52 protein-coding genes and 1 tRNA gene (1 of these 53 cut by a window edge) are annotated in these 55,627 nt (G+C 71.5%); 25 read left to right on the top strand and 28 right to left on the bottom strand.

Annotated elements, in window-relative coordinates:
• Window positions 1-98: 98 nt before the first annotated feature.
• Window positions 99-782, bottom strand: a complete 684-nt coding sequence (locus ACFVYN_RS21400; protein ID WP_390000857.1) for a hypothetical protein — start codon at window positions 780-782, stop codon at window positions 99-101.
• A gap of 47 nt (window positions 783-829) precedes the next feature.
• On the opposite strand from ACFVYN_RS21400, the gene ACFVYN_RS21405 reads away from it, so the two are divergent.
• The gene (locus ACFVYN_RS21405) at window positions 830-1,018 is read left to right on the top strand and encodes a DUF5703 family protein (protein ID WP_007380901.1); all 189 of its coding nucleotides are present in this window, start codon (window positions 830-832) and stop codon (window positions 1,016-1,018) included.
• A gap of 61 nt (window positions 1,019-1,079) precedes the next feature.
• On the opposite strand, the gene ACFVYN_RS21410 is transcribed toward ACFVYN_RS21405, so the two are convergent.
• From ACFVYN_RS21410 to ACFVYN_RS21420, 3 genes are all read right to left on the bottom strand, one after another.
• A complete protein-coding gene (locus ACFVYN_RS21410) occupies window positions 1,080-1,943 on the bottom strand; it encodes a chaplin family protein (RefSeq protein ID WP_390000859.1) in 864 nt (287 codons plus the stop codon).
• 150 nt (window positions 1,944-2,093) lie between these two features.
• Window positions 2,094-2,327, bottom strand: a complete 234-nt coding sequence (chpH, locus tag ACFVYN_RS21415) for a chaplin ChpH (RefSeq protein ID WP_020117753.1) — start codon at window positions 2,325-2,327, stop codon at window positions 2,094-2,096.
• A 207-nt stretch (window positions 2,328-2,534) separates the two neighbouring features.
• The gene (locus ACFVYN_RS21420) at window positions 2,535-3,860 is read right to left on the bottom strand and encodes a M20/M25/M40 family metallo-hydrolase (RefSeq protein WP_390000861.1); all 1,326 of its coding nucleotides are present in this window, start codon (window positions 3,858-3,860) and stop codon (window positions 2,535-2,537) included.
• A 198-nt stretch (window positions 3,861-4,058) separates the two neighbouring features.
• Between ACFVYN_RS21420 and ACFVYN_RS21425 the strand changes: the two genes are divergently transcribed.
• The 4 genes from ACFVYN_RS21425 (at window position 4,059) to ACFVYN_RS21440 (ending at window position 10,139) form a co-directional block, all read left to right on the top strand.
• A tRNA-Leu gene (locus ACFVYN_RS21425) sits at window positions 4,059-4,146 on the top strand.
• A gap of 283 nt (window positions 4,147-4,429) precedes the next feature.
• Window positions 4,430-8,296, top strand: coding sequence for a Pls/PosA family non-ribosomal peptide synthetase (locus ACFVYN_RS21430; RefSeq protein WP_390000863.1), 3,867 nt, complete (start codon window positions 4,430-4,432; stop codon window positions 8,294-8,296).
• 77 nt (window positions 8,297-8,373) lie between these two features.
• Window positions 8,374-9,750 (top strand): M1 family metallopeptidase, encoded by a 1,377-nt coding sequence (locus ACFVYN_RS21435; protein WP_390000865.1) that lies wholly within the window; start codon window positions 8,374-8,376, stop codon window positions 9,748-9,750.
• Window positions 9,747-10,139, top strand: a complete 393-nt coding sequence (locus ACFVYN_RS21440) for a YchJ family protein (RefSeq protein WP_390000866.1) — start codon at window positions 9,747-9,749, stop codon at window positions 10,137-10,139. The genes ACFVYN_RS21435 and ACFVYN_RS21440 overlap by 4 nt, the downstream gene beginning before the upstream one ends.
• A gap of 1 nt (window position 10,140) precedes the next feature.
• Here ACFVYN_RS21440 and ACFVYN_RS21445 read toward each other — a convergent pair whose 3' ends face one another.
• The gene (locus ACFVYN_RS21445) at window positions 10,141-10,842 is read right to left on the bottom strand and encodes a FadR/GntR family transcriptional regulator (protein WP_390000868.1); all 702 of its coding nucleotides are present in this window, start codon (window positions 10,840-10,842) and stop codon (window positions 10,141-10,143) included.
• A 145-nt stretch (window positions 10,843-10,987) separates the two neighbouring features.
• Here ACFVYN_RS21445 and ACFVYN_RS21450 point away from each other — a divergent pair, with 145 nt between their 5' ends.
• Both ACFVYN_RS21450 and ACFVYN_RS21455 read left to right on the top strand, forming a co-directional pair.
• The gene (locus ACFVYN_RS21450) at window positions 10,988-11,494 is read left to right on the top strand and encodes a gluconokinase (RefSeq protein WP_390000870.1); all 507 of its coding nucleotides are present in this window, start codon (window positions 10,988-10,990) and stop codon (window positions 11,492-11,494) included.
• A gap of 87 nt (window positions 11,495-11,581) precedes the next feature.
• Complete coding sequence (locus ACFVYN_RS21455) at window positions 11,582-12,979, top strand: GntP family permease (RefSeq protein WP_390000872.1); 1,398 nt, start codon at window positions 11,582-11,584, stop codon at window positions 12,977-12,979.
• Between the two features lie 30 nt (window positions 12,980-13,009).
• On the opposite strand, the gene ACFVYN_RS21460 is transcribed toward ACFVYN_RS21455, so the two are convergent.
• The 4 genes from ACFVYN_RS21460 to ACFVYN_RS21475 all read right to left on the bottom strand — a co-directional run bounded on the left by ACFVYN_RS21460 (window position 13,010) and on the right by ACFVYN_RS21475 (window position 17,022).
• Window positions 13,010-13,630 carry a cytochrome b/b6 domain-containing protein gene (locus tag ACFVYN_RS21460; protein ID WP_390000874.1) on the bottom strand — a complete coding sequence of 207 codons (621 nt, stop codon included), beginning with the start codon at window positions 13,628-13,630 and terminating at the stop codon, window positions 13,010-13,012.
• On the bottom strand, window positions 13,614-14,342 hold the full coding sequence (locus ACFVYN_RS21465) for a molybdopterin-dependent oxidoreductase (RefSeq protein WP_390000876.1): 729 nt from the start codon (window positions 14,340-14,342) through the stop codon (window positions 13,614-13,616). Before ACFVYN_RS21465 ends, ACFVYN_RS21460 begins: the two co-directional genes overlap by 17 nt.
• 168 nt (window positions 14,343-14,510) lie before the next feature.
• A complete protein-coding gene (locus ACFVYN_RS21470; RefSeq protein WP_390000878.1) occupies window positions 14,511-16,043 on the bottom strand; it encodes an APC family permease in 1,533 nt (510 codons plus the stop codon).
• A 28-nt stretch (window positions 16,044-16,071) separates the two neighbouring features.
• Window positions 16,072-17,022, bottom strand: coding sequence for a hypothetical protein (locus ACFVYN_RS21475; protein ID WP_390000880.1), 951 nt, complete (start codon window positions 17,020-17,022; stop codon window positions 16,072-16,074).
• A gap of 548 nt (window positions 17,023-17,570) precedes the next feature.
• Here ACFVYN_RS21475 and ACFVYN_RS21480 point away from each other — a divergent pair.
• The 7 genes from ACFVYN_RS21480 (at window position 17,571) to ACFVYN_RS21510 (ending at window position 23,179) form a co-directional block, all read left to right on the top strand.
• Window positions 17,571-18,464, top strand: a complete 894-nt coding sequence (locus ACFVYN_RS21480; RefSeq protein ID WP_390000882.1) for a DMT family transporter — start codon at window positions 17,571-17,573, stop codon at window positions 18,462-18,464.
• 533 nt (window positions 18,465-18,997) lie between these two features.
• Window positions 18,998-19,513, top strand: coding sequence for an NUDIX hydrolase (locus ACFVYN_RS21485; RefSeq protein WP_390000884.1), 516 nt, complete (start codon window positions 18,998-19,000; stop codon window positions 19,511-19,513).
• 51 nt (window positions 19,514-19,564) lie between these two features.
• Complete coding sequence (locus ACFVYN_RS21490; protein WP_390000886.1) at window positions 19,565-19,957, top strand: YidH family protein; 393 nt, start codon at window positions 19,565-19,567, stop codon at window positions 19,955-19,957.
• The gene (locus ACFVYN_RS21495) at window positions 19,954-20,286 is read left to right on the top strand and encodes a DUF202 domain-containing protein (RefSeq protein WP_390000888.1); all 333 of its coding nucleotides are present in this window, start codon (window positions 19,954-19,956) and stop codon (window positions 20,284-20,286) included. Before ACFVYN_RS21490 ends, ACFVYN_RS21495 begins: the two co-directional genes overlap by 4 nt.
• A 155-nt stretch (window positions 20,287-20,441) precedes the next feature.
• Window positions 20,442-20,738 (top strand): hypothetical protein, encoded by a 297-nt coding sequence (locus ACFVYN_RS21500; protein ID WP_390000889.1) that lies wholly within the window; start codon window positions 20,442-20,444, stop codon window positions 20,736-20,738.
• 186 nt (window positions 20,739-20,924) lie between these two features.
• Entirely contained in the window at window positions 20,925-21,959 is a 1,035-nt protein-coding gene (locus tag ACFVYN_RS21505; protein ID WP_390000891.1) for a phosphotransferase family protein, read from the top strand.
• A 5-nt stretch (window positions 21,960-21,964) separates the two neighbouring features.
• Window positions 21,965-23,179: an acyl-CoA dehydrogenase gene (locus tag ACFVYN_RS21510; RefSeq protein WP_390000892.1), complete on the top strand. Its 1,215-nt coding sequence runs from the start codon at window positions 21,965-21,967 to the stop codon at window positions 23,177-23,179.
• Between the two features lie 8 nt (window positions 23,180-23,187).
• On the opposite strand, the gene ACFVYN_RS21515 is transcribed toward ACFVYN_RS21510, so the two are convergent.
• From ACFVYN_RS21515 to ACFVYN_RS21525, 3 genes are read right to left on the bottom strand one after another with little or no spacing between them, the layout of a single operon-like run.
• A complete protein-coding gene (locus ACFVYN_RS21515) occupies window positions 23,188-23,781 on the bottom strand; it encodes a TetR/AcrR family transcriptional regulator (RefSeq protein ID WP_069761261.1) in 594 nt (197 codons plus the stop codon).
• Between the two features lie 26 nt (window positions 23,782-23,807).
• On the bottom strand, window positions 23,808-25,475 hold the full coding sequence (locus ACFVYN_RS21520; protein ID WP_390000893.1) for a class I adenylate-forming enzyme family protein: 1,668 nt from the start codon (window positions 25,473-25,475) through the stop codon (window positions 23,808-23,810).
• The gene (locus ACFVYN_RS21525; protein WP_390000894.1) at window positions 25,472-26,245 is read right to left on the bottom strand and encodes an SDR family oxidoreductase; all 774 of its coding nucleotides are present in this window, start codon (window positions 26,243-26,245) and stop codon (window positions 25,472-25,474) included. The genes ACFVYN_RS21520 and ACFVYN_RS21525 overlap by 4 nt, the downstream gene beginning before the upstream one ends.
• Before the next feature lie 113 nt (window positions 26,246-26,358).
• Between ACFVYN_RS21525 and ACFVYN_RS21530 the strand changes: the two genes are divergently transcribed.
• Both ACFVYN_RS21530 and ACFVYN_RS21535 read left to right on the top strand, forming a co-directional pair.
• Window positions 26,359-27,594 carry an exo-beta-N-acetylmuramidase NamZ domain-containing protein gene (locus tag ACFVYN_RS21530; RefSeq protein ID WP_390000896.1) on the top strand — a complete coding sequence of 412 codons (1,236 nt, stop codon included), beginning with the start codon at window positions 26,359-26,361 and terminating at the stop codon, window positions 27,592-27,594.
• Window positions 27,595-27,665: 71 nt separating this feature from the next.
• Window positions 27,666-28,979 (top strand): serine-threonine protein kinase, encoded by a 1,314-nt coding sequence (locus ACFVYN_RS21535; protein ID WP_390000897.1) that lies wholly within the window; start codon window positions 27,666-27,668, stop codon window positions 28,977-28,979.
• Window positions 28,980-29,013: 34 nt separating this feature from the next.
• On the opposite strand, the gene ACFVYN_RS21540 is transcribed toward ACFVYN_RS21535, so the two are convergent.
• Window positions 29,014-31,800 (bottom strand): penicillin acylase family protein, encoded by a 2,787-nt coding sequence (locus ACFVYN_RS21540; RefSeq protein ID WP_390000899.1) that lies wholly within the window; start codon window positions 31,798-31,800, stop codon window positions 29,014-29,016.
• Between the two features lie 235 nt (window positions 31,801-32,035).
• Between ACFVYN_RS21540 and ACFVYN_RS21545 the strand changes: the two genes are divergently transcribed.
• Window positions 32,036-32,638, top strand: coding sequence for a hypothetical protein (locus ACFVYN_RS21545; RefSeq protein ID WP_031043581.1), 603 nt, complete (start codon window positions 32,036-32,038; stop codon window positions 32,636-32,638).
• A 91-nt stretch (window positions 32,639-32,729) separates the two neighbouring features.
• Window positions 32,730-33,452 carry a 3-keto-5-aminohexanoate cleavage protein gene (locus tag ACFVYN_RS21550; RefSeq protein ID WP_390000901.1) on the top strand — a complete coding sequence of 241 codons (723 nt, stop codon included), beginning with the start codon at window positions 32,730-32,732 and terminating at the stop codon, window positions 33,450-33,452.
• Here the strand turns inward: ACFVYN_RS21550 and ACFVYN_RS21555 are convergent.
• On the bottom strand, window positions 33,398-34,132 hold the full coding sequence (locus ACFVYN_RS21555; protein WP_390000903.1) for a hypothetical protein: 735 nt from the start codon (window positions 34,130-34,132) through the stop codon (window positions 33,398-33,400). The two genes, ACFVYN_RS21550 and ACFVYN_RS21555, sit on opposite strands and share 55 nt — an antisense overlap.
• 139 nt (window positions 34,133-34,271) lie before the next feature.
• Window positions 34,272-34,793 carry a redox-sensitive transcriptional activator SoxR gene (gene soxR / locus ACFVYN_RS21560; RefSeq protein ID WP_390000905.1) on the bottom strand — a complete coding sequence of 174 codons (522 nt, stop codon included), beginning with the start codon at window positions 34,791-34,793 and terminating at the stop codon, window positions 34,272-34,274.
• A gap of 107 nt (window positions 34,794-34,900) precedes the next feature.
• Here soxR and ACFVYN_RS21565 point away from each other — a divergent pair, with 107 nt between their 5' ends.
• Window positions 34,901-35,362, top strand: a complete 462-nt coding sequence (locus ACFVYN_RS21565) for a MaoC family dehydratase (protein ID WP_390000907.1) — start codon at window positions 34,901-34,903, stop codon at window positions 35,360-35,362.
• A gap of 4 nt (window positions 35,363-35,366) precedes the next feature.
• On the opposite strand, the gene ACFVYN_RS21570 is transcribed toward ACFVYN_RS21565, so the two are convergent.
• From ACFVYN_RS21570 to ACFVYN_RS21580, 3 genes are all read right to left on the bottom strand, one after another.
• Window positions 35,367-35,993: a TetR/AcrR family transcriptional regulator gene (locus tag ACFVYN_RS21570; RefSeq protein ID WP_390000909.1), complete on the bottom strand. Its 627-nt coding sequence runs from the start codon at window positions 35,991-35,993 to the stop codon at window positions 35,367-35,369.
• A gap of 407 nt (window positions 35,994-36,400) precedes the next feature.
• On the bottom strand, window positions 36,401-36,688 hold the full coding sequence (locus ACFVYN_RS21575) for a YiaA/YiaB family inner membrane protein (protein ID WP_390000911.1): 288 nt from the start codon (window positions 36,686-36,688) through the stop codon (window positions 36,401-36,403).
• A gap of 58 nt (window positions 36,689-36,746) precedes the next feature.
• Window positions 36,747-37,901: an acyl-CoA dehydrogenase family protein gene (locus ACFVYN_RS21580; RefSeq protein WP_390000913.1), complete on the bottom strand. Its 1,155-nt coding sequence runs from the start codon at window positions 37,899-37,901 to the stop codon at window positions 36,747-36,749.
• Window positions 37,902-37,977: 76 nt separating this feature from the next.
• Between ACFVYN_RS21580 and ACFVYN_RS21585 the strand changes: the two genes are divergently transcribed.
• The 3 genes from ACFVYN_RS21585 to ACFVYN_RS21595 all read left to right on the top strand — a co-directional run bounded on the left by ACFVYN_RS21585 (window position 37,978) and on the right by ACFVYN_RS21595 (window position 40,389).
• Complete coding sequence (locus ACFVYN_RS21585) at window positions 37,978-38,619, top strand: TetR/AcrR family transcriptional regulator (protein WP_390000915.1); 642 nt, start codon at window positions 37,978-37,980, stop codon at window positions 38,617-38,619.
• 47 nt (window positions 38,620-38,666) lie between these two features.
• Complete coding sequence (locus ACFVYN_RS21590) at window positions 38,667-39,374, top strand: ArsR/SmtB family transcription factor (protein ID WP_390000917.1); 708 nt, start codon at window positions 38,667-38,669, stop codon at window positions 39,372-39,374.
• Window positions 39,375-39,441: 67 nt separating this feature from the next.
• On the top strand, window positions 39,442-40,389 hold the full coding sequence (locus ACFVYN_RS21595; RefSeq protein ID WP_390000919.1) for a DMT family transporter: 948 nt from the start codon (window positions 39,442-39,444) through the stop codon (window positions 40,387-40,389).
• 46 nt (window positions 40,390-40,435) lie between these two features.
• On the opposite strand, the gene ACFVYN_RS21600 is transcribed toward ACFVYN_RS21595, so the two are convergent.
• The 10 genes from ACFVYN_RS21600 to ACFVYN_RS21645 form a co-directional block, all read right to left on the bottom strand.
• Window positions 40,436-41,515 (bottom strand): Zn-dependent alcohol dehydrogenase, encoded by a 1,080-nt coding sequence (locus tag ACFVYN_RS21600; RefSeq protein ID WP_390000921.1) that lies wholly within the window; start codon window positions 41,513-41,515, stop codon window positions 40,436-40,438.
• 13 nt (window positions 41,516-41,528) lie between these two features.
• Window positions 41,529-42,917, bottom strand: coding sequence for an aldehyde dehydrogenase family protein (locus ACFVYN_RS21605; RefSeq protein WP_390000923.1), 1,389 nt, complete (start codon window positions 42,915-42,917; stop codon window positions 41,529-41,531).
• Between the two features lie 165 nt (window positions 42,918-43,082).
• Window positions 43,083-44,417: an ABC transporter ATP-binding protein gene (locus tag ACFVYN_RS21610; RefSeq protein ID WP_390000925.1), complete on the bottom strand. Its 1,335-nt coding sequence runs from the start codon at window positions 44,415-44,417 to the stop codon at window positions 43,083-43,085.
• Between the two features lie 172 nt (window positions 44,418-44,589).
• Window positions 44,590-45,330: a class F sortase gene (locus ACFVYN_RS21615; protein WP_390000927.1), complete on the bottom strand. Its 741-nt coding sequence runs from the start codon at window positions 45,328-45,330 to the stop codon at window positions 44,590-44,592.
• Window positions 45,317-45,997: a hypothetical protein gene (locus ACFVYN_RS21620; RefSeq protein ID WP_390000929.1), complete on the bottom strand. Its 681-nt coding sequence runs from the start codon at window positions 45,995-45,997 to the stop codon at window positions 45,317-45,319. The genes ACFVYN_RS21615 and ACFVYN_RS21620 overlap by 14 nt, the downstream gene beginning before the upstream one ends.
• Window positions 45,998-46,098: 101 nt before the next feature.
• A complete protein-coding gene (locus ACFVYN_RS21625) occupies window positions 46,099-47,337 on the bottom strand; it encodes an MFS transporter (protein WP_390000931.1) in 1,239 nt (412 codons plus the stop codon).
• Window positions 47,338-47,362: 25 nt separating this feature from the next.
• Window positions 47,363-48,781, bottom strand: coding sequence for a CitMHS family transporter (locus tag ACFVYN_RS21630; protein ID WP_390000933.1), 1,419 nt, complete (start codon window positions 48,779-48,781; stop codon window positions 47,363-47,365).
• Between the two features lie 138 nt (window positions 48,782-48,919).
• The gene (locus ACFVYN_RS21635) at window positions 48,920-51,163 is read right to left on the bottom strand and encodes a molybdopterin oxidoreductase family protein (RefSeq protein WP_390000935.1); all 2,244 of its coding nucleotides are present in this window, start codon (window positions 51,161-51,163) and stop codon (window positions 48,920-48,922) included.
• 77 nt (window positions 51,164-51,240) lie between these two features.
• A complete protein-coding gene (locus ACFVYN_RS21640) occupies window positions 51,241-51,861 on the bottom strand; it encodes a TetR family transcriptional regulator (protein WP_390000937.1) in 621 nt (206 codons plus the stop codon).
• A 64-nt stretch (window positions 51,862-51,925) separates the two neighbouring features.
• The gene (locus ACFVYN_RS21645; RefSeq protein ID WP_390000939.1) at window positions 51,926-53,017 is read right to left on the bottom strand and encodes a hypothetical protein; all 1,092 of its coding nucleotides are present in this window, start codon (window positions 53,015-53,017) and stop codon (window positions 51,926-51,928) included.
• A 225-nt stretch (window positions 53,018-53,242) separates the two neighbouring features.
• Between ACFVYN_RS21645 and hmgA the strand changes: the two genes are divergently transcribed.
• The 3 genes in view from hmgA to ACFVYN_RS21660 are tightly spaced (at most 40 nt apart) and all read left to right on the top strand, a layout consistent with a single transcriptional unit that may run on beyond the window.
• A complete protein-coding gene (hmgA, locus tag ACFVYN_RS21650) occupies window positions 53,243-54,613 on the top strand; it encodes a homogentisate 1,2-dioxygenase (protein ID WP_390000940.1) in 1,371 nt (456 codons plus the stop codon).
• A 27-nt stretch (window positions 54,614-54,640) separates the two neighbouring features.
• Complete coding sequence (locus ACFVYN_RS21655) at window positions 54,641-55,390, top strand: GntR family transcriptional regulator (protein ID WP_390000942.1); 750 nt, start codon at window positions 54,641-54,643, stop codon at window positions 55,388-55,390.
• Between the two features lie 40 nt (window positions 55,391-55,430).
• On the top strand, window positions 55,431-55,627 hold the beginning of the coding sequence (locus ACFVYN_RS21660) for a type ISP restriction/modification enzyme (RefSeq protein WP_390000944.1). Its footprint extends 958 nt past the window's final position; 197 of the gene's 1,155 nt are visible here — the first part of the coding sequence; it begins with the start codon at window positions 55,431-55,433; the stop codon falls past the right edge of the window.

A 55,627-nucleotide genomic window follows, 5' to 3' on the forward strand; every position in this document is an offset into this window, starting at 1 on the left:
CCTTTCTCCTCGCACCACTTCGCCCCGGCGCCCGCGGACGACTCCTAGAGGGGGGCCGCCCGGGATTCGTCCCCGGGGGGCCCCCGCCCTCATGTGCCTCAGCGGCGATCCACGTCCAACGGTTCCAGGTCCTCGTCCTCGAGGTCGGGGCCCTCGAGGTCGGGCTCGTCCGGGTCGTCGTCGAGATCGTCGTCGAACACCGCGCTGACATCGAACCGGCACACCACCCGCTCGACGTCGACCTGCTCGAAGGGCGTCTCCAGCCACTCCCCCGGCTCGGCCGGTTCGTCCGCCGCGATCACCCACAGCGTGGAGTCGCCCTCCGCGAGGCCGAACTCCTTGTGCCGGCTGGCGATCTCGTCGGGCTCGAACTCGCCGAACAGCACTTCCAGCGCGCCGTGCACCGTGCCGGAGGCCTCCGTGCCGAGACCCTCGTCGGCCGCCTCGACCCGCTGGGCCTGCGCCAGCAGCCGCTGCGGCTCCGCCACGGCGTAGTCGCGGCGGATCAGCACGCTCAGCGCGTTCGGCTCCTCGGGGCCCGTGTACGGCGGGGCGTCCTCCGCGCCCGGGATCTCGAACGGGGTGACCTCGTCGTAACGGTCGTAGAGCAGCTCGTCGTACACCTCGGCGGCCGCGGCCAGTTCGTTGAAGGCCTCGTAGACAGCCGGGTCGTCCTCCCCCGACCTCCGTTCGACCGCGGCCAGGTGGCGGTCGAGCGCGGTCTTGACCGCCTCGGCGGCGGCACGTACCTCGGCAGCGGTGGGCTGCACAGCATCAGACATAGTGCAGACGCTATCCGTAGCGGGCCCCGGCCCGCACAATAGATGCGATGCCGGAATACGAATTTGTCGACGTGTACGTACCGCGGGGGGTCTCCCGCAAGGACGCCACACGTCTGCTGACGGACCATGCAGAGTACGGACACTGGGAGTTGGACCGACTGAGTCTCATGCGCGACGGCAGCCGCAGGGTGCGGTTGCGCCGGCGGATCATCCGCCAGGTGCGTGCCACGTGGTGAGACGGGACGAACGGAGCGGGCCCCGCCGCGGCGGGGCCCGCTCCGTTTCACGCGGTATGTCCTAGGCCGAGGCCCGTGCCCTGCGGTAGAGGACCGCGCCCGCCAGGAGTGCCCCGGCGCCGACCGGGAGGACCAGCCCGATCGGGAGGTCGCTGCCGGTCCGGGCGAGCTGCGCGCTGCCCAGGGGCTGGGTGACCGTCTGGGTTCCGGGGTGGTTTCCGCCGCCCGGCGTCCCGGCGTGCGCCCCGGCCGGGGTGGCCGGGGATCCGGGGTGGCCGGGCTCCGTCGGGTTGCCGGGGTGACCCGGGTGGCCGGGCTGTCCCGGGATGCCGGGCTGTTCCGGCGATCCGGGCGGGGTGTGCTGCCCGCCGCCATGGCCGCCGCCGTAGCCGTAGCCGTAGCCGCCGCAGTCGTTGCCCATGGCGGGGTTGCCGATGCCGATGACATCGACGCTGTTGCCGCAGACGTTCACGGGAACGTCGATCGGCGCCTCGACGTGGTTGCCCGAGCCCACGCCGGGCGAGCCACCGGTGTGACCGCCCGCGTGGGAGCCACCGGAGCCCCCGGACCCGCCCGGCCCCCCGGAGCCACCGTGTCCGCCGGGCCCGTGCCCCCCGTGACCTGCGCCGCCGTGTCCCACGGAGCCGCCCGGGCCGCCGTACCCGCCGGGCACCCCGCTGCCGCCCTTGTTGGCGCACTTGTTGCCCATCGCGGGGTTGAGGAGCCCGACGACGTTCACGGTGTTGCCGCAGGCGTTCACCGGCGCGTGCACCGGCGCCGACACCGTGTTGCCGGAGAGTACGCCGGGAGAGTTGGCGCTTGATCCACTCGCGCCCGCGTCCGCGTGGGCGGCGCCTCCGGCGGCGGCGATCACGCCGGTCGCCGCCGCCACTGTCATCAAGCCCTTGCGGGTGACTTGTCGCATGTACCGATTCCCTGCTTTCGACCTTGTCTCGAAATACCGCTGCCTCGCGGTTTTCTTTCCTTTTCGAAATGACCGGTCGGCCCCGGAGCGCATGGCTTGCACTCCGGGGCCGACAAGCTCATCCCTGTTAACTAAGGGCGAGGCACAACGTCACTTGTTGATGCAGGTGTTGCCGAAGGCGGGGTTCAGCAGGCCGATCACGGAGACCGTGTTGCCGCAGACGTTCACCGGGACGTGAACCGGAACCTGCACGACGTTGCCGGACAGCACGCCCGGGGAACCCACAGCGGCACCCTGCGCACCCGCATCGGCGACGGCGAGGCCCGCACCCGCGAGAACCAGACCACCAGTGGCAGCAGCAGCGGCGACGATCTTCTTGATCATTATTCCTCCTTGTTGGCAATGCGGTCCCAATCAGCGGATCGCATCACCTGTAACGAGGAGGGAGTAATGGGGATACGAGCTTATGAGCGCATTCACCCTTCCCGGCCGATTTCGCACGCGCGGCCGAATCATCGCGTCAACATGATTCAGCTCGCGTCAACACGAGCAAGCTCACGTCAACATGATTCGGCTCGCGTCAACATCGCGTCAGCTCGCGTCGATGAACCGGTCGAGAACCCGCACACCGAACTTCAGCCCGTCCACCGGCACCCGCTCGTCGACCCCGTGGAACATCCCGGCGAAGTCCAGCTCCGGGGGCAGCTTGAGCGGCGCGAAGCCGAAGCCGCGGATGCCGAGCTCGTCGAACGACTTGGCGTCGGTGCCACCGGAGAGCATGTAGGGGATCGCCTTGGCGGCCGGGTCCTCGGCGACCAGCGCGGACTGCATGGCGTCCACGAGCGCGCCGTCGAAGGTCGTCTCGACGGCCTTGTCGGAGTGCACGTCCTCGCGCCGGACCTTGGGACCGAGGATCTTGTCGAGGTCGGCGAGGAACTCCTCCTCGAAGCCGGGCAGGAACCGCCCGTCGACGTGCGCGGTGGCCTCGCCCGGGATGACGTTGACCTTGTAGCCGGCGCCGAGCTGCGTGGGGTTGGCGGTGTTGCTCAGGGTCGCGCCGATGAGCTTGGCGATGCCGCCGAGCCGGGCGAGCGTGCCCTCCATGTCCTCCGGGTCCAGCTCGGTGCCCAGCGCGTCCCCGAGTTCGTCGAGGAAGGCCCGGGTGGTCTTGGTGACCCGCACGGGGAACTTGTGCCGGCCGAGCCGCGCGACCGCCTCCGACAGTTCGGTGATGGCGTTGTCCCGGTGGATCATCGAGCCGTGCCCGGCGGTGCCCGCCACGGTCAGCTTCATCCAGTGCATGCCCTTCTCGGCCGTCTGGATCAGGTAGAGCCGGCGCTGCTCGTTCACGGTGAAGGAGAAGCCGCCCACCTCGCTGATCGCCTCGGTCACCCCCTCGAAGAGGTCGGGGTGGTGGTCCACGAGGTGCCGGGCGCCGAAGGTGCCGCCGGCCTCCTCGTCGGCGAGGAACGCCAGGACGATGTCCCGGGGCGGCCTGCGCCCGCTGCGCAGCCGGTCACGGACGACCGCCAGGGTCATCGCGTCCATGTCCTTCATGTCGACCGCGCCCCGGCCCCACACGCACCCGTTCGCGACCTCGCCGGAGAACGGGTGGTGGGTCCAGTCCGCCGCGTTGGCCGGTACGACGTCGAGGTGGCCGTGGATCAGCAGGGCGGGCCGGGACGGGTCCTCGCCCGTGATCCGGGCCACCGTGGAGGCGCGGCCCGGGTGCGACTCGTAGATCTGCGGGTCGAGCCCCACCTCGGCGAGCTTTCCCGCGACCCACTCGGCCGCCTTGCGCTCGCCGGGACCGGAGTGGTCGCCGTAGTTGCTGGTGTCGAACTGGATCAGCTCGCGGCAGAGGTCCACGACCTCGTCCTCGCCGGTGACGCCCCTGGCCGTGTCCGTGTCGCTCACGCTGTTCCTCCCGCTGTCACTGCTGGTGGTTGCCCTCATCCTCTCCCCGCGACCCGCTCGGCCCCAAGACCGGACCCGGCCCGTCACACGCCGTTCACGCGGGGCCGGAGACGGAGACGGGGGGTGATCGGAGCCCTTCGAAAGCCTGGTAATGTTTCCTTCGTCGCCGCGAGGGGAGCCCCGCGCGACAGACACCTTGTCCGGGTGGCGGAATGGCAGACGCGCTAGCTTGAGGTGCTAGTGCCCTTTATCGGGCGTGGGGGTTCAAGTCCCCCCTCGGACACCAGCCGAATCCCCCCGACCGCTCAGCGGTCGGGGGGATTCGTCGTATACGGCCCCATGTTCGCTGTATGTGAGGCATCTCTCGCTCGGTGTGAAGATCACCAGGTCACAGGCGCGCGGTCGAGCCGCCGCGCCCCTCGAACAGCTTTCCCTGGTGGCAGTTTCGGGGGTGCGAACCTAGCGTCGTACTAAAATTTCCGGCTTGTTACGAGCTGGAGCCGGACAACCCCAGGCAGACCTGCGGCCCGCCAGCGACCCGGGGCTCCGGGATCGAGACGCGAGGACCGATGGCAGCCATAGAAGAGAGCAGCGCTCTCGGCCTGCTCAACGAGGAGCTCGGCGCGGAGATCCGCGAACAGTTCGGCGACACCGCCCGTTTCTCCGGAGGCCCCGCCGCCTCCCCGCGCACGCTCGTCGACGTCTTCGACGCCACCGTACGGTCCCACCCCGACGAGCTCGCGCTGGACGACGGCACGACCCGGCTCACCTACCGCGCCCTGGCCTCCGAGGTGGAGCGGCTGCGGCGGCGGCTCGCCGGGGCCGGCGTGGGGCTCGGCGACCGGGTGGGCGTCCGGGTGCCGTCCGGCACCAATGACCTCTACGTCGCGATCCTCGCCGTACTCGCAGCCGGTGCCGCCTACGTCCCCGTCGACGCCGAGGACCCCGACGAGCGGGCCGAGCTGGTGTTCGGGGAGGCGGAGGTCCGGGCCGTGGTCGGCGCCGGGCACGAACTGACCGTCAACAGCCGCGCCGACCACCCCGCCGCCCGGCCCGGCGTCGGGCACGACGCGTGGGTCATCTTCACCTCCGGCTCCACCGGCAGGCCCAAGGGCGTCGCCGTCTCGCACCGCAGTGCGGCGGCCTTCGTGGACGCCGAGGCCGCGCTGTTCCTCACCGACGACCCCATCGGTCCCGGGGACAGGGTCATGGCGGGGCTGTCGGTCGCCTTCGACGCGTCCTGCGAGGAGATGTGGCTGGCGTGGCGGTACGGGGCCTGTCTGGTGCCGGTGCCGCGTTCCCAGGTCAGGAGCGGGGCCGATCTCGGGCCCTGGCTGGTCGAGCAGGAGATCACCGTGGTCTCCACGGTGCCCACGCTCGCCGCGCTGTGGGAGCCCGAGACCCTCGACGAGGTACGACTGCTGATCTTCGGCGGGGAGGCCTGTCCGCCCGAGCTGGCGCAGCGGCTGGTGACGGAGGGGCGCGAGGTGTGGAACACCTACGGGCCCACCGAGGCGACCGTCGTGGCCTGTGCGTCGCTCATGAGCGACGCCGAGCCGATCCGGATCGGGCTGCCGCTGGACGGCTGGGAGCTGGCCGTCGTGGACGAGGCCGGGGAGCCCGTGCCGATGGGCGCGAGCGGTCAGCTGGTGATCGGCGGGGTCGGTCTCGCCCGGTACCTGGACGCCGACAAGGACGCGGAGAAGTACGCGCCGCTGAAGTCGCTGGGCTGGGATCGGGCGTATCGCAGCGGTGACCTGGTGAAGGCGGAGGCCGAGGGGCTGGTCTTCCTCGGGCGGGCCGACGAGCAGATCAAGCTCGGCGGCCGGCGGATCGAGCTCGGTGAGGTCGACGCCGCTCTCCAGGCGCTGCCGGGGGTCGCGGGAGCGGCCGCCGCCGTGCGCACGGCCCGCAGCGGCAACCAGCTCCTGGTCGGGTACGTCGTCACGCAGGACGGCTGGGACCAGGCGGCGGCCGTGAAGAAGCTGCGGGCCGAACTGCCCGCCGCGCTCGTGCCGTTGATCGCTCCCGTCGCCGACCTGCCGACCAGGACCTCCGGCAAGGTGGACCGCAACGCGCTGCCGTGGCCGCTGGAGGGGCTGGAAACCGGCGGTCCCGCGGAGGAGTTGTACGGCACCGAGGCCTGGCTCGCCGAGCAGTGGACGGAAGTCCTCGGCGTCCCGGTCTCCCGTGCCCGCGACGACTTCTTCGCGATCGGCGGCTCCAGCCTGGCCGCCGCCCAGTTGACCACCCGGCTGCGCACCCGCTACCCGAGCGCGGCCGTGCTCGACATCTACCAGCAGCCGACCTTGCGGAAGTTGGCCCGGCACCTGGAGGAGTCCTCGCAGGACGACGGGGTCGCGCGGGAGATAGCGCCGGTGCCGCTCAGCGCCCAGGTGATCCAACTCCTGCTTCTGCTCCCCCTGTTCACGCTGATGGGGCTGCGCTGGCTGGTCCCGTTGGTCGCCGTCGGGAACCTCCTGCCTGCCTACGGCTGGCTGCCGACCGCCTCCTGGTGGCTGATCGGCGCCGGTGGCCTCGCACTCTTCAGCCCGCCCGGGCGGCTCGTGCTCGCCGCGGGCGGGGCCCGGCTGCTGCTGCGCGGCGTCCAGCCCGGCCGCTACCCGCGCGGCGGCAGTGTCCACCTGCGGCTGTGGACCGCCGAGCGGCTCGCGGAGTTCACCGGGGCGACCTCGCTGACCGGCTCCTGGCTGGAGCGGTACGCGCGGGCGCTGGGCGCCAAGGTCGGCCCCGACGTGGACCTGCACTCGCTGCCGCCGGTCACCGGCATGCTCAAGCTGGGCCGGGGCGCGGCCGTGGAGTCCGAGGTGGACCTGTCCGGCTGGTGGCTGGACGGCGACCGGCTGGAGATCGGCCAGGTCAAGGTGGGTGCGCACGCCGTCGTCGGCACGCGCAGCATCCTCTTCCCGGGCGCCCGGGTCGGCAAGCGGGCCGAGGTGGCGCCGGGCTCGGCGGTCACCGGGCAGATCCCGACCGGTCAGCGCTGGGCGGGCGCGCCCGCGGTCAAGCTCGGCAAGGCCAAGCGCAACTGGCCGAAGGAACGGCCGGCTCGGGGCACGTACTGGCGTGTGATGTACGGCCTCACCGGATTCGCGCTGACCCTGCTCCCCGTGCTCGCGGGCGGGGCCGCCTTCCTGGTCGCGCGTCCCTTCCTCGCCGGCGACGCTCCTCTCCAGGGTGCTTTCCTCGCCCTCGTCCCGGCGACGCTGGCCTTCGGTTCGGCCTTCGCGCTGCTGCTCCTGATCTCCGTACGGCTGCTGAGCCTGGGGCTGCGCGAGGGGACGTATCCGACGCACAGCCGGGTCGGATGGCAGGCGTGGACCGTGACGCAGCTGATGGACCGCTCGCGCGAGACGCTGTTCCCGCTGTACGCCGGGCTGGTCACACCGGTGTGGCTGCGGCTGCTCGGGATGCGGATCGGGCGGGGCGCCGAGGTGTCGACCGTGCTGGCGCTGCCGAGCCTGACGACGGTCGGCGAGGGCGCGTTCCTGGCCGACGACACACTGACCGCGCCGTACGAGCTGGGGGGCGGCTGGGTCAGGATCGGGCGCGCGGAGATCGGGCGGCGGGCGTTCCTGGGGAACTCGGGGATGACCGCGCCGGGGCGGAGTGTGCCGGACGGCGGTCTTGTCGGGGTGCTGTCGGCGACGCCGAAGAAGGCGAAGAAGGGCACGTCGTACCTGGGGCTGCCGCCGGTGAAGCTGCCGCGCAGCGCGGCCGGCAGCGACCAGAGCCGGACGTACGAGCCGTCGGCGGGGCTGCTGTGGGCGCGCGGTCTGGTGGAGCTGTGCCGGATCGTGCCGGTGTTCTGCTCGGCCGGGCTCGCCGTGCTGACGATCGCCGCGCTGTGCGTGCTGGGGCCGTGGGCCTGGCTGCTCGCCGGGGTGGTGCTGCTCGCTGCCGGTGCGGTGGCGGGGCTGGTGTCGATGGTCGCGAAGTGGCTGCTCGTGGGGCGGCACCGCAGGGGGGAGCACCCGCTGTGGAGCGGCTTCGTGTGGCGCAACGAGCTCGCGGACACCTTCGTCGAGGTGCTGGCGGTGCCGTGGCTCGCGGGTTCCGTGCCCGGTACGCCGGTGCTCACGGCGTGGCTCAGGGGGCTCGGCGCGCAGATCGGCAGGGGCGTCTGGGTGGAGAGCTACTGGCTGCCGGAGACCGACCTGGTGACGCTGGAGGACGGGGCGACCGTGAACCGCGGCTGTGTGCTGCAGACCCACCTCTTCCACGACCGGATCTTGCGGACGGATACTGTGGTCCTCCGTGAGGGTGCCACGCTGGGCCCTGGCGGGATCGTGCTGCCCGGCAGCACGATCGGGGCCCGCACCACCCTGGGCCCCGCGTCGCTCGTCATGGCCGCGGAGTCCGTCCCGGACGACACCCGCTGGCTCGGCAACCCGATCGAGGCATGGCGGCCCTGAACGCGGGCCACTCGGAGTCGGTGAGCGGTGTACCGGCGGATCCGAGCGGCAACGCAGCGCAGGGAGCAGAAGCGGCAGTGGCAGTTCAGCAGGCGGCGGGTCCGGACCCGTACTTCCCGGACCACGGTGACGCCCGGTACCGGGTGCACCGCTACGAGCTCGCGCTGGACTACCGGCCCGCCCCGAACCGGCTGGCCGGGAGCGCCCGGATCAACGCCATAGCGGGGCGCTCGCCGCTCCCGGAGTTCATGCTCAACCTCTCCGACTTCAAGATCGGGCGGGTGCGGGTGGACGGCCGCCCGGCGCACTACACGCACCGGGGCGGGAAGCTGCGGGTGCGGCCCGCGAAGGCGGTGCGGTCCGGGGCCGCGTTCACGGTCGAGGTGCACTGGTCGGGCAACCCCAAGCCGGTCCACAGCCCTTGGGGCGGGCTCGGCTGGGAGGAGCTGGAGGACGGGGCGCTGGTGGCGAGCCAGCCGATCGGGGCGCCGTCCTGGTATCCGTGCAACGACCGGCCCGCGGACAAGGCGTCGTACCAGATCTCGATCACCACGCCCTCCGCCTACGCGGTCGTGGCGGGCGGCCGGCTGCTCACCCGGACGGCGAAGGCGTCCACGACGACCTGGGTGTACGAGCAGGCCGCGCCCACCTCCAGCTATCTCGTCGGGCTGTCGATCGGCAAGTACCAGACGGTGCTGCTCGGCGACCCGGGTCCGGGCGGGGTGCCGCAGCACGGGCACATCCCGGCGCATCTGCTGCCGGAGTTCTCCAGGGACTTCGCGCGGCAGCCGCAGATGATGGAGCTGTTCCAGGAGCTGTTCGGGCCGTATCCGTTCGACGAATACGCCGTCGTCGTCACGGAGGAGGAGCTCGATGTTCCCGTGGAGGCCCAGGGGTTGTCGCTGTTCGGTGCCAACCACGTGGACGGCGCCCGGGGTTGGGAGCGACTGGTCGCGCACGAGCTGGCGCACCAGTGGTTCGGCAACAGCGTGTCCATCGCGGACTGGCGGCACATCTGGCTCAACGAGGGGTTCGCCAAGTACGCCGAGTGGCTGTGGTCGGAGCGCTCGGGGGGCCGTACGGCCCAGCAACTGGCCGCCGAGGCACACCGGTTGCTGTCCTCGCTCCCCCAGGACCTGCGGCTGGCCGACCCCGGCCGCAAGTCGATGTTCGACGACCGGGTCTACGAGCGGGGCGGACTCACCGTGCACGCGGTGCGCTGCGCGATGGGCGACGAGGCGTTCTTCCGGATGCTGCGCGGCTGGGCGGGGCTGCACCGGGGCGGGGCCGTGACCACCTCGACGTTCACCGCCCATGTGAACCGGTTCGCGGAGGAGTCGCTGAACGGGCTGTTCGACGCGTGGATCCAGGGGGTGGCGCTGCCGCCGTTGCCGACGCCGATCCCGGCACGGCCGACGTATCCGCCCGCCGACACGGGCAAGGTGCAGCCGTGACCCGACGTGTCTCCCGGCAACGGCCTCACTGTCCTTGCGGCCTCAAGGAGGCGTACGACGACTGCTGCGGCCGCTTCCATCGCGGCGAGGCGGCGGCTCCCACCGCCGAGGCGCTCATGCGGTCGCGCTACAGCGCCTTCGTGAAGCGGGAGCGGGACTACCTGCTGCGCACCTGGCACCCGCGGACCCGGCCCGCCGTACTGGACCTCGACGCGGGCATGCGCTGGACCGGCCTGGAGATCCTCGCGACGACCGACGGCTCCGCCTTCCACAGCACCGGCACCGTGACCTTCCGCGCCTCGTTCAAGGGTGGTTCGCTGCACGAGCGCAGCCGTTTCGAGCGCGTCGACGGAGCCTGGGTGTACGTCGACGGGGAGTTCCTCGACTGACCTACGGCGCGAGGATGTCCAGCTCCTGGAGGGCGCCCTCCGCGATCTCGCGGGTCAGTGCCTCCGCGTGGCCCGCGTCCCCCGCCCGGATCGCCTCGGCGAGCCGGACATGGAGGGTGACGGCGGCGGGGTCGGGGTCCTCGAACATGACCTCGTGGCGGGTGCGGCCGGTGAGGACCTCGGCGACCACGTCACCGAGGCGGGCGAACATCTCGTTGCCGGAGGCGTTCAGGATCACCCGGTGGAAGGCGATGTCGTGGAAGAGGTAGCCCTCCAGCCGGTGGCCCTTGGAGTTGGCGACCATACCCAGCGCGCACTCGGTGAGTTCGGCGCACTGCTCGGCGGTCGCGTGCTTCGCGGCGAGGGCCGCCGCCACCGGCTCGATCGCCGAGCGCAGCACGGTCAGTGAGCGCAGCTGGTGCGGACGGTCGGCGCCGGCCAGCCGCCAACGGATGACCTGGGGGTCGTACACGTTCCACTCGGCCTTCGGACGCACCGTCACGCCCACGCGGCGGCGGGACTCGACCAGGTGCATGGACTCCAGGACCCGGACCGCCTCGCGCATCACCGAGCGTGAGACGTCGAAACGCTGCGCGAGCTCGTCGGTGCGCAGAACGCTGCCCGGCGGGTACTCGCCCGCGGTGATCGCGGGTCCGAGGGCGTCCAGTACGCGTCCGTGCAGCCCCCGGCCCAATGTGCTCATGCACACAGAGTACGGGGCACGTCACACCACAAAAAAGTCAGACTTAATCGTCACAGGGTCTTGAATTAGTCCTACCTAATCGGTTTCAGTTGCTCGCATCAACGCATCAAAGGTGTCGACGAAGACAGCGGACAGTGAGGCAGTGATGAGTACCCCGAAGGTTGTCGTGGTCATGGGCGTCGCGGGCACCGGGAAGACCACCATCGGTCCCCTGCTCGCCGCCAGGCTCGGCGTGCCGTACGCCGAGGGCGACGACTTCCACCCGCCGGCCAACATCGCCAAGATGTCGGCCGGCACCCCCCTCACCGACGACGACCGGTGGCCGTGGCTGGACGCCATCGGCTCCTGGGCGCACGGGCGGGCGGGGCTCGGCGGGGTGGTCAGCTGCTCGGCACTGAAGCGGTCCTACCGCGACCGGCTGCGGGCCGAGGCGCCCGGGGTCGTCTTCGTGCACCTGGCAGGCGACCGCTCCGTCATCGAGGGCCGGATGTCGCACCGGGAGGGGCACTTCATGCCCACCACACTGCTGGACTCGCAGTTCGCCACGCTCCAGCCCCTCCAGGAGGACGAGGCCGGGTTCGTGGTGGACGTCTCCGGCAGCCCGGAGGAGATCACCGGGCGGGCCGCGAAGGCGCTCGCCGAACTCCCGTAACACCCCTCTTCAACACCCCCCTTTCCTTCCGAAGAACGTCCCCGTACCTCCGTACCTCCATACCTCCGTACCTGCAAGGGAACCCCCGTGACCAGACTCAGCGTCGAGATGCTGGCAGCGGACGCACCCGAGCCGATCACCTCGGCCGGTCACGCTCAGCTGGGCATCGCCGTCCTGGTGGGCATCGCCGTCATCGTGCTGCTCATCACCAGGTTCAAGCTCCACGCCTTCCTGTCGCTGACCCTGGGCACGCTCGTGCTCGGCGCGGTCGCCGGAGCGCCGCTCGACAAGACCATCACCAGCTTCACCACCGGGCTCGGCGCCACGGTCGCCGGCGTCGGCGTACTGATCGCTCTCGGCGCGATCCTCGGCAAGATGCTCGCCGACTCGGGCGGGGCCGACCAGATCGTCGACACGATCCTCGCGAAGGCGGGCGGCCGTTCGATGCCGTGGGCGATGGTCCTGATCGCGTCCGTGATCGGTCTGCCGCTGTTCTTCGAGGTCGGCGTCGTGCTGCTGATCCCGGTCGTGCTGATGGTCGCCAAGCGCGGCAACTACTCCCTGATGCGCATCGGCATCCCGGCCCTCGCCGGCCTGTCCGTGATGCACGGTCTGGTGCCGCCGCACCCGGGGCCGCTGGTCGCGATCGACGCGGTCCACGCCAACCTGGGTGTGACGCTGGCGCTCGGTGTGCTGGTCGCCATCCCGACGGTGATCGTCGCAGGGCCGCTGTTCTCGAAGGTCGCGGCCCGCTGGGTGGACGTCCCCGCGCCCGACCGGATGGTTCCCCAGCGTGCCTCGGAGGAACTGGAGAATCGCCCGGGCTTCGGTGCCACCCTGGCCACGATCCTTCTCCCGGTCGTCCTGATGCTGTCCAAGGCGCTGGTCGACATCGTGATCGACGACCCCGAGACCACCGTGCAGCGCGTCTTCGACGTCGTCGGCTCCCCGCTGATCGCCCTGCTGGTCTCGGTGCTCGTCGGCATCTTCACGCTGCTCCGCCCCGCCGGGTTCGGCAGGGAGCGCCTCACCCCGCTCGTCGAGAAGGGCCTCGCGCCCATCGCCGGCATCCTGCTGATCGTCGGCGCGGGCGGCGGCTTCAAGCAGACCCTGATCGACTCCGGTGTGGGCCGGATGATCCTGGAGATCTCCAAGGACTGGTCCATCCCGGCCCTGCTCCTCGCCTGGCTGATCGCGGTCGCGATACGCCTGGCGACGGGCTCGGCGACGGTGGCCACGGTCTCCGCGGCCGGCCTGGTCGCCCCGCTCGCCGCCGACATGTCGACGACGCACACGGCACTGCTCGTTCTCGCCATCGGCGCCGGCTCGCTCTTCTTCAGCCATGTCAACGACGCCGGGTTCTGGCTGGTCAAGGAGTACTTCGGCCTGTCCGTCGGCCAGACCGTCAAGACCTGGTCGATCATGGAGACGATCATCTCGGTGGTCGGAGGCGGCCTGGTGCTGCTGCTCTCGCTGATCATCTAGCGGTACGGCTGCGGCGGCGCCCCCTGTCGGCTACGGCCGCCACAGGGGGTGTTCGCGTTCCGCCCACTCCCGGCTCACTTCCCCGGTCCTCAGTCCCCGCCTCGCCTCCGGGTCGCCGAGGGCCATCCCGATGTGGCCCGCGAGCACGATGCCGACGGTGAGGGCCAGCCAGTCGTGGACGAAGGTCGCGCTGGTGCGCCACTGGATCGGGGTGAGGTGCGTGAACCACATCAGCAGGCCGGTGCCGAGCATGACCAGGCTCGCGCCCGCGATCCAGGCGGCGTAGACCTTCTGGCCCGCGTTGAACTTGCCCGCGGGACGGGACGACCTGCGTTTGTCGCGGTGCAACGCGGCCCGCAGCCAGACCCGGTCGTGCGGGCCGAAGCGGTTCAGGAAGCCCAGGTCGGCGCGGAGGGCGCGGGAGGCCAGGCCCAGGAGGACCGGGAGCGGCAACGCCAGGCCCGCCCACTCGTGGACCCGGACCACCAGCTCACGGCGGCCGACGAGTTCGGCGAACTGGGGGATGTACAGGAAGGCCGCCGTCACCACGCACACGCCCATCAGTGCGGCGGTCGCGCGGTGGACCCACTTCTGGCTGCGACCGAACCGCCGCACATGTGCCTTCGGTGGTGCGTCAACTCGTAGGGTCATCGTCCCGCCCGTTCGATCGGCCCACCCAGGCGTCCACGTCGTAGCCCCGGTCCTCCCAGTAACCCGGCTCCACGTCCTCGGTGACGGTGATGCCGGACAGCCACTTGGCCGACTTGTAGAAGTACATCGGCGCCACATAGAGGCGGACCGGGCCGCCGTGGGTGTGGCCGATGTCCTTGTCCTGCATGCGCAGGGCGACCAGGACGTCGGGGCGGCGGGCCTGGTCGAGGGTGAGGCTCTCCGTGTACGCCCCGTCGAAGCAGCTGAAGCGGACGGCGCCCGCCTTGGCGCTCACTCCGGCGGCGTCCAGCAGCGCGGACAGCCGTACGCCTTCGAAGGGCGTGTCCGGGACCCGCCAGCCCGTCACGCACTGCACGTCCTTGACCAGCCGGGTCTGGGGCAGCGCCCGCAGGTCGGTCAGGGTGTACGTCCGCGGGCGCGAGACCAGGCCGTCGATCCTGAGCTGGTAGTTCTCGGTGTTCTTGTGCGGCACCGACGACGTCACCGAGTAGTAGCGGAAGCCGCCGCCGTTGGGGAGCAGGCCCGTCAGACCCGTGGGGTCCTTGTCGGCGGCACTGCCGAGGAAGGCCTCCAGGCCGCGTTGCAGGGTGGGCGCGGCGACCACGCCGAGGGCGCCCAGGCCGAGGGTGCCGAGGAGGACACGGCGGCCGATCGGCGTACCGGGCTGCTCCTCGGGCTGTTCGGAGTTCACGTACTCATTCGAACACCCGCGAGGCCTGCGGGACCAGGAATCGCGGGTGCTCGTCAGACTTCCGTAACCACTTCTCACCCGGATCTCAGTGAGCATCCGGTGCGGGGAGGGTGGTGCGGAGGGTGCGGGTTGCGCGGAGCGTGCGGGCTGTGCGGAGGGTGCGGAGGGCTACGACGCCTCTTCCGCCGCCTTCTCCAGCTGGAACGCCTCGTTGCCGAGCCCGATCCGGGCGTGCGCCTCGGGCCTGCGGGCCCGCAGGAGCAGTCCCTGGGCCACGCCCACCAGCAGGGCCAGCCCGATGATGCCGGGCAGCACCCAGCTCAGCGAGGAGCCCGGGCCCGCGCCGACCAGGACGTCGAAGTCCTTCACGGTGTAGACGGCGATCACCAGCAGGGCGATCCCCGCGAGCGCCGAGGTGACCAGCCGCCAGGCCTGGGCGCCGGCCGCGCCGCGCCGGACGAAGAAGACGATCACGGAGGCGGAAGCAGCCGCCATCAGCAGGATCACGCCGAGGGCGCCGATGTTGCCGAACCAGGTGAACAGGTGCAGGACCGGCACCGTCGGGTCGCCGGTGGGCTTGTCGTCGGCGACCGCGAAGACGGCCACGACCACCACGGACACGGCGGTCTGGAGCAGCGAGCCGGTGCCGGGCGCGCCGCTCGCGCTGTTGGTGCGGCCGAAGGCGGCGGGCAGCAGGCCCTCGCGGCCCATGGCGAAGGCGTAGCGGGCGACGACGTTGTGGAAGCTGAGCATGGCCGCGAACATGCCGGTCACGAACAGGACGTGCAGGATGTCCGTGAAGGTGCCGCCGAGGCGGGACTCGGTGAGCCCGAAGAGCAGTCCTGCGCTCTGCTTCTGGGACTCGGCGACGATCGCCGAGGGTCCGGTGGCCACGGTGAGGGCCCAGCTGCTGAGCGCGAAGAACACGGCGACGCCGCCGACGGCCAGGAACATCACGCGCGGCACCAGGATGTGCGGGCGGCTGGTCTCCTCGGCGTACACGGGCGCCTGCTCGAAGCCGAGGAAGGCGGCGATGCAGAAGCACAGGGCGGTGCCGACGCCGGCGCCGCTGAGGGTGTCCGGGTTGAAGGCGTGCAGCGACAGGCCCTGGGCGGCGGGGTCGGCGACGGCGGCGATGTCGAAGATCACGACCAGGGCGACCTCGACGATCAGCAGGACGCCGAGCACGCGCGCGTTGACGTCGATCTTGAGCCAGCCGAGCGCGCCGACGACCAGCGCTGCCACCAGCGCGGGTATCCACCAGGCCACGGACAGGTCGGTGTAGGTGGCGAACAGCCCGGAGACCTCGAAGCCGAAGATGCCGTAGATGCCGACCTGGAGCGCGTTGTAGGCGACCAGGGCGACGAGGGCCGCGCTCGCCCCGGCCGTGCCGCCGAGACCGCGGGAGATGTAGGCGTAGAAGGCGCCCGCGTTGTGGACGTGCCGGCTCATCTCGGCGTAGCCGACGCTGAACAGGACGAGGACCACGCCGAGGACGACGTAGAGAAGGGGCTGGCCGACGATCCCCATCACCGCGAATGTAGTGGGCATGACACCCGCGACGACCATGAGGGGCGCGGTCGCCGCGAGGACAGAGAGCAGCAGGCCCCCGGTGCCGAGGCGACCGGCCCGCAGAGCGCGGTCCTGCCCCTTGAACGTGCTGATGCCTGGTCTGCTCTTGCTGGAACTCTCGGTGGCCATGGGACCGTCCTTCTGGGGTTCGGGGGTGTCACACCGTGCCGAGCGCGCTGTCGCGGGCGGCACGGAAGGCGGAGTACGGCTCCCGGTCCGGATAGGACCAGGGGGCCGGGGTGGGGCGTTCGCCGATGCGGTGGAAGAGGGCGGCGGCCTCGGCGCTGCGGCCCTCGCAGACCTTCGCGTGGGCGAGGAAGTTGAGGTCGACCAGGCGGCGGGGGTGTCCCTCGTGCTCCCATTCCAGCCACCAGTCGAAGGCCGCCTTCATCACCTGCCGGGCCCGGCGTCCGGTCCAGTGGGCGGAGGCGGCGGGGTCGTGCGGCTCGTGGCCCGCGGCGGCCAGGGCGCGGTAGCGCTCGGCGTGCGCGATGACCGGCAGGATCGCGAGCGGTGAGTCGGCGGGGGCCTGCTCGGCGGCCCAGTTGGCGAAGTCGTAGACCTCGTGCAGCGGGTCGGGGCCCGTCTCGGCACGGCGCTCGGCGAGCCGGGCGACCATCAGATGGTGGGCGTGGTGGTGGTCGGCGTACCGCTGCCGGATCTCGCCGAAGACGTCGGCGACCTCGTCCGCCGCCCCGAGGTCGCGCTCCAGCAGGAGCAGGCCGAGCCAGGGGGTGGGGTCGGCGGGCGCCAGGCGGGCCGCGGTCCGGCAGGCCTCGCGGGCCGCGGCGGGCTTTCCCTTGCCCCGCCGGACGCGCTGGACCAGGGCGAGGGCGAGCAGTACGGCGGCGTCGGCGGAGTCCGGCTCGGCCACCAGCCAGTCCCTGGCCCAGGCGTCGCTGTACGGCTCGGCCGCGAGCACCGTGACCCGGTGGCCCCGCCGGTCCCAGTCGTCACCCGTCCGGGTGAGCAGCGCCCGGGCCGCCTGCCATCTGCCCTGCGCCAACGCGGCGCGAGCGTCGATGAGTTCGGCGTCGTCGAGGGCCGCGTCGAAGGCCTGGGAGGCGCGTTTCCGACTGCGGCCGAAGGGGGGTGGGGGCGGGGACACCGTGTGGGTCTTCCTCACGGAAGGTGGGGCGTGGCGGGGGGTGCGTGGAGCGGGTGCGGGTGCGGGTGGGGCAAGCTCAGGCATCTGGTGGGGCGCCTGTGTTCCAGGGGATGCGGTGGGCCGGGGAGTGAAGGCGACGGGTGGGGCGGAAGGGGGTGCCTGGGCGGAATGCGGGCAGGCTGACAGGCGATGTGGGCAGGTCGGGGGGACGATTCGCACCGCCATCGACTGATCACGCACAGCCAACCCTCCGCCAATGGTTTGCGTCAAGGGCCGAAGGCACATTACACGCGTCAACTCTCCATACCTGAGAGCAAGTTGTGACGATGTGGTGCTGGTGGGACCGGGTCGAGGGCCGCCGCTGTGGCGTACGCCATGGCGCCCTCCTCCCCCGCACCGCACCATGACGGGACACCCGCCGCCGAGAATGGTTCGGTGGCCGAGTCGACGGCCCGAATCCGGGTACTCCCAGGGGCAAGCCGGACACTGGGACGCTAAAGTCGGCGACTACCACCCCGCCGCCCGGCCGGACGATCGAGGTACGCAGCGTGTCGGTTCTGGTTCTGATTCTCGCCGTGAGTGCTGCCTGTTGCCTGGGCTTCGGCTTCGTGCTGCAGCAGAACGCGGCCCGTCAGGCCCCGCTGAGCGACTTCCTGTCCCCGCGGCTGCTCCTCGACCTGATGAAGGTGCCCCGCTGGCTCGGCGGCATCGGTCTGATGATCGCCGGCATGGTCCTCGGCGCGATCGCGCTGGGCCAGGGCGAGGTCTCCCTGGTCGAACCCCTGCTCGCCACGAACCTCCTCTTCGCCCTGGCCCTCTCCCGCAAGCAGACGAAGCAGCCGCTGGGCCGTCAGGGCTGGGCCGGGCTCGTGCTGCTGGCGGGCGGGGTGACCGCGTTCATCGTGGCGGGCGAGCCGCGCGGCGGAACGGCGGTGACCGACCCCTTCCGCCACTGGCTGATCATCGGCGTCATGATCGGCCTCGCCCTGCTGCTCACGACCTACGCCAAGCGCTCCCGCCTCAGCTGGGGTCCGGTCCTGCTGGCCCTGGCGGCCGGACTCCTCTACGGCGTCCAGGACGCCCTCACCCGGGTCAGCGGCCAGCGCTTCTCCGAGGGCGGCCTCGCGGAGCTGCTGACCGGCTGGCAGCCGTACGCCGTGCTGGCCCTCGGTGTCACGGGGCTCGTCCTGGTGCAGAGCGCGTTCGAGACCGCGCCGCTGCGGATGTCGCTGCCCGCGCTGACGGCGGCCCAGCCGCTCGCCGGGATCGTGTGCGGGGTGGGCTTCCTCGGCGACCGACTGCACACCGACACCGCCGCGCTGACCTGGGAGGCGCTGGGGCTCGCGGCGGTCGTCGCGGGCATCGTGCTCCTGGGGATGCACCCCGCGATGCCCGACGGAGCCACCCAGTCGGAACCTACGCGTAACCTCCAGCCGAGCTGAGGCACGCGCCGGCGGGGACGCGGGTCGTTGTGTGGACGGGGGCCCCGTGCGAGGTGGGTCCCTGCGCGGAGGCGGGCGTCTACTTGGCTGCGGACCCGTTCGCGGCGGTTGCCGGGCCCGGCACGAGGCGGGGGACCCGGCAAAGGTGAGCGGTACATCTGGCAACCGACCCGTGCGCGGCTGTACGACCCCGTACGGGCGAGGGAATCGGCACGGGTGCGCGCCCCGACGTGGCTGTGGGCCCGTGTGTGACTGCGGGTTTCGACATGCGGACCCGGCATAGGTGCGGGACCTGTCATAGGTGCGGGACCTGTCATAGGGGCAGGCCGGGCAGGAGCGGGCGATGCCCCTTGGCTACGAGCCACGCGCGCGGCTACAGGACCCGGCACGGGGCGGACTTGCACGGGTGCGCGCCTCGACGTGGCAGGGGGCCCCGCATGGATACGTGCTTCTACCCGGCTGCCGCCCCCGGCGTGTATGTCCGCCCCCGCCCCGCCCCCGCCCCGCTGCCGCCCCCTGCTTGGATGGGGGACATGAGCGCTGCTGACGAGATCCTCGACATCGTCGACGAGTACGACAACGTCGTAGCCCAGTCCCCACGCGGCGCGGCCTATGCCGAGGGCCTGCGTCACCGCTGTGTCTTCATCCAGGCCAGGGACGCCGAGGGCCGCCTCTTCGTGCACCGCCGCACCCCCACCAAGCTGGTCTTCCCGTCCCTCTACGACATGTTCGTCGGCGGAGTGGTCGGCGCGGGCGAGTCCTACGACGACGCGGCCCTGCGCGAGGCCGAGGAGGAACTCGGCGTGAGCGGGCTGCCCCGCCCGGAGTTCCTCTTCAAGTTCCTGTACGACGACGGCACCGGCCGTACCTGGTGGTCCGCGGTCTACGAGGTCCGCTGCGAACTCCCCGTGAGCCCCCAGGTCGAGGAGGTCGCCTGGCACGACTTCCTGCCGGAGGACGAGGTGGAACTGCGTCTGCGGGACTGGGAGTGGGTACCGGACGGACTGGCGGCCTACGAGCGGCTCAAGGCGTACCGGTCGACGGGGTGAGCGAGGGCCCGGACCACGTCATTCCACTACCCGGCCGATAGGCTCGTGCGCGTGATCGATTTCGCACGGAACGTCCGCGTCTGGTTCGCCCCCGAGGGGGTTCGGCAGGAGGGCCGCACCCCCGACTACCGGTTCTCACTGGCCAATGAACGCACCTTTCTGGCCTGGCTGCGCACCGCGCTCGCGCTGATCGGCGGCGGTTTCGCCGTGGATCAGTTCCTGCCGGATCTGCGCTGGGGCTGGCGGGTCGGACTGGCGCTCGCGCTGCTCGCGGCCGGCGTGCTGTGCTCGTTGCGGGCGGTCAACCACTGGGTGCGGTGCGAGCGGGCGATGCGCCGGGGCGAGGACCTGCCGGTGTCGCGGTTCCCGGCGCTGCTGAGCCTGGTGGTCGCCGTGGTGGCCGTGGCCATGGTCGTCGTCGTGCTCGTCGGGTGGGAGGGGTGAGCGAGGCCGCCGGGGGCATCGCCGTGGAGCGCGACCCGGGGCTCCAGCCCGAACGCACCCGGCTCGCCTGGCGCCGTACGACCCTCTCGGGCACCGTCTCCGCCGAGCTCGCCGTGAAGACCGCCCTGCACGGCGGCCCGTCCCCCGCCGCCCTCATCGCCTGCGCCCTGTGCTGCACGCTGTGGCTCGGCCTCCTGTACCTCGCCCACCGCCGCATCCACACCCTGACCTCGTCAGACACCCCACCGACCCTCACCCCGCGAACCGCCACGACAGCCGTTCTGTGCGCGGTGGCGATGGCGGTCTGCGGGGCGGCGCTGGTGTTCTGATCCGGGGTTCGTACAACGGGTCCGGCACCGGGGACACCCCCGTGCCCCGCGCCCGCGCCACACGCCACACGCCACACGCCCAGAATCGTCCGATATGCACCCCACCCATGGCACCCTGTCCGACGTCATCGCCCGTCGCTTCGAAGGTGAGCACCATGACCGCCCTCCACCACGAACACGCCTCCCACGCGCACACACACGGCTCGGACTGCGGACACACCGAGGTGGCGCACGAGGGTCACGTCGACTACGCGCACGACGGGCATCTGCACCGCGAGCACGAGGGGCACTGGGACGAGTGCGAGCCCGGTGGGCATGTCTCGCACGAGGGGCACGACCACCGGCACGGTCAGGACTGCGGACACGAGAGCGTCCTGCACGGCGACCATGTCGACTACCTCCACGATGGCCACCGGCACGCCGCCCACGAGGGCCACTGGGACGACCACTGACCCGACCGAACAACCCCAAGAAGCACCGAGACGCACCGAGAAGCGCCCCCGACAGCTCCCCGCCGCACCGCGCGGGGAGCTGTCGGCCTATCGTGGGCCCGATCACGTTCCCCCTCCCCTCTGGACTACATACCGACCAGTCGGCATGATGGTCGGGACCCGTTCACGCACGCGTAAGGAGCCCTGATGAGCCCCGACCATCCGCCAGGCCTCGATCTCGACCGGCTGCGCGGTCTCCTCGACCGCGAGCGGCCAGGTCTGGTGCAGGGCCCCCTGACCGGCCGGCTGATCGAGGGCGGACGGTCGAACCTTACGTACGCGGTGTCGGACGGCGCCGCGAAGTGGGTCATACGGCGGCCTCCGCTCGGCCATGTCCTGGCCACCGCGCACGACATGAAGCGCGAGCACCGGGTCATCAGCGCCCTGCACCCCACGGACGTGCCGGTGCCGAACACCGTCCTGCTGTGCGAGGACGAGGAGGTGCTCGGAGCGCCCTTCTACGTCATGGAGTTCGTCGAGGGCACCCCGTACCGCACCGCCGACCAGCTCGCCCCCCTCGGGCCCGAGCGCACCCGCGATGCCGTGCTGTCCCTCGTCGACACCCTCGTCGAGCTGCACGCGGTGGATCCGGCGGAGGTCGGGCTCGCGGACTTCGGGCGCCCCGAGGGCTTCCTGGACCGCCAGCTGCGCCGCTGGGGCAAGCAGCTGGACGCCTCCCGCAACCGCGACCTCGCCGGCATCGACGAGCTGCACGCGACACTGGGCCGCCGCCTGCCGAACTCCCCCGCGGCCACGGTCGTGCACGGCGACTACCGGCTCGACAACGTCCTGATGGGCGACGACGACCGCATCAAGGCGATCCTCGACTGGGAGATGTCCACCCTCGGCGACCCGCTCACCGACCTCGGGCTGCTGGTGATGTACAGCCTGCCGCTGGGCATGCCCGACTCCCCGGTCTCCACGACCGCCCAGGCCCCGGGCCACCCGGATCCGGCCGAACTGGTCGCGCGGTACGCCGAGCGCTCCGGGCGGGACGTCTCGGCGGTGTCCTGGTACACGGCGTTCGCCTGGTTCAAGCTCGCCGTGATCCTTGAGGGCATCCACTACCGCTACACCCAGGGCCAGACGGTCGGCCGCGGTTTCGACCGCATCGGCGATCTCGTCCCGGTCTTCATCCAGCACGGTCTGACCACGCTTCACGACGGCATCCAGGAAGGCTGATCCGCATGGACTTCGCGTTCGACGCGCGCACCGAGGAGCTGCGCGCCAAGCTGCTCGCCTTCATGGACGAGTACGTCTACCCCGCCGAGGCCGTCGCGGAGGAGCAGCGCGCCCTGCTGGCCTCGCCGTGGGACACCCCCGCCGTGGTGGAGGAGCTGAAGGCCGAGGCCCGTCGCCAGGGCCTGTGGAACCTCTTCCTGCCCGACGCCGAGTACGGCGCCGGCCTCACCAACCTCCAGTACGCCCCGCTCGCCGAGATCACCGGCCGCTCCCCGCAGCTCGCGCCCACCGCGCTGAACTGCGCGGCGCCCGACACCGGGAACATGGAGGTGCTGAGCCAGTTCGGCGACGAGCAGCAGAAGAAGCAGTGGCTGGAGCCGCTGCTGGCCGGTGAGATCCGCTCGGCGTTCGCGATGACCGAGCCCGACGTGGCCTCGTCCGACGCCACCAACATCACCACGCTCATCGAGCGGGACGGCGACGAGTACGTCATCACCGGCCGCAAGTGGTACATCTCCGGGGCGATGAACCCGGACTGCAAGATCTTCATCGTGATGGGCAAGACCGACCCGGACGGCGAGGACATCCGCCGCCAGCAGTCGATGGTCCTCGTCCCCCGGGACACCCCCGGCGTCACGATCAAGCGGGCGATGCAGGTCTTCGGCTACGAGGACCACTACCACGGCGGCCACGCCGAGGTGGTCTTCGACCACGCGCGCGTACCGGCCTCGAACCTGATCGGCGAGGAGGGCGGCGGCTTCGCCATCGCCCAGGCCCGCCTCGGCCCGGGCCGGATCCACCACTGCATGCGGCTGATCGGCATGGCCGAGCGGGCGATCGAGCTGATGTGCCGCCGCGCGGTCTCCCGCAACGCCTTCGGCAAGGCCCTCGCCCAGCAGGGCGTGGTCCACAACTGGATCGCCGACGCGCGCGTGACCGTCGAGCAGCTGCGGCTGCTGGTCCTGAAGACGGCCTGGTTGATGGACACGGTCGGCAACCGGGGCGCCCACGCCGAGATCCAGTCCATCAAGATCGCCACGCCCCGCGCGGTCGTCGACATCATCGACCGGGCCATCCAGCTGCACGGCGCGGGCGGAGTCAGCCAGGACTTCCCGCTGGCCGAGCTGTACGCCGGCGCCCGCACCCTGATGATCGCGGACGGCCCGGACGAGGTGCACCAGCGTTCGCTGGCCCGGCGGGAGCTGAAGAAGTACCTCTAGGAGGCGCTCTACGGCCGCAGGGCCCGCAGGAGGAGGTCGGCCAGGTGGTCGGCGACCTCCTGCGGGCCCATCGGGCCGTCCGGGCGGTACCAGGTCGACAGGTGGTGGACGGACCCGAAGTGGTAGTCCACGACGAGATCGGCCGGGGTCGCCTTCGAGAAGACGCCCGCTTCCTGGCCCTCCTCGACGAGCGCCCGGAAGCGCTCGTGGTACTTCCGCCGCTCGGCGCGTACCTGCTTGTTCTTCTCCGGGCTCAGGTGGTGCATCGAGCGGAAGAAGATCATCGCGTCGTCGAGGTTCTCGATCGTGGTGACCACGACGTCCGCGGCGGCGGCCCGCAGCCGCTTCTCGATCGGCTCGTCGGCGTTCGCGAGCACGTCCAGGCGCTCCTGCTGGACGCGCAGCACACGCGCGTACACCTCGTGCAGGAGGTCGTCCTTGGAGCCGAAGTAGTGGTACAGCGCCCCCTTGGTGACGCCGGCCGCCTCGACGATCTCCTGCACGGACGTGCGGTCGTAGCCCTGCTCGGCGAAGAGCCGGGTGGCGGCGGCCAGCAGCCGCTGCGGGACGGGCGTACCGTCTCCGTCCGTCGTCCTGGGCACTGTGCCGCCACCTGCCTTTCAAGAGGTCATTCGCCGTTGTGCGGTCGGGAACGCAGTTCCCGACGGAGGATCTTCCCACTGGCCGTCTTCGGCAAGTCGGGCAGGATCTCCACCTGCCGCGGGTATTTGTAGGCGGCCAGTCTCTCCTTGCAGTACGCGGCGAGCGCACCGGGGTCGGTTTCGGCACCCGGACGGAGGCTGATGTACGCCTTGACGGTCTCCCCGCGGTACCCGTCGGGCACGCCGACGACGGCCGCCTCACGCACCGCGGGGTGCGTGTACAGCACGTCCTCGACCTCGCGCGGCCACACCTTGAAGCCGGACGCGTTGATCATGTCCTTCTTGCGGTCGACGACGTACAGCCAGCCCTCGGGGTCCATGAACCCGATGTCACCCGTGCGCAGTTCGCCGTCCGGGAAGGTCTCGGCGGTCGCCTCCGGCCGCCGCCAGTACCCGGGCACCACCTGCGGGCCGCGCACGACGATCTCGCCCTGCTCGCCGAAGGGCACCTCGGCGCCGCTCTCGTCGACGATCCGTACGACCGTCTCGGGCCCCGGCACGCCCACGGCGAGCGTCCCGGACACCGGGTCGACGGGCGCCTCCCGCTCCGGCGGCACGGACGCGCAGGGCGCGGAGCACTCGGTCAGCCCGTAGCCGTTGCGGATGTACGGCCCGAAGCCGGCCCGGAACTTCTCCACCAGGGCGGGCGGCAGCGGGGCTCCGCCCGACGAGATGTTGACGAACGAGGAGAAGTGCTCGGGGGTGACGTCCGGGTGTGCGGCCAGGGCCATGAACGCGGTCGACGGGCCGACCGTGTAGTGCGGCCGGTGCTCGGCGAAGGCGTCCAGGACCACACCCGCCTCGAAGCGGTACGCCAGCACGAGCGTGCCCACGCTGTTCAGACACGCCCCGAGCTGGCAGACCATCCCGGTGATGTGGAACAGGGGCGCCAGCGCGAAGTAGACGGGCGCCTCTGGCAAGCCGAGCCCGGTGCGCTGCCGTTCGGCGTTGTACATGATGTTGCCGTGCGTGTTGGTGGCGCCCTTGGGGGTGCCGCTGGTGCCGGAGGTGTAGCTGATCAGCGCGATGTCGGAGGGCGTGACGTCCTGTCCGTCGGGCGCCTTGTGCCCGGCCCGCGCGACGGCGACCAGGTCGTCGGCGTCCTCGGCCTGCGGCAGCCGCTCGAAGGTGAGCACGCGCGCGTCCCCGCGGGTCTGGAAGTCCAGCTCGCACCCGGTGAGCACGATCCGCACCGGCGAGCCGGCCGCCGTCTCGCGCAGATACGACTCCCAGGCCCGGTCGGAGCAGATCAGCGCGGCCACCTCGCCGTCCCGCAGGACATGGCCGACCTCCCCCGACTTGTACATGGGGTTGACGGGCACGACGACCGCGCCCGCCTTCCAGGCACCGAGCAGCGCGAGCACGAACAGGGGCGAGTTCTGGAGCAGGATCGCCACCCGGTCCCCGCGCTGAAGACCGCGCGCGGCGAGGTGCCCGGCGACGGAGTCGCTGAGCTCGTCGACCTCGCGGTAGCCGAGCCGCCCGTCGAAGTAGGCGAGGAAGGGCCGCTCGGGCGCCTCGACGACGGCCCGCCGCAGGGCGTGCACCAGCGAGTCGTCGGGTTCGATCGGCCCGCGCTGGGCCGCACTGAGCAGACCCAGCCAGGGCTTGGCGGCGTAACGGGACTCGCTCATCGGGTCTCCTCCCACTTGCGCTGGAGGTGGTTCATGCCGTCCAGCCAGCGATCGGGGTCGGCGGCCCGTGCCTGGTAGTACTCGGCGGCCTCCGGATGCGGCAGGATCAGGAACCGGTCCTCCTCGATCCCCCGGAACAGGGCCTCGGCCACGTCCTCCGGCTCGACGGCGGTCGGCCTGAGCACCAGGTCACCCGCGGTGCCGGTGGCGGCGAGCATGTCGGTGCGCACACCCTGCGGACAGATCGCGTGGACCTTGATCCCGCGGTGCCGGTACGTCAGCGACAGGTACTCGGCGAAGGCGTACGCCCCGTGCTTGGTGACGGCGTAGGGAGCGGCTCCGATCATGGTCAGCAGCCCGGCGGCGGAAACGGTCGACACGAACCGCCCGCTCCCCCGCTCCAGCCACCCGGGAAGCAGTGCGTGGGCGGCCCGGACGTGGGCCATGACGTTGACGTCCCAGGAGGCGGCCCAGCCGGTCTCGTCGAGCGGCTGGTCGGCGTTCCCGCCCGCGAAGGCGACACCGGCGTTGGCGCAGTAGACGTCCACGGTGCCGCCGAGCGCGTCCAGGGCGTCGGAGACGACGGCGGAGGCGTCCCCGGCGACGGCGATGCCCCCGATCTCCTCAGCCACGGCCTTCGCGCGGCCGGCATCGAGGTCGTTGACGACGACCCGGGCCCCTTCGGCGGCAAACCGGCGGGCCAGCGCGGCCCCGATGCCACCTCCCGCTCCGGTCACAACCACTCCGGCACCCTGCAGGGCTTCCACCATCGGTCTCCTTCGACTGCGGCTCGACTGCACGGCCAGACTAACCGGTCGGTATGTTGAAGGAAAGGGTGAGCGGAACCTCCCCACAACCCGCGGCAGCGCCTACCGTGCACCCCATGCGCCTATCCAGACGAGCTCTCCTCGCAGCGACAACGGCAGCAGCCTCACTCACCTCCGCTCCACCCACTCACGCCGCCCAGCCCAGCCGCAGGCGAACCGGCTTCGAGAACCTCGCCGCATCCGGCTACGAACAGCTCCGCGGCCAGCGTATTGGCATCGTCACCAACCCCACCGGCGTCACCCGGGACGTCCAGCACATCGTCGACGTGATGCACGCCGACGGGAGGGTGAACCTCACCGCCGTCTTCGGACCCGAACACGGCTTCCGGGGCACCGCCCAGGCCGGCGGCTCCGAGGGCCGCTACGACGATCCCGCGACCGGCCTGCCCGTCTACGACACGTACCTGAAGAGCGGCCGGCCCCTCGCCGACATCTTCACCGCCTCCGGCGCGGACACGATCGTCTTCGACATCCAGGACGTCGGCGCACGCTTCTACACGTACATCTGGACCCTGTACGACTGCATGGAGGCGGCCCAGCTCGCAGGGAAGCGGTGCGTCGTCCTGGACCGCCCGAACCCGGTCACCGGCCGCGCGGCCCTGGGCCCGGTCCTGCACAGGGAGTTCGCGACCTTCGTGGGCAGGCAGCCCATCTCCCAGGCGCACGGCATGACCGTCGCCGAACTGGCCCGTCTCTTCAACGGCGAGTTCCTTCCCGCTCCCGTCCCCCTGGACACGGTCCTGATGACGGGCTGGAGGCGCTCGGAGTTCTACGACGCCTGGGACCTGCCCTGGGTCCCCCCGAGCCCGAACATGCCGACCCCCGACACGGCTCTGGTGTACTCCGGCACCTGTCTCTTCGAGGGCACGAACCTCTCGGAAGGCCGCGGCACCACCCGCCCCTTCGAACTGCTGGGCGCGGAGGGCCTGGACGGCCGCTGGGCCGCCGCCGCGAACGAACTCGGCCTGCCGGGCGTGCACTTCAGGGAGGCCTACTTCGCTCCGACCTTCTCCAAGTTCCAGGGAAAGACCGTCGGCGGGGTGCAGATCCACGTCCACGACAGGCCTGCGTACGACCCCGTCCGCACCGGTATCGCGCTGCTCGTGACCGCCAAGAGGACCTGGTCCGGGTTCGCTTGGCGCCCGGACAACTGGATCGACAAGCTCACCGGTTCCACCCGGGTCCGCACGATGATCGACGCCGGCGCGGACACCGAAGAGGTGGTGGCGGGCTGGCGGGAGGAGCTGAGCGCTTTCCGGCGGATTCGAAGGAACTACCTCCTCTACGGATGAGCCGTGGAGTATGGCCAACTTCGCCCCGCAGCAGGACGATGCGCACCACTACGGGGACGAGGTGGTCGGTGATGGCGGATCCGGCGATGAGTGTGACGCCGTACTGGGAGCTGACGTTCGACGCGGACGGCGACCCGGACACCGGCCGGCGGGACCGGCTGCTCGCTGAGGTGGTGGGCCGGGGCGTCAGGGACCTGATCGTCTTCTCGCACGGCTGGAACAGTGACCGTTCGGGGGCGACCCGGCTCTACAGCCGCTTCTTCGAGCCGTTCCCGGAGCTAGCGCCGGCCGCGCGGCTCGGGTACGTGGGGGTCGTATGGCCGTCGATGCGGTTTTCGGACGAGCCGATCCCGGACTTCCCGCGGGCGGTGGCCGCCGAGATGCCGCCGCGTCCGGTGCTCGACAAGGACACCCGGCACGCGCTCCTCGAGACCTTTCCGGGCCGGGCCACGGTGATCGACCAGTTGGCCCGGCTGCTGGACCAGCAGCCGGGTGAGAACGCCGAGTTGGAGGAGTTCGGGCGGCTGGTGCGGATACTGGTGGAGGTCGTGCCGCCGGGGCCGCAGGCCTTGTTCGCGGCGGACACGCTGGCGGAGGGTGTGCCGCAGGACGAGCCGGAGATCCTCGCCGGGTCCGCGGCGGCCGTGTGCGAGGAGTTGGCGCAGGCCCTCGCCGGTCTCGAATCACCCGACGGGGCAGAGGAGTTCACGGTTCCCAACCCGTGGGACGGGGCGCACGAACTGCTGCGGCAGGGGACGTACTATGCGATGAAGCGGCGGGCGGGCACGGTCGGTGAGCGTGGTCTGGGGCCGGTGATCGGGCAGCTCGCGAAGGCGGCGCCCGGGGTGCGGGTGCATCTCGTGGGACACAGCTTCGGCGGGCGGCTGGTGTCGTTCGCGCTGCGCGGGCTGCCGGAGGGGGTGCGGACGGTCAAGTCCGTCACCCTGCTCCAAGGGGCCTTCTCCCACTACGCGTTCACGGCCCGGCTGCCGCACGACCCGCGGGCGGGAGGCGTGCTCCAGGGGCAGCAGAACCGCGTCGACGGGCCACTCGTGTGCTGTTTCTCCAGCCATGACTCGGCGCTCGGCACCCTGTATCCGCTGGCCTCACGGATGGCGGGTGACGCCGAGGGCGTCGCGGCCTTCGACCTCGGCCGGACACTGGGCGCCAAGTGGGGGGCGATGGGCCACGACGGGGTGCAGGCGGTGCCGGGCACGTCGTCCGTCGAACTCGCCGACGCGCTGCGGCAGCTGCCCGCGAAGGGCTGCGTGAACGTCGACGCGGCGGCCGTCGTCAGACGCGGCGGACCGCCCTCGGGCGCCCACAACGACATCTGCCACCGCGAGCTGGCCCGACTGGTGCTGGCGGCGGGCCGTATCCACTGACCCGCCGCCAGCTGCCTTACCACCAGCGGTACTTCTACCGGTGCGAGGTGAACTCCACCACCTGCTGGAAGGTCGGACGGTTCTGCCAGCTGATGTTGGAGTGCTTGATGCCGCCCAGGGTGCGCTGCACGATCGAGTCGGCGCACCACTGGTCGCCCGCCGAGCACAGGTCGTCGCCGGGGTAGACCTGGGCCGCGGTCTTGCCGGACGCGGTCTTCAGGGTGCTGATCAGGATGTCCCGGCAGGCGCCGAGACTGCCGCCGCCGCAGTACTTGTCCGCCAGCGGTCCCCGCACGCTCTCACCGAGCACCGTGCGGACGTCCTTGTCGACGTAGCTCCACCAGCCGTACTGGAAGGAGCTGCCCGCGTGGGCGCCGGTGGGGCCGTGCGCGGCCGACGGGGACTCGTCGACGGGCAGGTTGGCCTGGAAGGCGGTGTACAGGCCGGTGCCGAGGCCCGGTTCGAAGATGCCCTTGGCCAGCAGCGGCCACCACGCGTCCAGGATGCGGATCGCGTCGGTGTCGGCGTACTTCTTCGAACCCGCCGATGTCTCGGTGCGCTTGCCGCCCGCCGTCAGCCACGCCTGGAGCTTGGTCACCGCGGCCGCGGCCGTGGAGTCGGTGACCGTCGAGCTGTTGATCACCTTGAGCAGGTCCGGGAGGACGTCCTCGGCGCGCAGGTCGGCGAGGGACGCGTCCGCCATGGCCTTCACCAGCGAGGCCCGGGTGACCCCGCCAGCTGCGACCAGCTTCTTGACCCGGTCCTCCAGCAGATTGCCGCGGTGCACGGACCCGTCGCCCCAGGAGGCCGTCGCGTAGTCGAGCGCCTGCTTGTTGTTCCAGGAGATGTAGTAGTCCTGGTCGACCGAGTTGGGGTGCGCGGAAGCCGGCGTGTAGTCGGCGGTGTTAGTCGTCGGGTTCCAGTTCTTCCACTCGTACGCCGGCTGCGCCCACACCGGGAACTCGGCGTCGACGCCGGACGCGCGCACCGGGTTGTTGCCGCTGTTGTAGTACGCGGTGTGCGTGGAGTCGGCGTAGAACCAGTTGAAGGTGTAGTTGATGTGCTGCGCCGCGCTCTGGAAGGTCTGCGGGCTCTTGACGTAGTCCGGGTCGTTCAGCATCTGGAAGCCGATGATCGAGTCGGCCTCGTGCAGGTAGGAGGAGCGCAGGGTGGTGTAGGCGACCTTCTTGCCGCCGACGGTCGCCCGGTATTCGACAGGGCCGTACTTCGTGCGCCAGACCCTCATGGTGTACGACCCCGCGGCGGTGCCGTCGGCCGTGGTCGGGGCCCAGGAGTTCTTCTGCTCGATCTTGTCCATGGCCGTGCAGGTGCCGTGGTACAGGTAGTGGTAGTCGTCCTGGCACAGTTCGACGGCGTAGGTGTCGATGATGTCCTGGCCGGAGGTCGTGGCGGACCACGAGTAGTCCTGGCCGCGGCCGAGTTCGACGTACATGCTCAGGCCCGCGAAGGAGGCGCCGCGGGCGCTGATGCCCGGGCCCTGGATCTCCTGGAGCATGAGGAGCTGGGGTGCGAAGTATCCGGTCTGCGGCCCGAAGACGGCGACCGGGTGGCCGCTGGCGGTGTACTTCCCGCTGACGACGAGGGCGTTGGACATGCCGCGCCTGGCCGAGCTGAGGGCGTTCGCGGTCGCCGTGGCGGAGGCCGCGCTCGCGCTCTGGTCGGCGCCGGTGCCCGTGGGGTCGTAGACCAGGGGTTCGGTGCTCACCGAGCCGGCGTCGGGCAGCGCCTGGCCCTGCGGGTTCGCGGGCTTGGCGGCGTACGGGAAGCTCTCGCCGTTGTGGACGGTGAGGGCGGCCTCGGGGTCGTTGCGTTCGCGGAAGGACTCCCAGACCTGGGTGCCCTTCGTCACGCCGTACTGCTGCTGGGCGGCCAGCAGCGAGATCGCGTTGTTGACCTCGCCGCCGCCTCCCGAGCCGAACAGGGAGCCGATGACGGAGGCCAGCGCGACCAGGTCGGTGATCTTGAAGTGGTCGATGGTGCCGGCGTTGGTGACGGAGTCCTTGTGGCCGGTCAGGACGTACTCGCCGGGGAAGTAGCGGCCGCTGTCGGAGGCGTCGATGTAGGAGTTGATGCCGGCGAGATAGGCGTTGGCGTCGGCGAGGGCCTGTTGGCCGCGCGCCCCGTTGGTCGCGACCGCATTGTCGATCTGCGCCTGGAGATCGGCCTCGCTGTAGGGCGCGTTGCGCCAGAACTGCTGCTCCAGGCCCTGGTTGGAGGCGGCGCCGCCCGCGAAGGCGGTGAGCTGGCCGCGACCGACGTGCCGGAAGACGTCCATGAGCCACAGCCGGTCCTGGGCGGCCGCATAGCCCGCGCCGAACTCGGTGCCGTATCTGGTGGTACCGGTGATGTGCGGCACGCCCGTCTTCTTGTCACGGACGATCGTCACGTCGGTGCGGCCGGCGGGACTCAGAGTGGAGGCGACTTGGTCGGACGGGACCCCGAAGGACGCGTCGTTGAAGAAGGTGTTGATCGTGGAGTTGGTGAGCCCGGAGTAACCCTTGGCCAGGTTGGCGTAGGGGCCGAGCTGGTCCTCGGCGTGGTCGGGCTGGGTGCCGAAGGCCTGGTTGAGGAGGACCTGTGCGAGGGTCGCGTTGCCGTTCTCGCCGGGCGGCAGGATGTCGGAACACTGGCCGCCGCAGTAGTCGTTGGCCGCCGTGGCCTCGGCGGCCGACGCCGTCTGAGCAAGCGGGGACAAAAGACCGGCAATCAGGACGCATATGGATGCGGACTTCAGGAACCCGGTGAGTCTGCCGGGAGTTCTCAGTCTGTCGAGTGCGGTGCGTGAGGTGCGCCGAGGCATGGCAGCTCCAACCGACGGGGGGTGTGGCCGGACGTTACCGCCGGTATCCCCGAGATTGAAGATGAACATGCGTCAAGTTTTGGCAGGGGTTCTCGAGCTTATGGGGGGCATCGGAAATCGGATGGAGCCAAATCGCTTGTCGATACGTCTATTCGGCAACGTCGCGCGAAGTCCGCACGGCGACAACGCCGAAGTGACCGAAGTACAGGTGCAGGTGTGACGGAGGTGCAGGGCGATGGCCGGTTTCCGGAGTCTGGCGAGACAGGTGCGGGATCCGCGGTGCGATCTGGCGCTTCGGCGCTACTCGCTGCGCAAGTGCCTTGAGCGGTTCGCTCCTTACGGACACAGGGCGACCTGGGACCACTTGTGCTCCCGGGCGGGATTCGGTCCCGAGGACCGCTCCCCCGATCCGGCGCGGCTCGTGGCCGCACTGGAGGAGCTGGAGGAGGCCCGTTCGGTCTGGCTGGCCTACGAGGTCGAGTTCGCCGAGCGGCGCAAGAAGGAGAAGCACGACGGGTTGCGCAGGCCGGGCAGTGTGGACGACTGGCACCGGCTGACCTGGGGCGGATTCGGCGTCGCATGGTGCGACGACCCCCGGGTGCACCCCGATGATTCGCTGGCCGAGGTGCTGCGCAGGCTGATCTCCGCGTTGGAGCGCGAGCCGGGCGCGGTGTGTCCGGTGTGCGACGGGGAGCGGCTCGTCTGGAAGTACGAACTGGACCATGAACCCTCGACCGGCCCGGTCTGCGTGGACTGCGGAATCCTGGTGCCGCGGCCCGTGCTCACACCCGAGGCCCTGGCGGACGCCAGGCGCGGACGGTTGCTGATGTCGGCCTAGAGCGTGTGGGCGCACCGGGGGTGCGCCGGGGATGCCGCACCCCCTGTTTTGACGGTGTTGAACCGTCGGTGCCGCCTGGCACCATCGAGGAATGGTGCAGGTGTGTCTCAACGGCCCGCGCGGGGCCGCCGACGGAGCGGCGGTGCCGCTCACTCCCGAGTCCATGGCGCAGGCGGCGGCCGAGGCCGTCGCGGCGGGCGCCACGGACATCCATGTCCACCCCAAGTCGCCTTGCGGGCAGGACAGTCTGTCGCCGCGGGTGGTCGCGGCGACGCTTGAGGCGATCCGTGCGCGGGTGTCGGTCCCGGTCGGTGTGACGACCGGTGCCTGGGCGGAACCGGACCCGGCGGCCCGGCTCGCCCGTGTCCGGGCCTGGACCGTGCTGCCCGACCACGCCTCGGTGAACTGGCACGAGCCGGGTGCCGAGGCGCTGGCCGAGGCCTTGGTCGACCTGGGGGTCGGGGTGGAGGCGGGCATCTGGTCGGGCACCGACGCGGCGGCCCGGTTCGCGGTGTCTCCGCTCGGACCGAAGGTGCTGCGCGTCCTCGCGGAGGTGACGGACACGCAGGCGGCGGAGGCGTCCGCGCGCACGCTCCTCGGCGAGCTGGGCACGGCCCACGGCCGCCCGGTGCTGCTGCACGGCGAGGACGCCGGCGCCTGGCCGGTACTGCGGCTGGCGGGCCGCCTCGGCCTGGCGACCCGGGTGGGCCTGGAGGACACGCTGGTCCTGCCGGACGGCCGACGGGCCCTGTCCAACGCTCAGTTGGTGGCCGAGGGGCTGGTCCAGTACGGGTGCGCCCAGCGCTCGTCGTAGGGCAGGGCGAGGAGTTCGGCGCGGATCGCCAGGTCGGGCTCGCCCTGGGCGCGGAGGCGGGCGGGTGCGTGGGCTGCCAGCCAGGACTGGAGCGTGGCCACGAGGGAGTCGTCGTCGCCGTGATACCACCAGCTGAACGGCGAGTCGTCGGTGATCAGGTCGTACGTCCAGGTCTTCGCGCAGCTGACGACGTGCGCCTCGGCGGCGGGCCGTGCCCGCAGGCGGTCGAGGAGCGGGACCAGGTCGTCCAGGATCGCGCCACAGGTCTCGAACACGTCGGGGACGGGATACGGCGGCTCGGGTGTCGTGAGCGTGTCGTCCCACCAGGCGTGCACGAACGCCTCGACGGCCGCCGCCTGCTCGGGCGGCCAGGCCCGCCAGTCCACCCGGCTCAGGCCGTGCGCCCCCCAGCCGACGTCGTCCAGGCTGCCGTCGGCCATGGCGTGCGCGGTCTGCGGCAGGAGGCGGCGCATCACCGCCGCGTGATCCTCGAAGTGACCGGGGCTCTCGAAGACGAACCGACGGACCAGATCGGCGGGCACCCGCGTGTACGGCGTACGCAGATATGCCGTCTCCTCGGGGAGGTAACACAGCTCGCAGCCGGTCTCGGTGGGACTGGCGAAGCCGTTGAAGACGGTGTCGATGTCGGCGAGGGCCGCGTCAAGGGCCGTAGATGTCATGGGAGTTGGTCCCGTCAGGACTCCGGGCCCGGCGTCGACGCCGACCGAAGATCGCGACGCTACCAGGCGCGGCGATGCGGCACCGGGCACTTTTGACTGCGCCGGGTTCCGGGGAGAGACGACCCACGGCCGGTACGACTCAACGGCACTTGCCCGCCGCGTGCTGCCGTTCCGGCTCCGAGCGCCCGTCCTCGGGCCGGACCGCAACCGGCTCCGCGAGCAGCCGTGACCCCGTCAGCCGGTCGCCGAACACGTCGTCCGGGTTGGACAGGACACATGTGTCGAGGGAGAGGCAGCCGCAGCCGATGCAGTCGGTGAGGTGGTCGCGGAGGCGGTTCAACTGCTTGATGCGCTCGTCGAGTTCGGAGCGCCAGGCCTCGGACAGGCGGGCCCAGTCCTCGCGGGTGGGGGTGCGCTCCTCGGGGAGTTCGGACAGGGCGTCACGGATCGTGGCCAGGGGGATGCCGACGCGTTGGGCGGCCCGGATGAACGCGACCCGGCGCAGCGCGTCACGGGAGTAGCGGCGCTGGTTGCCCGTGGTGCGGCGACTGCTGATCAAGCCCTTGGACTCGTAGAAGTGCAGGGCGGAGACCGCGGCGCCACTGCGGGCGGCGAGCTGGCCGACCGTGAGTTCATGGATCTTCTCGGGAATCTGGGGCACCCCTCGAACCCTACCCATGCCGTCACTCTCGCGGTCCGTTGACAGGGGCTCCCCGGCCGACCATGCTAAGCAGTCGCTTAGACATTGTGTGGCGAGGAGGCCGGGACATGGCAGAGCCGAGGATCTTCACGGGCGCGGACGACCTGAAGGGGGCGGTGGGCGAGCAGCTGGGGTACACGGACTGGCTGGAGGTCGACCAGAAGCGCGTCGATCTGTTCGCGGACGCCACCGGCGACCACCAGTGGATCCACGTCGACCCGGAGAAGGCCGCCGCGGGCCCCTTCGGCACCACCATCGCGCACGGCTATCTCACCCTGTCCCTGCTGCCGCTGTTCGGACCGCAGCTGATCAAGGTCGAGGGCGTGAAGATGGGCGTCAACTACGGGACGAACAAGGTGCGTTTCCCCGCGCCGGTGCCCGTGGGCTCCCGTCTGCGCGCCACCGCGAGGATCACCGGCGTCGACGATGTGGCGGGCGGCGTCCAGGTCACCGTCGCCTTCAGCGTGGAGCGCGAGGGCGGCGACAAGCCGGTGTGCGTGGCGGAGTCGGTGTCCCGGTACTACCTGTAGGCGGCTACTTCGCCACGCCCACCATCCGCAGCACGAGGTCGGCGTCGAGCGCGCCGACCTCGTCGGGCGTCCAGGGGCCGTCGAGGTTGAACCAGCGGGCCACGTCGACGCAGAGCGACATGACGGCGAGGGTGGTGCCCTTCACGTCGAGCACGTCGAACTCGCCGGAGGCCACGCCGTCCTCGATGATCCCGCGGATCTCGGCGTCGCACTGGCGGCGCAGGTCGAGGATCTCGGCGCGGGCGTCGGGGCCGAGGGAGTCCAGTTCGTACTGGACGACCCGGGCGGTGGTACGGCCGCCAGCGTGCCAGCGTACGAAGGAGCTCACGGCGTCCGCGAGCCGCTCGGTCGCGGTGCCCTCGCGGCTGGCCGCGACCCGGAGGATCTCCAGCGCCTTCGCGTGACCGATCCGGCTGATGCGGTGCAGCAGCTCTTCCTTGGTCTTGTAGTGGATGTAGAGCGCGGCGGGGCTCATCCCGGCCCGGCCCGCGATGTCCCGGGTCGTGGTGGCGTGATAGCCGCGCTCGGCGAATGCCTCCACCGCGGCGACGAGCAGCCGCCGCGCCGCGTCGGGCGTGACCTCGCCCCACGCCGACGTCTCGCCGTCGGCCGTCTCCTCCGCCGTACTCATCGCACGCCCCTCTCCACTGTCAGAACCCCCACCATACCGCCGAACCTGAGCGAGCGCTTAGCCTGCCCGCTCAAGGGGGTGTGAGCGGGGGGACGGAGCGGGCGTGGGCTCGGGCTGAGCGGTGGGAAAGGGCGGCGAGGTGGGGGCTGCTCGGGCTGGGACCCGGGGGAGCGGCTCGGGGCGGCCATCGGACGGAACGAGCCGGGGCGGCCCTCGGCGGGAACAGCTCGGGACACCCCCCGGCGCCGGGCGGATCGGATCGGGGAAGGCCCCGGGCGGACGGCTCGAGGCGGCCGTCGGCGGAACGGCTCCGGTCGGCCCCGGCGCCCGGGCCGGGCTCGACAGAGAAGCTCCCGGGGCAGCTCCCCAGGCGCCGGCCGCAGGCCAGGGCCCCTTGGTGATCCCCGTCAGAGCTTCTCGAAGGGGTCGTGTTCGGCGAGTAGTTTCTCCAGGCGGGCCTGGTCGACCCGGCTGACGATCTGGCCCGCCTCCTGGCGGTCGCGGATGACCTTGGCCAGGGTGAAGGCGGAGGTGACGAGGTACAGGACGGCGATCGCCAGGAAGCCCCGCACCCAGGCGTCGGCGTTCAGGCGGAAGATGCCGACGGCCGTGGCGGCCATGGCCACGGCGAAGGAGGCGACGGCCTGACCGTAGAAGGCGGCCGTGTTCTGCTGCTTGACCTGTGTATCGCTCATGGCCAGAGTCTCGGGCGTCCGGACCCCGGCCACATCCGCCCGGGTACTCAGACGGTACTCAGAACGCCGAGACCCCCGTCAACGCCCGCCCGATCACCAGCTTCTGGATCTGGCTCGTGCCCTCGTAGAGCGTCATCACCCGAGCGTCGCGCAGCAGTTTGCCCGCCGGGTACTCGTCGATGTAGCCGTAGCCGCCGAACACCTGCAACGCGTTGTTCGCGGCGCGCACCGCGGCCTCCGAGGCGAAGAGCTTGGCCTTGGAGGACGCGACGGCGAAGGGCTCCCCGCGGTCGATCAGGTCGGCCACCCGCCAGGTCAGCAGCCGCGCCGCGTCCACGTCGACGGCGATGTCGCTGATCAGCTCCTGGACCAGCTGGTGCCCCGCGATCGGCTTGCCGAACTGCTCGCGCTCGCCGGCGTACCGCAGAGCCGCGTCCAGGGCGGCCTGGGCTATGCCGACACACCCCGCCGCCACCGACATCCGCCCCTTGGCCAGCGCGGACATGGCGACGGAGAACCCCTTCCCCTCCTCGCCGACCATCGCGGAGGCGGGCACGCGCACACCCTCCAGGACCAGCTCGGCGGTCGCCTGTCCGCGCAGCCCGAGCTTGCCGTGGATGGTCCGACGGGTCAGACCCGGGGTGTCCGTCGGCACGAGGAAGGCGGAGACACCCTTGTGGCCGGGAGCGTCCGTCGAGCGGGCGAACAGCAGCACCACGTCGGCCCAACTGCCGTTCGTGATGAACATCTTGGTGCCGTCGATGACGTAGTCGTCACCGTCACGCACCGCCCTCGTGGTCAGGTTGCCCGCGTCGGAGCCGGTGCCGGGCTCGGTGAGACCGAAGCAGCCGACGTACGCGCCCGAGGTGAGCCCGGGCAGCCAGCGCCGCTTCTGCTCCTCGGTCCCCCACGCGGCGACCGTCTTGGCGACGAGCCCCAGGGAGACGGACACGATCCCGCGCACGGACGAGTCACCCCGCCCCAGCTCCTCGGTGACCAGGCAGTACGAGAGATGATCGCCGCCCGAGCCGCCGTACTCCTCGTCGATCGTCAGCCCGAGGAAGCCGACCTCGCCGAGCTTCCTGACGATGGACCGGTCCACCTCCTCGGCGCGGTCCCAGGCGATGACGTGGGGGGCGATCTCACGGTCCACGAACTCCCGTGCCAGCCGCCGGACGGCTGCCTGCTCCTCACTCAACCCCAGGTCGACCACGAGTTCACCTCACTTGAGAGCGGTGCCTTTAAATTAGCACTGCTAGTTTCCATTCCGCAGCCCTACTATGTGCGCCATGGCCCGACCGCGCAAGCCCCTCCTGAGCACCGACCGGATCGTCGAGACGGCACGCGCGCTCGTGGACGCGGAGGGCCTCGCGGCCCTGTCCACGCGCCGGCTCGCGGCGGAACTCGGGGTCAGCGGCCCGTCCCTCTACAACCACTTCCGGACGAAGGACGAGATCCTGGAGGCGGTCGCCGACTCGGTGAGCGCGCAGGTCGACCTGTCGATGTTCGAGGACGGCCGGGAATGGCGGACCGCCCTGCACGACTGGGCGCTCTCCTACCGCACCGCCCTGCGCGACCACCCCCACATCGTCCCGGTCCTGGCCCAGGGCCCCGGCCGCCGCCCCGCGGGGCTGCGCCTCGCCGACGCGGTCTACGGCGCGATGGTCGACGCGGGCTGGCCACCGGCGCAGGCCACCTCCATCGGCGCGCTGATGCGGTACTTCATCATGGGCTCGGCGCTCGGTTCCTTCGCGCGGGGCTTCGTGGACGACGCGAGCGCGTACGACCCGGCCGACTATCCCCACCTGGGCCAGGCCCACCTCCTCGCCGAGCGGCAGGAGAAGATCGACGAGCGGGCGTTCGAGACGGGACTCAGGGCTCTGCTGGACGGTCTTGCACAGCAGTACGAGCAGGTCGGACGCACCGCGTAGCCATATTTCGGTGGGCGCCGAAGCGTCCCTGTCCCATGCTGGGACGCATGACAGAGGACCGACAGGCACCCCAGCTGGCGAGGCTCGCCGCCCTGATCGCCGACGAGACCCGGGCCGCCTGTCTCCTGGCCCTGCTCGACGGCCGGGCCTGGACCGCGGGTGAGCTGGCCCGGCACGCGGGCGTGGCCGCGTCCACCCTGAGCGAGCACCTGGGCAAGCTGGTCGCGGGCGGGCTGCTGTCACAGGAGCGGCAGGGCCGCCACCGGTACGTGCGGCTGGCCGACCCTGGGGTGGCCCACCTGGTGGAGGGCCTCGCGGCACAGGTCGCCCCGGACATGGCACGACGCCCGCGGAACCTGCGGGAGTCGAGCGCGGGCTCGGCGATGGCCCGGGGCCGCACGTGTTACGACCACCTGGCGGGGCGACTGGGCATCGCGGTGACCGATGCGCTGACGTCACGTCGACTCCTGCGCCAGGACACGGGGTTCGGTCTGACGGACGCGGGCCTGGCGTGGTTCGAGGACGTGGGCATCCCGCTGGACCGCACAGGCCGCCGCCCCCTGGCCCGGGCCTGCCTCGACTGGACGGAACGCCGCCCGCACCTGGCCGGGGTGGCGGGAGCGGCTCTCTGCCGGCACGCACTGGACGAGGGCTGGTGTGTCCGCATCGGCTCGGAGCGAGCGGTGAAGGTGACAGCGACAGGAGAACGGGCGTTCACGGAACTCCTGAGCATCGACGCGGAGACGCTGCGCTGAGGCCTTCAGGGACGACCCGTCCGAAATCCGCGAGCCTCCGCCCCCTTCCCTTCCTCACCTCAGGAGCATGATGAACCACCGCCGCACCGAACTCCTCGCAGCCGGCGCAGCCACCGTCACCGTCGTCCTCTGGGCCTCCGCCTTCGTCTCGATCCGCAGCGCGGGCGACGCCTACTCCCCCGGCGCCCTGGCCCTCGGCCGGCTCCTCTCGGGCGCCCTGGCCCTGGGAGCGATCTGCCTCGTACGACGGGAAGGGCGGCCTCCCCGAGCGGCCTGGCGCGGCATCGCGATCTCCGGCGTCCTCTGGTTCGGCTTCTACATGGTCGTCCTGAACTGGGGAGAGCAGCAGGTGGACGCGGGCACCGCGGCCCTGGTCGTGAACATCGGCCCGATCCTGATCGCCCTGCTCGGCGCGCGCCTGCTGGGGGACCCGATGCCACCCCGTCTGCTGGCCGGAATGGCGGTGTCCTTCGCCGGCGCGGTCACGGTGGGCCTGTCGATGTCGGACGACGGCGGCTCCTCGGTGCTCGGCGTGGTCCTGTGCCTGCTCGCGGCGATCGCCTACGCCGGAGGAGTCGTCGCACAGAAGCCGGCACTGGGCTCGGCGTCCCCGCTGCAGGTGACGGCGTTCGGCTGTTTCACCGGTGCCGTCGTCTGCCTTCCGTTCGCCGGCGAGTTGGTGTCGGAGGCGGCCGACGCCCCCGCCTCGGCGACCCTCAACATGGTCTACCTGGGCGTGTTCCCGACCGCCCTGGCCTTCACCACCTGGGCCTACGCCCTCGCCCGTACGACCGCCGCGCGGATGGGCGCGACCACCTACGCGGTCCCCGCCCTGGTCGTCCTGATGTCGTGGCTGGCGCTCGGCGAGATCCCGGGGCTGTTCACGCTCGCCGGAGGGGCGCTGTGCCTGGCGGGCGTGGCGGTGTCCCGCTCCCGCGCGCGGGCGGCCGGGGCCCCGGTGACGGCACCGGGGCCGCAGCCCGGGAAGGCGTCGGACTCCGCGGACTCCGCGTGAACGCGCCCGCCCGGAGCACCTGGGGCGGGCTCCGGGCAGCCGTCGGTCAGAACACCACCAGCGCCCTGCCGCCCTTGCCCGCCAGCATGTTGTCGAACGCCGCCGGGATGCCGTCCAGCGCGATCCGTTCCGTCACCAGGGAGCCGAGGTCGAGGCGGCCCGCCCGGACGTGTCCGGCGAGCACCGGTAGGTCCTCGGCGGGGTTGGAGTTGCCGTAGACACAGCCCGCGAGGGTGCGTCCCCAGTGGAAGATCTCCAGGGCGTTGAAGGTGACCTGCTGGTCCTTGCCGCCGATGCCGACGACCGTCGTACGGCCGCCGCGGCGGGTGGAGTCCCAGGCCGTACGGATGGTCGAGGCGCGGCCGACGCACTCGACGGCGACGTCGACGCCCTGCTTGCCGGTCAGTCCCCTGATCTCGCGGGCGGTGTTCTCGGAGGCCACGACGTACTCCGTGGCGCCCGCCGCGCGCGCCAACTCCTCCTTCTCCGGGGAGACATCGACCGCGACGATCGTCGACGCCCCCGCGATCCGGGCGGCCTGGAGCGCGGCCAGGCCCACGCCTCCGACGCCGAACACCGCGACCGTCTCGCCCTCCCGGACCCGTGCCGCGTGATGGACGGCGCCGTAGCCGGTGAGGACCGCGCAGCCCAGCAGGGCCGCTTCGGTGAGCGGGATGCCGTCCGGGAGGGGCAGGAGGCAGGACTCGGAGACGACCGTCTCCTCGGCGAACGCGGCGACGTTCAGGCCGGGGTGGAGGTCGGTGCCGTCGGCGGTGCGGGCGTAGACGTCGGCGGCGCCGTTGAGGGCGTTGGCGCACAGCCACACCTCGCCGAGCGAGCAGGCGTGACAACTGCCGCAGGAGGGAGCCCAGTTGAGGACGACTCCATCGCCGGGCACCACACTCGTGACCCCCTGGCCCACGGCGACGACCGTGCCCGCGCCCTCGTGGCCGAGGACGGCCGGGACGGGGACGCGCATGGTGCCGTTGGACAGGGACAGGTCGGAGTGGCAGACCCCGGCGGCGGCGAGACGGACCCGGACCTGGCCGGGGCCGGGGTCCGGGAGGTCGATGTCGGTGACCTCCAGGGGAGCGCCCACGGCGGGAAGGACGGCGGCACGGACCACGGGAAGGCTCCTTCTAGAACTGGAGGGACTTGGTCTGGAGGTACTCGGCGAGGCCGTGCGAACCGAGCTCGCGGCCCACCCCGGACTGCTTGTAACCGCCGAACGGGGCAAGGGGGTTGAAGCGGCCGCCGTTGATGTCGACCTGCCCGGTGTCCATCCGGCGGGCGAAGGCCACGGCCTCCGACTCCTCGCCGGCCCAGACGGCGCCGGCAAGGCCGTAGACCGTGCCGTTGGCGATGCGCAGGGCGTCCTCCTCGTCCTCGTAGCGCAGGACGGACAGGACCGGGCCGAAGATCTCCTCCTGCGCGATCGTCATGTCGGGGGTGACGTCGGCGAAGACGGTCGGAGCGACGAAGTAGCCCTGCTCGCGCGGGGATTCGGGGCCGCCCGCCACCAGCCGGGCTCCCTCGGCCACGCCCTTCTCGATGTAACTGCGCACCCGTGCCTGCTGCTTGGCGTTGACGACGGGGCCGATGCGGTCGCCGTACTTCGCGGCGGCGGTGGCGGCGAGTTCCACGGCCTCGTCGTACTGCTCGCGATGGACGAGCATCCGCGTCCACGCGCTGCAGGTCTGGCCGGAGTTGGACATCACGTTGGCGACACCGACGTTGACCGCCTTGGCGAGGTCGGCGCTCGGCAGGATGACGTTGGCGGACTTGCCGCCGAGCTCCAGGGCGACCTTCTTCAGCGCGGCACCGGCACTCGCGCCGATCTGCCGTCCGACCGCGGTGGAGCCGGTGAAGGAGACCAGGTCGACGTCCGGGTGCTCGACCAGGGCCTGGCCCGCGACCGGACCGAGCCCGGTGACGAGGTTGAAGACACCGGCCGGGACACCGGCCTCGTGGACGGCCTCGGCGAAGAGCTGGGCGACCAGCGGGGTGTCCTCGGCGGGCTTGAGGACGACCGTGCAGCCCGCGGCGAGGGCCGGGGCGACCTTGGCGACGATCTGGTGGAGCGGGTAGTTCCAGGGCGTGATCGCGGCGACCACGCCGACCGGCTCCAGATGAACCGTGGAGTTGCCCGCCTTCTCCTCGAAGGGGTGCGTGGCCGCGAGCTCGGCGTAGGAGGCGGCGACCGCGACGGGAACGGCCGCGTGGACGTTCTGCGAGAACTTCAGCGGCGAGCCGAGCTCGGCGGTGACCGTCTCGGCGATCTCGTCCTTGCGGGCGGCGAGGACGTCCCGGAGAGCGGCCAGCCGGGCGGCCCGCTCGGCCGGAGCGGTCGCCGCCCAGGCCGGGAGGGCGGCGCGGGCGGCCCGTACGGCGAGGTCGACGTCCTCGGCGGTGCCTGCCGGGACCCGTGCGATGACCTGCTCGTCGACCGGGTTCACGACCTCGATCACGTCCGGGCCGGTGGCCGGGCGCCACTCGCCCTCGATGTACATGCCGTCGTGCGCCTTCATGGTGCGTCCTCCCGGGCTGGGCCGTGTCGTCGTCCGGTCTCGTGAACTGTCGTCCGGTTCATAAACTAGCGACGATAGTTTTCGGGCGCCAGGGCAGGACCGGACCCTCCCACGACATCACGAAGTCGGCACGGGCCCTCTCCGGCGCCGTCCGTGCTCACACGCTCACTCGTCGAGGTCCGGCAGGTGGTCCGGGGACGGGCAGATGCGTTCGCCGTGCTGGTCGAAGACGAACAGGTGGGAGATGTCGACGAGGAGGGGGACCTGCATGCCGCGGCGCAGGTCGTAGTCCGGGGTGGTGCGGACGACGAGGTCGCCGGGGAGGCGGGCGTCGGAGGGGGTGGGTTCGGGGACGGGGTCCGGGGGGTCCTCCAGGACCACGACGGGGCCCGCGCGGAGGGAGCCCGCGCGGTCTCGCAGGCGGTCCAGGACCGTCCCTTGGCGGCGGCGCCTGGGCGGGCGCGGGGCGGGGCGCGGGGCCTCCAGGTCGGGGACCAGGGCGGGGCGGGAGCCGGTGTTGAAGTGGACGAGGACCTCGTGGCCCTGGAACTCCACGTGCTCCACCAGACCGGTGATCGCCATCTCCCCGGGGCGGGCGGAGGCCGGCTTGGCGATGCGGATCGCCTCCGAACGCAGGCCCACGATCACCTCACGGCCCTGTTGGACGCGGAGCAACTGGTGGTCCAGGGACAGGGGTTCGGGCAGCCGCAGGTACTGCTTGCCGAGACTGATGGTCATCGCTCCGTCCAGCGGGGCCCGGACCAGGCCGCGCAGGAGGTTGATGCGCGGGGTGCCGATGAAGGCGGCGACGAAGACGTTGCGGGGCAGCGCGTACACCGAGCGCGGGGTGCCGACCTGCTGGAGGACTCCGCCGCGCAGGACGGCGACCCGGTCGCCGAGCGACATGGCCTCGGCCTGGTCGTGGGTGACGTAGACCGTGGTGACGCCCAACTGCCGGGTGAGCCCGGCTATTTCGGCGCGCAGATGGTTGCGGAGCTTGGCGTCGAGGTTGGACAGCGGCTCGTCCATGAGGAAGGCGGAGGGATGCCGGGAGATGGCCCGGCCCATCGCCACGCGCTGGCGCTCACCGCCCGAGAGCTGGCCCGGATAGCGGTCCAGGAGGTCCTCGATGCCCAGCATGCGGGCGGTGGCGTCCACCCGGGCCCGGGGGTCCTCGCCGGGGGCCTCGATGCGCAGCGGGAAGCCGATGTTCCCCCGGCTGGTCATGTTCGGGTAGAGGGCGAAGTTCTGGAACACCATCGCCATCCGCCGGTCTGCGGGCAGCAGGTCGTTGGCGTGCTCGCCGTCGAGCCTGAGCTCGCCCTCGGTGATCTCCTCCAGCCCGGCGATCATCCTGAGCACGGTGGATTTTCCGCAGCCGGAGGGGCCGAGCAGGACGAGGAACTCGCCGGGCGCGATGTCCAGCGAGAGCCGGTCCACCACCCGGATTCCCCGGGTGTAGGTCTTGCTCACGTGGTGCAGAGATATGGCGCGTGTCATGACGGTGCCCCCGGGGGCTGGTTCAGGCGCTGGTGCTCCGCGATCGAGAGGCCCCGTGCGGGTCGTACGGGGCTGTGGGTCACGGAAGTTAACGGAATGCATGCGGCCGGGGGAAGAGACTGGGCGGGATCAGGCGCTCCGGTCCAGCCTGCGAGATAACGGACGGTCTGATTCAGCGCGCCGTCGCGCTCTTCGGCGGCCGCGGCTCACGGGTCTGGGTGAGGTGGGCGAAGACGACGACGTTGCTGGTGTAGCCCGTCCGCCACTTGAAGAGTCCACCGCAGGTGATCACGCGCAGTTCCGGACGCCGGGCGGGACCGTAGACCTCCTTGTCGGGGAAGCCCGCCTTGTCGATGACCTTCACCCGGTCCACGGTGTAGACGGCGGTACGGCCGTCCGCGCGCCCCGCCTCGATCACTTTGCCGGGCTTGACCTGGGCGAGCGCGGCGAAGACCGCGGGGCCGGTCCTGGTGTCGCGGTGGCCGACGGCGATCGCCGTGCCGGACTCGCCGGGCGTGGGGCCGCCCTCGTACCAGCCCACGAGCTTCGGCTTGTCGACCGGGGGTGTCGACAGCTCCCGGCCGTTGGTGAGCCCGAGGCCTGTGACCGGCGCGTCGATGCCCAGGGACGGGATGCGGAAGGTCGTCGGCCGCGACCGGGACAGCGGGCGGGGCGGGGGCGTGCGGGTGGGCTCGGGGCGGGCGGAACGAGGCGTCCCACCGGCATCGTCCGCGTCCGGTCCGGCGGCCGCCACGGTGTCCGGACCGTAGGGCCCGTCCGGCGCGGTCGGCTTGCCGTCACCCGTACACCGGACCCCCACCGTCACCAGGACGACCGTGAGCACAGCCGTCCTGGTGAGGCGGTAGGCGCGGGTCCGGTACCAGGGCCTGCGTCTGCGCCTACGCGGCGCCATTGGGCCGACGGCGGTTCAGCCGGAAGTACGCGACACCGCCGACCGCCACCAGGCCGACGGCCCCCGCTGCGGTGACCGGCGCGAACGCGGCCGCGGTGTTGACGAGACCGCCGCCGCCCGCGTGCACACCGCCCTTCGGGCCGCCGCCCTCGTTCTGGCCCCAGCCCGCGCCGTCCGCGCCGTCACGCTGCTGGTCCTCGATCTGGTCACCCGGCCCGCGCTCCGCTTCACGCTTGTCGTCGTGGCAGTTGACGCGGAAGACCTTCTCCTTGGGGGCGGCCGCCGGGGGGCCGGGCGGGGTCCAGGTGATCTGGTACTGGCCGTCCGCCAGCCCCAGCGGGTCGGTGTGACCGGCGCCCCCGGCGAGCGCGATGGCGCCGGTGGTGGTGGCCGCGGTGGACAGCGGAGGCTGGGGCGTAATGGTGTAGGTGATGGTGGTGAGGTTGTCGAAGTTGACGGCGTCCAGGTAGAACTTGCAGACCCGGGGATCATCCTTCGAGACGCCGAACGGCACGCCCACGTGGTGGATCCTGATGTCGCCGTTCTCGCCCTGCGCCGACGCGGTCGGCGCCATCGCCCACGACGCGCCGGACGCGGCGAGGGCGGTGAGGACCACAGTGGCCCCCGCTCGGACGCGGAAGATGGGTGGGAGTGTCAGGGTGGGCATGCGCGCTCCTCCGATTCAGACGATTTCCATACAAATCGCTCTTTCGGCAGCACTCTCCTTCATGCGCGCGACGGTCGGCCGCATCGGCACCCGGCGCGCCGTCAGATATCGCTCGTGCGGCGCAATCCCGGGCGCTTCGGCCGCTTCCCGGCGGCCGGTCCGGTCCTCTCGGGCCGCCCCGGCGACCGGAGCGCGACCCCCGCCGACAGCAGCAGCAACGTCCCGAGCATCACGAACGGCGCGGCCACGCCCGCCACTCCCGCGACCAGGCCCGCGGTGGCCGGTGCGGCGACCTGACCGAGGCGGTTGCCGGTCAGCCGCAGGGCGAGGGCGGTGGAACGGGCGCCGTCGGGAGCGGCCTGGACGACCGTCGTCATGGACAGCGGCTGTCCCACGCCGAGGCAGAAGCCGAGCACGGCGAGCATGACGGCCAGCGCCCACACCGGGACCGGGAGAGCGATCCCCGCGCACAGGACGGCCGCCAGCAGACACGTCACGGTGAGGAGCACCGCGCGCCCCAGCAGCCGTAGCAGCGGGGTCAGCACCAGACGGCAGGCGATCGTGGCCGCCGCGCGCAGGCTCAGCAGCAGGCCGATCACCGAGGGGGCGATGCCCCGGTGCTCGCCGACCACCGGAAGGTACGCGGTGAGGATGTCCGTGGCGGACAGCACCGACAGACTCACGAAGATGCCCCCGGGCACGCCCCGGGTCCGCAGGATGCGCCCGACGGGGATCCGATCGCCCTGCCCGGTACGGGACTTGGCCGCCGTGTCGCGGTGCTCGATGCGCCACAGCGAGGTGAAGGCGACCGCCGCCCCCGCGCCCGAGACGAGCAGGGCCAGCGCGCTCGTTCCCGCCCTGTCGGAACCGTCGATCAGCGCGCCCGCCGCGACCGGGCCGACCAGCTGGCCGAGGGAGGCGCCGATGGTGAAGTGGCCGAAGTTGCGGTCCTGTTCGTGCGGGGCGGACTGGCGGGCGACGAGCGACTGGGCGCCGATGACGAAGCAGAGGTGCCCGAGGCCCATCACCCCGCTCCAGACCGCCATGGTCCACAGGGAGCCGGCGAGGCCGCTGAGCGCGCAGCCGCCGGAGATCAGGACCACGCCGACCGGCAGCAGCGGCGCGCACCGCCCGTGGTCCGTACGGCGGCCCAGCGGTACGGCGGCGAAGAGCGGCAGCAGCGCGTACACACCGGCGATGACACCGATCGCCCGCTCGTCCGCGCCCAGCGCGAGGGCCCGGTAGGAGACGGCGGGCCGCGCCATCGACACCGCCCCCTGCGCGAAGCCGAAGGCGATGACGAGGCGGAGCAGCCAGCCGCGGTTCCCACCGGGCGCCATGGTTCGAGTCCTCCGTGGAAGGGGGTCAGATGATCCCGAAGAGGATGCCTGCCCCGAGGATGATCAGAGAGGTGAGCGCCGCCCACTTGACGACGAACCTGGTGTGGTCGCCGAACTCCACCTTGGCCATGCCGACCAGGACGTACACGGCCGGGACGAGCGGGCTCGACATGTGCAGCGGCTGGCCGACGAGGGAGGCGCGGGCCATCTCCAGCGGGGTGACGCCGTGTGCCGCGCCGGCCTCGGCGAGGACCGGGAGGACACCGAAGTAGAAGCCGTCGTTGGACATGAAGTAGGTGAGCGGGAGGCTCAGGACGCCGGTGACGAGGGCCATGTGCGGACCCATGCCCTCGGGGATGACGTCCACCATCCAGCGGGCCATGTGGTCGACCATGCCGGTGCCCTGGAGGACGCCGGTGAAGACGGCGGCGGCGAAGACCATGCCGGAGACGTTGAGGACGTTGTCGGCGTGGGCGGCGAGGCGGGCCTTCTGGTCGGGGATGTGCGGGAAGTTCACGGTGAGCGCGAGTGCGGCGCCGATCAGGAACAGCACCGGGATCGGCAGCCACTCCATGATCATGGAGGTGAGCAGGGTGGCCGTGAGCAGCGCGTTGAACCAGTACAGCTTGGGGCGCAGGGTGGCGCGGTTCGGGTCGAGGACCTGGAAGCGCTCCGCGTCGCCCTCCTCGGGCGCGTCGGTGCCGGAGCCCGAACCGCCCGTGGGCACGGTGGCCTTGGTGTCACCGGTGCCGCCTGTGCCTGCGCCGGCGCCTGCGCCGACCAGGACCGTCTCGGTCTCCGCGGGCTCCAGGACCTCCGCCAGCGTGAGCGTGCCGAGCCGCTTGCGCTCACGCATGCCGAGGACGTACGAGAGGACGAAGACGCCCAGCAGGCCGACGGCGAGGGCCGGGATCATCGGGACGAAGATGTCGCTGGCGTCGAGCTTCAGCGCGGTGGCCGCGCGGGCCGTCGGGCCGCCCCAGGGCAGCGTGTTCATCACGCCGTTGGCCATGGCGGCGACACCGGTCATCACGACCAGGCTCATCTTCAGGCGCTTGTACAGCGGGTACATCGCCGAGACGGTGATCATGAAGGTGGTCGAGCCGTCGCCGTCCAGCGAGACGATCGCGGCGAGGATCGCCGTACCGACGACGATCCGCATCGGGTCGGCCTTCGCGAACTTCAGGATCCCGCGCACGACCGGGTCGAAGAGGCCGACGTCGATCATCACTCCGAAGTAGACGATCGCGAACATGAGCATCGCCGCGGTGGGGGCGAGGCTGGTGACGCCGTCGATGACGTAGTCACCGAGCTTGGCGCCCTTCCCGACGAAGACACAGAACAGTGCCGGGATCAGCACGAGCGCCGCGATCGGCGACATCTTCTTCAGCATGATCAGGACCAGGAAGGTCGCGATCATGGCGAAGCCGAGGATGGTCAGCATGAGTGGATACCTAACGTTCGCCCTTGAACTCCCACCGGAGTCGGCAGTGCGATGACGTTAGGACTCGTCAAGCGGCGTTAACAAGACGTTGACATGCGAGCAATAAGCGCAAAACTGCTGGTCACAGCTTTGCGCTGCTCACAGGGCCGTTACGGCGGCCAGTTTTACCGGTATGCCGTTGAGGACCGCGTTGCCCGAGAGCGGGTCGAGCAGGCTGCCGTCGAGGAGCTGGTTGACGTTGACGCCGGGGTCCTTGGCGGCGTGGCCGAGCCGGGTGCCGGGCCGGTTGTGGCCCCAGCCGTGCGGCAGGCTGACCACGCCGCGGCGCACGCCGTCGGTGACCTCGGCCTCGGTGACCACCTCTCCCCCGGCGCCCTTGACCCGCACCGCGGCGCCGTCCTTCAGCCCGAGCCGCTCGGCGTCCTCGGGGTGGATGTGCAGGGTGCAGCGGTTGGTGCCGCCGGTGAGCGCGGGGACGTTGTGCATCCAGCTGTTGTTGGAGCGCAGGTGCCTGCGGCCGACGAGGAGGAGCCCGTCGGCCTCGGCCTTGTGCCGCAGGGCCTCGCGCAGCCGGGGCAGGTCGTCCGCGATCGGCCGCGGCAGCAGCTCGACCTTGCCGCTGCGGGTCTTCAGCGGCTGCGGCAGCCGGGACGCGAGCGGTCCGAGGTCGATCCCGTGCGGATGCGCGAGCAGCTTCGTGAGGCTCAGCCCGTCCGGCCGTACGCCGAAGCCGTCGCCGTAGGGGCCGAGGCGCAGCATCATGTCGAGCCGCCGCTCGGGGCCGGTGTCGCCGGCGAGTTCGGCGGTGAGTTCGCCCGGCTCGCGGCCATGCACGGGCGAGTGCGGGTCCTTGACGGCCTTGCCGAGGGTCTGGCCGATGACCAGGTCGTCGACGGCGGAGGCGTCGGCGCCGTGCATGCCGGTCGCGGCGAGGATCAGCCGGGCGAGGATCTCCGTCTCCGCCATCCGGCCGGGCTCCAGCGGGACGGCGGGGCGGGTGTAGCGGACCTGGTTGCGCACGGCGAGGGTGTTGAAGGCGAAGTCGTGGTGCGGGCTCTGGGAGGGCGGGGGCGGGGGCAGCACGACATGGGCGTGGCGCGAGGTCTCGTTCAGGTACGGGTCCACGCTGACCATGAAGTCCAGCGAGCCGAGGGCCTTGTCGAGGCGGTCGCCGTCGGGGGCGGACAGCACGGGGTTGGCGGCGACGACCACGAGGGCCCGGATCGGCTCGCCCTCCTGGGTCGCGGTGTCGATCTCCTCGGCGAGCGCGGAGAGCGGCAACTCACCCTTGGCCTCGGGGTGTCGGCTGACCCGGGAGTGCCAGCGCCCGAGGGCGAACCCGTGGCTGGGCCCGGCGGGCCGGGGCGTCCGGTCGGTGGCCGCCTGCGGGAAGAGCGCGCCGCCGGGCCGGTCGAGGTTGCCGGTGAGGATGTTCAGCACGTCGACGAGCCAGCTGGCCAGGGTGCCGTGCGGGACGGTGCAGCTGCCGATGCGGCCGTATACGGCGGCGGTGGGGGCGGCGGCGAGTTCGCGGGCGAGGGTGCGGATGAGGACGGCGTCGACGTCACAGGGCGCGGCGACGGCCTCCGGGGTGAAGTCACGCAGGTCCGACCGGAGTTCGTCGATCCCCTGGAGGTGGGGCGTCAACTCCCCCGTGTCCACGAGGCTTTCCTCGAAGAGCGTGTACGCCATCGCCGCGAGCAGCAGGGCGTCCGTACCGGGGCGGACGGCGATGTGCCGGTCGGCGAGCCTGGCGGTGCGGGTGCGGCGGGGGTCGATGACGGTGAGGGTGCCGCCGCGGGCCTTGAGCGCCTTGAGCTTGCCGGGGAAGTCGGGGGCGGTGCACAGACTCCCGTTGGACTCCAGGGGGTTGGCGCCGATGAGGAGCAGGTGGTCGGTGTGGTCGAGGTCGGGCACGGGGATGGCGTTGGCGTCGCCGTACAGCAGCCCGCTGGAGACGTGCTTGGGCATCTGGTCGACCGTGGAGGCGGTGAAGACGCTGCGGGTGCCCAGGCCGGCGAGCAGGACCTGCGGATAGAGGGCGCCGGCCATGGTGTGGACGTTGGGGTTGCCGAGGACGACCCCGACGGAGTTCGCCCCGTGTCCGTCGACGACGCCCCGGATCCCGGCGGCGACCGCGTCGAAGGCCTCTTCCCAGGTGGCCTCGCGCAGCTCGCCGTCCCGTCGTACGAGGGGGGTGCGCAGTCGGTCGGGGTCCCCGTCCACGGCCCCGAAGGAGGCTCCCTTGGGGCAGATGAACCCCTTGCTGAACACGTCGTCGCGATCCCCGCGGGCGCCGGTGACCCGGGTCCCCTCGATGGTGAGCGTCAGACCACAGGTGGCCTCGCACAGGGGGCAGATACGCAGAGCGGTGCGGGACACGGGTCCTCCCGGGGCAGCGGTGCCGGTCCGGATGAGCATACCGACCGGTAGGCATGGAGGGGAGGGGGTGTGGGTGGTCAGTCCAGGACGCGCGCGAGATAGGCGCGCAGCAGCTCCCGGGCCTCCTGGATGATCCGTTCGTCTCCCTCGGGTGCCATCCGGAAGGCCAGGTGGACCAGGGTGTCGGCGGTTTCCACGGCGATGAGGAAGGTGCGGCGCAGATCGTCGTCCGGTTCGCGGGAGAGGTAGCCGGAGAGGAGCTCTGTGAGGCGGTCGGCGACGCGGTGGTTGGGTTCGGCGTGGCGGGCGCCGACGGGGATCTGGTTGCCGAAGTCGACCAGCGAGAAGCCGGGGGCGGTGCGCTTCATGGCGAGGTACTCGTCGAGGACTACGTCCATCGCCTTGCGCCAGCCGCCTTCCTCGCCCGACTCCTTGAGGCGGTCGGTGACGCCGGCCGTGAAACGCTCCAGGTTGCGCTGGGCGAGGGCGTCGGCCATCTGCCGCTTGTTGCCGAAGAAGCGGTACACCGAGCCTATGGGCACGCCGGCGCGCAGGGCGACGGCGCGGGTGCTGAGGGCGTCGTAGCCGACCTCGTCGAGGAGGTCGGCGCAGGCGTCGAGGATTCTGGTCAGCCGTTCGGCACTGCGCCGCTGCACGGGGGCGCGGCGAAGCGAGGTCGCTTGGGGCACGGGCTTCATGATGCCTTCCCGCCGCGGTCCGGTGAACCCTGCCACCTGGTACGGCTCCGGGGGCCTGCCGTACTCATCGGCCACGGCCGGGACGCGTGCCGGGGCCGGTGCCGGTGCTCGTCGTAAGCGGTTCGGCTGCGGCGGTGCGGGTGCGGACCCACGAGCCGGGCCGACCCTTCCCCGCCAGGGACTGCAGGTCCGGGGCCACGCCAGGGCCGGTGCTCGTCGTCAGCGACGGCTCCGCTGCCGGGGCGCGCAGCCCGACCGGCGAGCCCAGAAGACCGCCACCTGCCACCGCCTGCACGCCCGGGACCACGCCAAGTCCAGTGCTCGTCGTCAGCGACGGCTCCGCTGCCGGGGTGCGCAGCCCGACCGGTGAGCCCGGGACGCCTTCGACGGTGCCCGCTACGGCCTGCACGTCCAGGGTGCCCCCGGCTGTGTCCGCCACGGCCTGCGCGTCCGAGGCCGCGCGAATGCCCGTCGCAAGCGGCGGCTCCCAGACTCGACCCCCGGCACCCGTGCCGACCTGCGAGCCCGCGGTACCGTCGCCCGCGCCCGCGATCGGCTGTGCCCCCAGGGCGTCGTCCACGCCCGCCACGGACCCCGCGTCCGACGCCTCGCCGTCCCCCATGGACCGCGACCCCGACCCGGCACCCCCCGCAGACTCCGGTTCCGAGGCCGTCACGTCCGCCGTGCTCTCCACCGGGGCGCCGTCGACGGCCCAGACGGTGCCGTCGTCGGCGTAGAGGCGGGCGGTGACCTTGTGGGTGCCCTGGGGGACGTACGCGGACGGGAGGCGGCAGGACGGGGTGCGCAGGGTGGTGACGGGGCGGTCGTCCACGAAGAGGACGGCGACGCCGCGACCGGAGACCGCCTTCGCCTTCGTCGCGGCGGCCGAGAAGGTGAAGTTGTCGACGGTCAGCCGCACGGACCAGCTGTCGTCGGTGTCCGGCTGCACCTCTATGCCGACGTCTGGGGCGTTCCCCTTGTCCACCTCGCGGTAGTGCCGGCCCTCGTGATCGGTGTCGTCGAGGACCTTGCCCACCGGTGAGACCGACCGTCCGTCCTTGTGCTCCTGTGCCCCATGGGTGCCACAGCTCACGGATCCGGTCACCAGCAGGACACAGACCGCGAGCAGGGCAACGAGTCCCCGCGTCCACGACATGCCGGGGAGCGTAGAACACGGGTCCGACACCGCGAATCCCCCTGTGGTCTGGTTCTCGTCCTCCTCCCTGAGGAGGTCACGGGCGGGACATCGGTTCCAGGGAACGGCTGGGGAATGACCAGAGAAGGTCAGGGAAGGTCAGGGAAGGCCAGGGAACGGCCTCTTGCGCCGACCGCACCGCAATCCTACGGTGTTCCATAGGAATCAGACCGCAAGGGAGCGATCATGACCGGGGACGCAGCGTTCACGCGCGGCGACGCACGCAAGACCGCCGAGGGCCTGACCTATCTCTCCGGCTTCGGCAACGAGCACGCCTCGGAGGCGGTCCCGGGCGCCCTCCCCGAGGGTCGCAACGCCCCGCAGCGCGCCCCCCTCGGCCTGTACGCGGAACAGCTCAGCGGCACGGCGTTCACCGAGCCGCGCGCCCACAACCGCCGCTCCTGGCTGTACCGCATCCGCCCCTCCGCCGCGCACCCGGCGTTCACGCACACCCACAACGGCCACCTCCGTACGGCCCCCTTCACCGAGTCGGTCCCGGACCCGAACCGGCTGCGCTGGGACCCGCTGCCCGAGCCCGCCGAGGGCACCGACTTCCTCGCCGGCCTGTGGACCCTCGGCGGCAACGGCGACGTCACCCAGCGCACCGGCATGGCCGTGCACCTGTACCACGCGACCGACTCGATGGACCGCGTCTTCAGCGACGCCGACGGCGAGCTGCTGATCGTCCCCGAGCGCGGCGGGCTGCTGCTGCGCACGGAGTTCGGACTGCTCCATGTGGAGCCGGGACAGGTGGCGCTGATCCCTCGTGGGGTGCGCTTCCGTGTCGAGTTGCTGGACTCTGCATCGGATCGCGGGCAGAGCCCGACCGCCCGCGGTTATGTGTGCGAGAACTACGGGGCCCCCTTCCAGCTCCCCGACCTCGGCCCCATCGGCGCCAACGGCCTCGCCAACCCCCGCGACTTCCGGGCCCCCGTCGCCGCCTACGAGGACGTCGAGGGGCCCGTGGAGGTGGTCAACAAGTTCTGCGGCAACCTCTGGACGGCGACCTACGACCACTCCCCGCTCGACGTCGTCGCCTGGCACGGCAACCATGTGCCGTACGTCTACGACCTGCGCCGCTTCAATGTGCTCGGCTCCATCTCGTACGACCATCCCGACCCGTCGATCTTCACCGTGCTGACGTCCCCCTCCGACACCCCGGGGCTGGCCGGAGTCGACTTCGTGGTCTTCGCGCCACGCTGGCTGGTCGGCGAGGACACCTTCCGGCCGCCCTACTTCCACCGGAACGTGATGAGCGAGTACATGGGCCTGATCGAGGGGGCCTACGACGCGAAGGCCTCCGGAAAGGGCGGCTTCGTGCCCGGCGGCGGCTCGCTGCACAACATGATGTCGGCGCACGGCCCCGACCGGGAGACCTTCGACCGGGCGAGCGCGGCCGAGCTGAAGCCGCAGAAGGTCGACGACGGGCTGGCGTTCATGTTCGAGACACGCTGGCCGGTGACGCTCACCGCGCACGCGGCCCGGGCGGACCACCTCCAGCCGCACTACGACGACGTGTGGCAGGGCCTGGAACGTCACTTCCGCCCGTTGCACTGACCGATCCGCGAAAGGTACGGATAGCCCGTGACCTCCTTCGCCCCGGACTCCATCGTCCTGAACCGCAAGCTGCCGCTCTGGTACCAGGTGTCGCAGTCCCTGCGCGCCTCGATACTCGGCCGCACTCCCCGGGACCCGCTGCGCCTTCCCACCGAGGAACAGCTCGCCGGGCACTACGGGGTGAGCGTGCTGACCATGCGGCAGGCGCTGAAGGAGCTGGAGGACGAGGGGCTGATCACCCGTCACCGGCGCCGGGGCACGTTCATCGAGCCCGGCGCGACCAGGGGCACCCCGGTCCGGCTGCTCGGCTCGGTGGACGCGATCGTGGCCCAGCAGTCCGGCATGACGACCGAGCTGCTGGAGCACGGCAAGTCGCCCGTGCCGCCCGAACTCGCCGGGCACTTCCCGGAACTGGACGAGGTGGCGTCGTACCACCGGCTGCGCAGCGACGAGAAGACGGGCGAGCCGACCAACCACGCCCGCAACTACGTCCGGCCCGAAGTGGCCGCCCGCATCGACCCGTCGGACCTGATGCGCTGGCCGATGACGAAGGTGCTGCGGGATGTCGTCGGGGCGGACATCAGCCGTATCACGGACACGGTGGAGGCGCGCCTCGCGGACCCGGAGACGGCCCGGCTGCTCCAAGTCCCGCTGCTCAGCCCGATCCTGCACTACACCGGAGTCACCTACGACACCGGCGGCCGGGTGCTCGACGCGGCGGTGATCCACTACCGCGGTGACCGGTTCTCCTTCACGGTGACCCTGGACGCCACATGAGCCCACTGTCCCCGGCTGCCTGTCGGCGAATGGTCGTACGATGCCCAGCGTGACGCACGACGACGCTCCGCCGCTGGCGGACCTCATGCCGTGGTCCGTCGCACCGCCGCGGCTCGGCCGAGGGTGGCCGGCGGGTCCCGACGCGGCATCCCTGAAAGCCCGCTGGGACGCCCTGCTGAAGGCCGAGGGGCCCGACCGGGAGGCTCTGTTCGAGCCCACCCGGTCCCGCACCCTGCG

Origin of the sequence: Streptomyces sp. NPDC058307, from assembly GCF_042880295.1 — a bacterium.
Lineage (GTDB): Bacteria > Actinomycetota > Actinomycetes > Streptomycetales > Streptomycetaceae > Streptomyces.

What these genes read in the sequence shown, in the direction of transcription:
- ACFVYN_RS21400 (WP_390000857.1), bottom strand. Translation starts at nt 782, where the DNA reads ATGTCTGATGCTGTGCAGCCCACCGCTGCCGAGGTACGTGCCGCCGCC.
- ACFVYN_RS21405 (WP_007380901.1), top strand. Translation starts at nt 830, where the DNA reads ATGCCGGAATACGAATTTGTCGACGTGTACGTACCGCGGGGGGTCTCC.
- ACFVYN_RS21410 (WP_390000859.1), bottom strand. Translation starts at nt 1,943, where the DNA reads ATGCGACAAGTCACCCGCAAGGGCTTGATGACAGTGGCGGCGGCGACC.
- chpH (WP_020117753.1), bottom strand. Translation starts at nt 2,327, where the DNA reads ATGATCAAGAAGATCGTCGCCGCTGCTGCTGCCACTGGTGGTCTGGTT.
- ACFVYN_RS21430 (WP_390000863.1), top strand. Translation starts at nt 4,430, where the DNA reads ATGGCAGCCATAGAAGAGAGCAGCGCTCTCGGCCTGCTCAACGAGGAG.
- ACFVYN_RS21445 (WP_390000868.1), bottom strand. Translation starts at nt 10,842, where the DNA reads ATGAGCACATTGGGCCGGGGGCTGCACGGACGCGTACTGGACGCCCTC.
- ACFVYN_RS21450 (WP_390000870.1), top strand. Translation starts at nt 10,988, where the DNA reads ATGAGTACCCCGAAGGTTGTCGTGGTCATGGGCGTCGCGGGCACCGGG.
- ACFVYN_RS21460 (WP_390000874.1), bottom strand. Translation starts at nt 13,630, where the DNA reads ATGACCCTACGAGTTGACGCACCACCGAAGGCACATGTGCGGCGGTTC.
- ACFVYN_RS21470 (WP_390000878.1), bottom strand. Translation starts at nt 16,043, where the DNA reads ATGGCCACCGAGAGTTCCAGCAAGAGCAGACCAGGCATCAGCACGTTC.
- ACFVYN_RS21485 (WP_390000884.1), top strand. Translation starts at nt 18,998, where the DNA reads ATGAGCGCTGCTGACGAGATCCTCGACATCGTCGACGAGTACGACAAC.
- ACFVYN_RS21500 (WP_390000889.1), top strand. Translation starts at nt 20,442, where the DNA reads ATGACCGCCCTCCACCACGAACACGCCTCCCACGCGCACACACACGGC.
- ACFVYN_RS21505 (WP_390000891.1), top strand. Translation starts at nt 20,925, where the DNA reads ATGAGCCCCGACCATCCGCCAGGCCTCGATCTCGACCGGCTGCGCGGT.
- ACFVYN_RS21510 (WP_390000892.1), top strand. Translation starts at nt 21,965, where the DNA reads ATGGACTTCGCGTTCGACGCGCGCACCGAGGAGCTGCGCGCCAAGCTG.
- ACFVYN_RS21520 (WP_390000893.1), bottom strand. Translation starts at nt 25,475, where the DNA reads ATGAGCGAGTCCCGTTACGCCGCCAAGCCCTGGCTGGGTCTGCTCAGT.
- ACFVYN_RS21525 (WP_390000894.1), bottom strand. Translation starts at nt 26,245, where the DNA reads ATGGTGGAAGCCCTGCAGGGTGCCGGAGTGGTTGTGACCGGAGCGGGA.
- ACFVYN_RS21530 (WP_390000896.1), top strand. Translation starts at nt 26,359, where the DNA reads ATGCGCCTATCCAGACGAGCTCTCCTCGCAGCGACAACGGCAGCAGCC.
- ACFVYN_RS21535 (WP_390000897.1), top strand. Translation starts at nt 27,666, where the DNA reads ATGGCGGATCCGGCGATGAGTGTGACGCCGTACTGGGAGCTGACGTTC.
- ACFVYN_RS21540 (WP_390000899.1), bottom strand. Translation starts at nt 31,800, where the DNA reads ATGCCTCGGCGCACCTCACGCACCGCACTCGACAGACTGAGAACTCCC.
- ACFVYN_RS21545 (WP_031043581.1), top strand. Translation starts at nt 32,036, where the DNA reads ATGGCCGGTTTCCGGAGTCTGGCGAGACAGGTGCGGGATCCGCGGTGC.
- ACFVYN_RS21550 (WP_390000901.1), top strand. Translation starts at nt 32,730, where the DNA reads ATGGTGCAGGTGTGTCTCAACGGCCCGCGCGGGGCCGCCGACGGAGCG.
- ACFVYN_RS21555 (WP_390000903.1), bottom strand. Translation starts at nt 34,132, where the DNA reads ATGACATCTACGGCCCTTGACGCGGCCCTCGCCGACATCGACACCGTC.
- ACFVYN_RS21565 (WP_390000907.1), top strand. Translation starts at nt 34,901, where the DNA reads ATGGCAGAGCCGAGGATCTTCACGGGCGCGGACGACCTGAAGGGGGCG.
- ACFVYN_RS21570 (WP_390000909.1), bottom strand. Translation starts at nt 35,993, where the DNA reads ATGAGTACGGCGGAGGAGACGGCCGACGGCGAGACGTCGGCGTGGGGC.
- ACFVYN_RS21575 (WP_390000911.1), bottom strand. Translation starts at nt 36,688, where the DNA reads ATGAGCGATACACAGGTCAAGCAGCAGAACACGGCCGCCTTCTACGGT.
- ACFVYN_RS21585 (WP_390000915.1), top strand. Translation starts at nt 37,978, where the DNA reads ATGGCCCGACCGCGCAAGCCCCTCCTGAGCACCGACCGGATCGTCGAG.
- ACFVYN_RS21590 (WP_390000917.1), top strand. Translation starts at nt 38,667, where the DNA reads ATGACAGAGGACCGACAGGCACCCCAGCTGGCGAGGCTCGCCGCCCTG.
- ACFVYN_RS21595 (WP_390000919.1), top strand. Translation starts at nt 39,442, where the DNA reads ATGATGAACCACCGCCGCACCGAACTCCTCGCAGCCGGCGCAGCCACC.
- ACFVYN_RS21605 (WP_390000923.1), bottom strand. Translation starts at nt 42,917, where the DNA reads ATGAAGGCGCACGACGGCATGTACATCGAGGGCGAGTGGCGCCCGGCC.
- ACFVYN_RS21610 (WP_390000925.1), bottom strand. Translation starts at nt 44,417, where the DNA reads ATGACACGCGCCATATCTCTGCACCACGTGAGCAAGACCTACACCCGG.
- ACFVYN_RS21615 (WP_390000927.1), bottom strand. Translation starts at nt 45,330, where the DNA reads ATGGCGCCGCGTAGGCGCAGACGCAGGCCCTGGTACCGGACCCGCGCC.
- ACFVYN_RS21620 (WP_390000929.1), bottom strand. Translation starts at nt 45,997, where the DNA reads ATGCCCACCCTGACACTCCCACCCATCTTCCGCGTCCGAGCGGGGGCC.
- ACFVYN_RS21625 (WP_390000931.1), bottom strand. Translation starts at nt 47,337, where the DNA reads ATGGCGCCCGGTGGGAACCGCGGCTGGCTGCTCCGCCTCGTCATCGCC.
- ACFVYN_RS21630 (WP_390000933.1), bottom strand. Translation starts at nt 48,781, where the DNA reads ATGCTGACCATCCTCGGCTTCGCCATGATCGCGACCTTCCTGGTCCTG.
- ACFVYN_RS21640 (WP_390000937.1), bottom strand. Translation starts at nt 51,861, where the DNA reads ATGAAGCCCGTGCCCCAAGCGACCTCGCTTCGCCGCGCCCCCGTGCAG.
- ACFVYN_RS21645 (WP_390000939.1), bottom strand. Translation starts at nt 53,017, where the DNA reads ATGTCGTGGACGCGGGGACTCGTTGCCCTGCTCGCGGTCTGTGTCCTG.
- hmgA (WP_390000940.1), top strand. Translation starts at nt 53,243, where the DNA reads ATGACCGGGGACGCAGCGTTCACGCGCGGCGACGCACGCAAGACCGCC.